Source organism: Pandoraea terrigena (assembly GCF_902459705.1).
Lineage (GTDB): Bacteria > Pseudomonadota > Gammaproteobacteria > Burkholderiales > Burkholderiaceae > Pandoraea > Pandoraea terrigena.
Window position 1 is genome coordinate 1 of the sequence record NZ_CABPRU010000003.1, and the last position, 57418, is coordinate 57418.

General features: G+C 61.5%; 55 protein-coding genes and 3 tRNA genes (1 of these 58 cut by a window edge). 36 read left to right on the plus strand and 22 right to left on the minus strand.

The annotated features are described in order from the left end of the window. Positions 1–130 precede the first annotated feature (130 nt). Positions 131–206 (plus strand) — tRNA-Lys (locus PTE31013_RS07600). Between the two features lie 189 nt (positions 207–395). Next, a complete protein-coding gene (locus tag PTE31013_RS07605; protein WP_150612233.1) occupies positions 396–584 on the plus strand; it encodes a glycine zipper 2TM domain-containing protein in 189 nt (62 codons plus the stop codon). Positions 585–611: 27 nt separating this feature from the next. Here the strand turns inward: PTE31013_RS07605 and PTE31013_RS07610 are convergent, their stop codons facing one another. Then, the gene (locus tag PTE31013_RS07610; protein ID WP_150612234.1) at positions 612–974 is read right to left on the minus strand and encodes a hypothetical protein; all 363 of its coding nucleotides are present in this window, start codon (positions 972–974) and stop codon (positions 612–614) included. Positions 975–1345: 371 nt separating this feature from the next. Here PTE31013_RS07610 and PTE31013_RS07615 point away from each other — a divergent pair, with 371 nt between their 5' ends. The 4 genes from PTE31013_RS07615 (at position 1346) to fusA (ending at position 5398) form a co-directional block, all read left to right on the plus strand. Further along, positions 1346–1615 (plus strand): MoaD/ThiS family protein, encoded by a 270-nt coding sequence (locus PTE31013_RS07615; protein ID WP_150612660.1) that lies wholly within the window; start codon positions 1346–1348, stop codon positions 1613–1615. Positions 1616–1706: 91 nt separating this feature from the next. After that, on the plus strand, positions 1707–2840 hold the full coding sequence (locus PTE31013_RS07620) for a VPS10 domain-containing protein (RefSeq protein ID WP_425495546.1): 1134 nt from the start codon (positions 1707–1709) through the stop codon (positions 2838–2840). An 87-nt stretch (positions 2841–2927) separates the two neighbouring features. After that, entirely contained in the window at positions 2928–3104 is a 177-nt protein-coding gene (locus PTE31013_RS24745) for a hypothetical protein (RefSeq protein ID WP_174978481.1), read from the plus strand. Between the two features lie 197 nt (positions 3105–3301). Continuing rightward, complete coding sequence (fusA, locus tag PTE31013_RS07625) at positions 3302–5398, plus strand: elongation factor G (RefSeq protein ID WP_150612235.1); 2097 nt, start codon at positions 3302–3304, stop codon at positions 5396–5398. A 150-nt stretch (positions 5399–5548) separates the two neighbouring features. On the opposite strand, the gene fghA is transcribed toward fusA, so the two are convergent. The 5 genes from fghA to PTE31013_RS24750 all read right to left on the minus strand — a co-directional run bounded on the left by fghA (position 5549) and on the right by PTE31013_RS24750 (position 8992). Then, positions 5549–6403, minus strand: a complete 855-nt coding sequence (gene fghA, locus PTE31013_RS07630; protein ID WP_150612236.1) for an S-formylglutathione hydrolase — start codon at positions 6401–6403, stop codon at positions 5549–5551. Positions 6404–6751: 348 nt separating this feature from the next. Beyond that, positions 6752–7120, minus strand: coding sequence for a SpoIIAA family protein (locus tag PTE31013_RS07635; protein WP_150612237.1), 369 nt, complete (start codon positions 7118–7120; stop codon positions 6752–6754). 137 nt (positions 7121–7257) lie between these two features. After that, entirely contained in the window at positions 7258–8376 is a 1119-nt protein-coding gene (locus PTE31013_RS07640; RefSeq protein ID WP_150612238.1) for an alpha/beta fold hydrolase, read from the minus strand. A 114-nt stretch (positions 8377–8490) separates the two neighbouring features. Then, positions 8491–8772: a hypothetical protein gene (locus tag PTE31013_RS07645; protein ID WP_174978482.1), complete on the minus strand. Its 282-nt coding sequence runs from the start codon at positions 8770–8772 to the stop codon at positions 8491–8493. Between the two features lie 52 nt (positions 8773–8824). Next, positions 8825–8992 (minus strand): hypothetical protein, encoded by a 168-nt coding sequence (locus tag PTE31013_RS24750; protein WP_174978483.1) that lies wholly within the window; start codon positions 8990–8992, stop codon positions 8825–8827. Positions 8993–9615: 623 nt separating this feature from the next. Between PTE31013_RS24750 and PTE31013_RS07650 the strand changes: the two genes are divergently transcribed. The 5 genes from PTE31013_RS07650 (at position 9616) to PTE31013_RS07670 (ending at position 12714) form a co-directional block, all read left to right on the plus strand. Beyond that, positions 9616–9822, plus strand: coding sequence for a hypothetical protein (locus tag PTE31013_RS07650; protein WP_150612240.1), 207 nt, complete (start codon positions 9616–9618; stop codon positions 9820–9822). Between the two features lie 112 nt (positions 9823–9934). Continuing rightward, positions 9935–10123 carry a hypothetical protein gene (locus tag PTE31013_RS07655; protein ID WP_150612241.1) on the plus strand — a complete coding sequence of 63 codons (189 nt, stop codon included), beginning with the start codon at positions 9935–9937 and terminating at the stop codon, positions 10121–10123. Positions 10124–10499: 376 nt separating this feature from the next. Then, positions 10500–10793 carry a hypothetical protein gene (locus PTE31013_RS07660; protein WP_150612242.1) on the plus strand — a complete coding sequence of 98 codons (294 nt, stop codon included), beginning with the start codon at positions 10500–10502 and terminating at the stop codon, positions 10791–10793. Positions 10794–11002: 209 nt separating this feature from the next. Further along, positions 11003–11764 carry a GntR family transcriptional regulator gene (locus PTE31013_RS07665; protein ID WP_150612243.1) on the plus strand — a complete coding sequence of 254 codons (762 nt, stop codon included), beginning with the start codon at positions 11003–11005 and terminating at the stop codon, positions 11762–11764. 2 nt (positions 11765–11766) lie between these two features. Next, positions 11767–12714 carry an AEC family transporter gene (locus PTE31013_RS07670; RefSeq protein ID WP_150612244.1) on the plus strand — a complete coding sequence of 316 codons (948 nt, stop codon included), beginning with the start codon at positions 11767–11769 and terminating at the stop codon, positions 12712–12714. Between the two features lie 48 nt (positions 12715–12762). On the opposite strand, the gene PTE31013_RS07675 is transcribed toward PTE31013_RS07670, so the two are convergent. Then, positions 12763–13845, minus strand: coding sequence for a DUF484 family protein (locus tag PTE31013_RS07675; RefSeq protein ID WP_246174035.1), 1083 nt, complete (start codon positions 13843–13845; stop codon positions 12763–12765). Positions 13846–14898: 1053 nt separating this feature from the next. Between PTE31013_RS07675 and PTE31013_RS07680 the strand changes: the two genes are divergently transcribed. Further along, positions 14899–15102 carry a cold-shock protein gene (locus PTE31013_RS07680; RefSeq protein ID WP_010807210.1) on the plus strand — a complete coding sequence of 68 codons (204 nt, stop codon included), beginning with the start codon at positions 14899–14901 and terminating at the stop codon, positions 15100–15102. 148 nt (positions 15103–15250) lie between these two features. Here the strand turns inward: PTE31013_RS07680 and purT are convergent, their stop codons facing one another. Next, entirely contained in the window at positions 15251–16453 is a 1203-nt protein-coding gene (gene purT / locus PTE31013_RS07685; protein ID WP_150612246.1) for a formate-dependent phosphoribosylglycinamide formyltransferase, read from the minus strand. 97 nt (positions 16454–16550) lie between these two features. Next, on the minus strand, positions 16551–17255 hold the full coding sequence (locus tag PTE31013_RS07690) for a TetR/AcrR family transcriptional regulator (RefSeq protein WP_150612247.1): 705 nt from the start codon (positions 17253–17255) through the stop codon (positions 16551–16553). A gap of 106 nt (positions 17256–17361) precedes the next feature. On the opposite strand from PTE31013_RS07690, the gene PTE31013_RS07695 reads away from it, so the two are divergent. The 4 genes from PTE31013_RS07695 to PTE31013_RS07710 all read left to right on the plus strand — a co-directional run bounded on the left by PTE31013_RS07695 (position 17362) and on the right by PTE31013_RS07710 (position 22868). Beyond that, positions 17362–18285: an SDR family NAD(P)-dependent oxidoreductase gene (locus PTE31013_RS07695; RefSeq protein WP_150612248.1), complete on the plus strand. Its 924-nt coding sequence runs from the start codon at positions 17362–17364 to the stop codon at positions 18283–18285. Next, a complete protein-coding gene (locus PTE31013_RS07700) occupies positions 18282–19856 on the plus strand; it encodes a flavin-containing monooxygenase (RefSeq protein WP_246174044.1) in 1575 nt (524 codons plus the stop codon). Before PTE31013_RS07695 ends, PTE31013_RS07700 begins: the two co-directional genes overlap by 4 nt. Positions 19857–19971: 115 nt before the next feature. Then, complete coding sequence (locus PTE31013_RS07705; RefSeq protein WP_150612249.1) at positions 19972–20997, plus strand: alpha/beta fold hydrolase; 1026 nt, start codon at positions 19972–19974, stop codon at positions 20995–20997. Between the two features lie 167 nt (positions 20998–21164). Beyond that, positions 21165–22868: an MBL fold metallo-hydrolase gene (locus PTE31013_RS07710; protein WP_150612250.1), complete on the plus strand. Its 1704-nt coding sequence runs from the start codon at positions 21165–21167 to the stop codon at positions 22866–22868. 22 nt (positions 22869–22890) lie between these two features. Here the strand turns inward: PTE31013_RS07710 and PTE31013_RS07715 are convergent, their stop codons facing one another. Further along, positions 22891–23139 (minus strand): hypothetical protein, encoded by a 249-nt coding sequence (locus PTE31013_RS07715; protein WP_150612251.1) that lies wholly within the window; start codon positions 23137–23139, stop codon positions 22891–22893. A 646-nt stretch (positions 23140–23785) separates the two neighbouring features. Between PTE31013_RS07715 and PTE31013_RS07720 the strand changes: the two genes are divergently transcribed. Then, complete coding sequence (locus tag PTE31013_RS07720; protein WP_246174046.1) at positions 23786–24952, plus strand: GGDEF domain-containing protein; 1167 nt, start codon at positions 23786–23788, stop codon at positions 24950–24952. A 434-nt stretch (positions 24953–25386) separates the two neighbouring features. Here PTE31013_RS07720 and PTE31013_RS07725 read toward each other — a convergent pair whose 3' ends face one another. Together PTE31013_RS07725 and PTE31013_RS07730 are read right to left on the minus strand one after the other, a co-directional pair. Further along, positions 25387–25686: a type II toxin-antitoxin system RelE/ParE family toxin gene (locus tag PTE31013_RS07725; RefSeq protein WP_150612253.1), complete on the minus strand. Its 300-nt coding sequence runs from the start codon at positions 25684–25686 to the stop codon at positions 25387–25389. Further along, positions 25683–25940 carry a type II toxin-antitoxin system ParD family antitoxin gene (locus tag PTE31013_RS07730; RefSeq protein WP_150612254.1) on the minus strand — a complete coding sequence of 86 codons (258 nt, stop codon included), beginning with the start codon at positions 25938–25940 and terminating at the stop codon, positions 25683–25685. Before PTE31013_RS07730 ends, PTE31013_RS07725 begins: the two co-directional genes overlap by 4 nt. 229 nt (positions 25941–26169) lie before the next feature. On the opposite strand from PTE31013_RS07730, the gene PTE31013_RS07735 reads away from it, so the two are divergent. After that, positions 26170–26478: a hypothetical protein gene (locus tag PTE31013_RS07735; RefSeq protein WP_150612255.1), complete on the plus strand. Its 309-nt coding sequence runs from the start codon at positions 26170–26172 to the stop codon at positions 26476–26478. Positions 26479–26590: 112 nt separating this feature from the next. Next, a complete protein-coding gene (locus PTE31013_RS07740) occupies positions 26591–27388 on the plus strand; it encodes a site-specific integrase (protein ID WP_150612256.1) in 798 nt (265 codons plus the stop codon). 67 nt (positions 27389–27455) lie between these two features. Here the strand turns inward: PTE31013_RS07740 and PTE31013_RS07745 are convergent. Together PTE31013_RS07745 and dusA are read right to left on the minus strand one after the other, a co-directional pair. Further along, positions 27456–27531: transfer RNA gene (locus PTE31013_RS07745), tRNA-His, on the minus strand. Positions 27532–27719: 188 nt separating this feature from the next. Continuing rightward, positions 27720–28733 (minus strand): tRNA dihydrouridine(20/20a) synthase DusA, encoded by a 1014-nt coding sequence (dusA, locus tag PTE31013_RS07750; protein ID WP_150612257.1) that lies wholly within the window; start codon positions 28731–28733, stop codon positions 27720–27722. Between the two features lie 142 nt (positions 28734–28875). Here dusA and PTE31013_RS07755 point away from each other — a divergent pair, with 142 nt between their 5' ends. The 10 genes from PTE31013_RS07755 (at position 28876) to PTE31013_RS07800 (ending at position 42868) form a co-directional block, all read left to right on the plus strand. Then, positions 28876–29961 (plus strand): site-specific integrase, encoded by a 1086-nt coding sequence (locus PTE31013_RS07755; protein ID WP_150612258.1) that lies wholly within the window; start codon positions 28876–28878, stop codon positions 29959–29961. A gap of 749 nt (positions 29962–30710) precedes the next feature. Further along, the gene (locus PTE31013_RS07760; protein ID WP_150612259.1) at positions 30711–31259 is read left to right on the plus strand and encodes a hypothetical protein; all 549 of its coding nucleotides are present in this window, start codon (positions 30711–30713) and stop codon (positions 31257–31259) included. Positions 31260–31289: 30 nt separating this feature from the next. Then, positions 31290–33683, plus strand: coding sequence for a DUF4238 domain-containing protein (locus PTE31013_RS07765; RefSeq protein ID WP_150612260.1), 2394 nt, complete (start codon positions 31290–31292; stop codon positions 33681–33683). A 199-nt stretch (positions 33684–33882) separates the two neighbouring features. Then, positions 33883–34755 carry a DUF2971 domain-containing protein gene (locus PTE31013_RS07770; protein ID WP_150612261.1) on the plus strand — a complete coding sequence of 291 codons (873 nt, stop codon included), beginning with the start codon at positions 33883–33885 and terminating at the stop codon, positions 34753–34755. Positions 34756–35475: 720 nt separating this feature from the next. After that, positions 35476–36156 (plus strand): S1 family peptidase, encoded by a 681-nt coding sequence (locus PTE31013_RS07775; protein ID WP_150612262.1) that lies wholly within the window; start codon positions 35476–35478, stop codon positions 36154–36156. After that, positions 36149–36607 carry a hypothetical protein gene (locus PTE31013_RS07780; protein WP_150612263.1) on the plus strand — a complete coding sequence of 153 codons (459 nt, stop codon included), beginning with the start codon at positions 36149–36151 and terminating at the stop codon, positions 36605–36607. Before PTE31013_RS07775 ends, PTE31013_RS07780 begins: the two co-directional genes overlap by 8 nt. Positions 36608–37414: 807 nt before the next feature. Further along, positions 37415–38617 (plus strand): Fic family protein, encoded by a 1203-nt coding sequence (locus PTE31013_RS07785; protein ID WP_150612264.1) that lies wholly within the window; start codon positions 37415–37417, stop codon positions 38615–38617. Positions 38618–40335: 1718 nt separating this feature from the next. After that, positions 40336–41136 carry a rolling circle replication-associated protein gene (locus PTE31013_RS07790; RefSeq protein ID WP_150612265.1) on the plus strand — a complete coding sequence of 267 codons (801 nt, stop codon included), beginning with the start codon at positions 40336–40338 and terminating at the stop codon, positions 41134–41136. Positions 41137–41282: 146 nt separating this feature from the next. Continuing rightward, entirely contained in the window at positions 41283–41543 is a 261-nt protein-coding gene (locus tag PTE31013_RS07795) for a pyocin activator PrtN family protein (RefSeq protein ID WP_150612266.1), read from the plus strand. A gap of 440 nt (positions 41544–41983) precedes the next feature. Continuing rightward, on the plus strand, positions 41984–42868 hold the full coding sequence (locus tag PTE31013_RS07800) for an EamA family transporter (RefSeq protein WP_150612267.1): 885 nt from the start codon (positions 41984–41986) through the stop codon (positions 42866–42868). Positions 42869–42986: 118 nt separating this feature from the next. On the opposite strand, the gene PTE31013_RS07805 is transcribed toward PTE31013_RS07800, so the two are convergent. Next, positions 42987–43063: transfer RNA gene (locus tag PTE31013_RS07805), tRNA-Met, on the minus strand. Positions 43064–43263: 200 nt separating this feature from the next. On the opposite strand from PTE31013_RS07805, the gene PTE31013_RS07810 reads away from it, so the two are divergent. From PTE31013_RS07810 to PTE31013_RS07835, 6 genes are all read left to right on the plus strand, one after another. Next, positions 43264–43881, plus strand: a complete 618-nt coding sequence (locus PTE31013_RS07810; RefSeq protein ID WP_246174246.1) for an NUDIX hydrolase — start codon at positions 43264–43266, stop codon at positions 43879–43881. A gap of 59 nt (positions 43882–43940) precedes the next feature. Then, positions 43941–44705 (plus strand): leucyl/phenylalanyl-tRNA--protein transferase, encoded by a 765-nt coding sequence (gene aat, locus PTE31013_RS07815; RefSeq protein WP_150612269.1) that lies wholly within the window; start codon positions 43941–43943, stop codon positions 44703–44705. After that, positions 44702–45478, plus strand: a complete 777-nt coding sequence (locus tag PTE31013_RS07820) for an arginyltransferase (RefSeq protein WP_150612270.1) — start codon at positions 44702–44704, stop codon at positions 45476–45478. Before aat ends, PTE31013_RS07820 begins: the two co-directional genes overlap by 4 nt. A 185-nt stretch (positions 45479–45663) precedes the next feature. Continuing rightward, positions 45664–46692, plus strand: coding sequence for a quinone-dependent dihydroorotate dehydrogenase (locus PTE31013_RS07825; RefSeq protein ID WP_150612271.1), 1029 nt, complete (start codon positions 45664–45666; stop codon positions 46690–46692). 50 nt (positions 46693–46742) lie between these two features. After that, positions 46743–47540, plus strand: a complete 798-nt coding sequence (locus PTE31013_RS07830; protein WP_150612272.1) for a transporter substrate-binding domain-containing protein — start codon at positions 46743–46745, stop codon at positions 47538–47540. Between the two features lie 113 nt (positions 47541–47653). After that, the gene (locus tag PTE31013_RS07835; RefSeq protein WP_150612273.1) at positions 47654–48313 is read left to right on the plus strand and encodes an amino acid ABC transporter permease; all 660 of its coding nucleotides are present in this window, start codon (positions 47654–47656) and stop codon (positions 48311–48313) included. Positions 48314–48438: 125 nt separating this feature from the next. Here the strand turns inward: PTE31013_RS07835 and PTE31013_RS07840 are convergent, their stop codons facing one another. From PTE31013_RS07840 to PTE31013_RS07850, 3 genes are all read right to left on the minus strand, one after another. Then, on the minus strand, positions 48439–49848 hold the full coding sequence (locus PTE31013_RS07840) for a lactate utilization protein B (RefSeq protein ID WP_150612274.1): 1410 nt from the start codon (positions 49846–49848) through the stop codon (positions 48439–48441). A 79-nt stretch (positions 49849–49927) separates the two neighbouring features. Next, entirely contained in the window at positions 49928–50653 is a 726-nt protein-coding gene (locus tag PTE31013_RS07845) for a (Fe-S)-binding protein (protein WP_150612275.1), read from the minus strand. 90 nt (positions 50654–50743) lie between these two features. Next, positions 50744–52417 (minus strand): hypothetical protein, encoded by a 1674-nt coding sequence (locus PTE31013_RS07850; protein WP_150612276.1) that lies wholly within the window; start codon positions 52415–52417, stop codon positions 50744–50746. A gap of 167 nt (positions 52418–52584) precedes the next feature. On the opposite strand from PTE31013_RS07850, the gene PTE31013_RS07855 reads away from it, so the two are divergent. Next, positions 52585–53412 (plus strand): IclR family transcriptional regulator, encoded by an 828-nt coding sequence (locus PTE31013_RS07855; protein ID WP_150612277.1) that lies wholly within the window; start codon positions 52585–52587, stop codon positions 53410–53412. A 218-nt stretch (positions 53413–53630) separates the two neighbouring features. Here PTE31013_RS07855 and pbpG read toward each other — a convergent pair whose 3' ends face one another. The 4 genes from pbpG to PTE31013_RS07875 all read right to left on the minus strand — a co-directional run. Further along, positions 53631–54884 (minus strand): D-alanyl-D-alanine endopeptidase, encoded by a 1254-nt coding sequence (gene pbpG, locus PTE31013_RS07860; RefSeq protein ID WP_150612278.1) that lies wholly within the window; start codon positions 54882–54884, stop codon positions 53631–53633. A 188-nt stretch (positions 54885–55072) separates the two neighbouring features. Next, positions 55073–55777 (minus strand): nitroreductase, encoded by a 705-nt coding sequence (locus PTE31013_RS07865; protein ID WP_150612662.1) that lies wholly within the window; start codon positions 55775–55777, stop codon positions 55073–55075. Between the two features lie 161 nt (positions 55778–55938). Further along, positions 55939–56958 carry a DMT family transporter gene (locus PTE31013_RS07870; RefSeq protein WP_425495547.1) on the minus strand — a complete coding sequence of 340 codons (1020 nt, stop codon included), beginning with the start codon at positions 56956–56958 and terminating at the stop codon, positions 55939–55941. Next, positions 56955–57418 carry the end of a histone deacetylase family protein gene (locus PTE31013_RS07875; protein WP_150612279.1) on the minus strand. 478 nt of this gene lie beyond the right edge of the window, so 464 of the gene's 942 nt are visible here — the last part of the coding sequence; its start codon lies beyond the right edge, outside the window — the gene reads right to left on this strand; its stop codon occupies positions 56955–56957. The genes PTE31013_RS07870 and PTE31013_RS07875 overlap by 4 nt, the downstream gene beginning before the upstream one ends.

A 57418-nucleotide genomic window follows, 5' to 3' on the forward strand; every position in this document is an offset into this window, starting at 1 on the left:
GGGCGTTAGCTCAGTTGGTAGAGCAGCGGACTCTTAATCCGTAGGTCGAGTGTTCGAGTCACTCACGCCCCACCAAAGTACGACAGCGAAGGCTGCGCCGCAGGCAGCCTTTTTTGTTCTCGGTTGCACCGGGGCGTTAGCTCAGTTGGTAGAGCAGCGGACTCTTAATCCGTAGGTCGAGTGTTCGAGTCACTCACGCCCCACCAGATGCATGACGAAGGCCGCACGCTGTGCGGCCTTCGTCGTTTCTACCGCCCCATCCGCCAGCGCCGGCCTGTCATCCGATTCCTACAATCAATTCAGCCGCGACCGATGGTGCGCGAAACGCGCACCCGCTAAGCTGAATTCATGTCGTTGCGCAACGCACGGCCAGCCCTTGCTACAGGAGACGCATCATGAATACAGCGAAGTCGATTCTCGTTGTCATTACGGCACTCGCGATGGGCGCGTCCCTCACCGGTTGCACGCTTGGCGGTGCCGCCGCAGGGGGCGTCATCGGTCACGAAGCCACCGGCGGCAGCACCGCCGGTACCATCGGCGGGGCCGTCGTCGGCGGGGTCATCGGGCATGAGTTGGGTAAGTAACGCCAGTGACCGGCGCGGCGCACGCCGTCATCGCCCCACGACGTAGAGCGGGGTATTGGCGGCGTAGCCGTACATGATCAACACGCCGCCGACCACCGCATCTCCCGCCGCCCTGGCCTGCGCCACGTTCGCATAGCGCTTGGCTTGCGCCGTGCACGTCGCGTAATGACGCCCGCCATGCTTCAACGCGCCGTCGTGCCGACCGATAAACGCCGCCTGTCGCCCGCTCCATACGAAGTAACCTTCGCGCCTCGCCATCTCCGGCGGACGCCTGAGCGTCGCGTCCTCCTTCTGCGACGCCTCGCCCGCCTTGTGCAAGCGCCACTGACGCTTGATCGCCGCCTCCGACCAGCGTCCCATGCCAATGTCTTTTCCTCGGTTCTTTGCCATTGCTCCCTCCTGGAATTTGCCTGCGGCACTGCGCTCGCGGGCACTCCAATAATGGTGAACAATAACGCGGTGAAGTGGGATGGGGAGTGTCCGATATGCGATGCCACACCCTACGACGACGCTCGACAGGCATCGACACTCGCTGCTCGTCATGCAAAGACAACCAAATCGCGCCCTGCGGCGTTGGAAGCCGCCGCGAGGTAAGCGGCATGCGACCCCGGCGCGCTATCTTCCGGCAAACATAGCGCGGTGAATGCGCAACAGTGCTGCACTGCACACCGTGCGAGCGACCCGCATTGTCTACACTGAAAGTCTCGTTCTCATCGCAGGGCGGATTCGTCGGCCGCGACGGCATCCGCACAACCCAGGACATGGCGACCGTCACCTTCGCACCCGCAATTCAGCGCCACGTCAGCGTGGACGAACAACGCGTCGATGGACCGACGGTCCAGGACGTGCTCGCGCAATGCGTGGCGCGCGCGCCCCGGTTGCGCGGCTATCTGTTCAACGATCAGGGACGTTTGCGTGCGCACGTCGCGGTCTTTGTCGATGGCCGGTTGATCCACGACCGGCACACGCTCGGCGATGCGCTGAACAACGCCAGCCGCGTGTATGTTGCGCAGGCACTCTCGGGCGGATGAGCGGGATGAGGCCGAAGCAGTAAAAGCAGCGAAAGCAGCAGATGAATCCGCGGGCATCGAACAAGACTCGCGCGAGCCAAGGAGGCAGATCGTGGAACACGTCATCGGAGCAACGTTGCTGGTTGCCACCCGCAAGGGATTGTTCACGTGGCAGCGTGAGAACGCCGCCTGGCGGTTGATGTCGAGTGCGCCCGATTTTCCCGGCGAGCCGGTGAGCATGGTGTTGCGCGACCCGCGCGACGGCACCGATTACGCCGCGCTCAATCTCGGGCATTTCGGCGTGAAGCTCTGGTGCCGTGCCCGCGACGCGAGCGAGTGGACCGAACTCTCACCGCCCGCCTTCGCGCAGGAAACCCGGCAGTCGGAAGGACTGTCGGACGATGCTCAGGCGTCATCGTCGGCGTCGACACCCTCGGTCTCCCTGCTGTGGTCGCTCGAAGCGGCTGGCCCCGATGCCCCCGGCGTGCTCTGGGCAGGCACGATCCCGGGTGGCCTCTTCCGCTCCCACGACCGAGGCCGCACCTGGGCACTGGTGCACAGCCTGTGGGATCGCCCCGAGCGCGCCGAGTGGATGGGCGGCGGCTACGATCACCCGGGCATTCATTCGATTTGCATCGATCCGCACGATAGCCGGCAGGTGATGGTTGCCGTTTCGACCGGCGGCGTCTGGCGCACGCGCGACGATGGACACACCTGGACATTGGCGGCCAGCGGCATGGAAGCCGACTACATGCCGCCTGAGCGACGCCTCGATCCGAACGCACAGGACGTCCACCGCCTCGTGCAATGCCACGACGCCCCCAACGCCTTGTGGGCACAGCATCACAACGGCATCTTCCGCAGCCTCGATTACGGTGCGTCGTGGCGGCGGATTCACGCTTCACCGTCGAGTTTCGGCTTTGCCGTCGCCGTCGATCCGCACGACCCCGACGTCGCGTGGTTCGTGCCCGCCCAGCGCGACGCGTGCCGCATACCGGTCGACGCCCGTCTCGTCGTCATTCGCACGCGTGACGGCGGCGAGTCGTTCACCTCGCTCTCGCACGGACTGCCGGAGATGCCGTCCTACGACCTGATCTATCGCCACGGGCTGGCTATCGACGCCACCGGTCGCTCACTTGCCATGGGCTCGACGACCGGTGCGCTGTGGGTCAGCGACAACGCAGGCGAGCAATGGCAGTGCCTGTCCACGCACTTGCCGCCTGTCTATGCCGTGCGCTTCGTCTAGCGGTTAGCGCATCGTTCGGTATGCAGAGCATCTCGTCGCTGGCGCTCGTGTAGCCCCGGCCTCCCCTCCCTACATGCAGTTGCCCCCATGCGCATCGCCAAGCTGACGATCCGATCCCGACTGATCATCGGCTTCGGTATGTCGCCAGCCCTGTTGTTGACCATGCGGATCGACGGCGACGCCGTCGCGTCCGTCCACAACGACGCCGCCAACGCGCCGCGCGACGCCTTGCTGGCGTTCGCCCGGGAGCGTCACACGGCGTAGTCCGACCCTCGCCGGCCCGGCCGCACCGCCGGGGCGGTACGTCGAGGCGACGCGCCTGGCAGGGGGTACCGCGGCCCGGCGCAAACCCTCATGCCTGCTGGGCTTCAGGGTGATGTCGCGGTCAGCGCGGCATGGCGACATTGGAGTATGATGGTCGCTGCTGTGCTATTTCCCACCGTCCGGAAAAGAGGTGTACCGTGGCCCGAAAGACCCCCATCGAGCGCTACCGAAACATCGGCATCAGTGCTCACATCGACGCTGGCAAGACGACGACGACCGAGCGCATCCTGTTCTACACGGGCGTCAACCACAAGCTGGGCGAAGTCCACGAAGGCGCAGCCACGATGGACTGGATGGAGCAGGAACAGGAGCGCGGCATCACGATCACGTCCGCCGCGACGACCTGCTTCTGGCGCGGCATGGCCGGCAACTATCCTGAACACCGCATCAACATCATCGACACGCCGGGACACGTCGACTTCACGATTGAAGTCGAGCGCTCGATGCGCGTGCTCGATGGCGCCTGCATGGTCTACGATTCGGTCGGCGGCGTGCAGCCGCAATCCGAGACCGTCTGGCGGCAAGCCAACAAGTACAAGGTGCCGCGCATCGCGTTCGTCAACAAGATGGACCGCGTGGGCGCCGACTTCTTCCGCGTCCACAAGCAGATCCACGAACGTCTGCGCGGCAATGCGGTGCCGATCCAGATCCCGATCGGTGCCGAGGACAACTTCCAGGGCGTGGTCGATCTCGTGAAGATGAAAGGCATCATCTGGGACGAGGAATCGAAGGGTGTGAAGTTCGAATACGTCGACATTCCGGCCAATCTCAAGGATACGGCGCAGGAATGGCATGACAAGATGATCGAAGCCGCCGCCGAGGCCGATGAGGTACTGCTCGAGAAGTATCTTGGCGGCGATACGCTGACCGAGGCCGAGATCCGCGAGGGGCTGCGCAAGCGCACCGTCGCGGGCGAGATCGTGCCGATGTTGTGCGGCACCGCCTTCAAGAACAAGGGCGTGCAGGCCATGCTCGACGCCGTGATCGATTACCTGCCGTCGCCCGTCGACGTGCCGGCGATTGCCGGTCACGACGAGGACGACAAGGAGATCGAGCGCCACCCGTCGGACGACGAGCCGTTCTCCGCCCTCGCCTTCAAGATCATGACGGATCCGTTCGTCGGTCAACTGATCTTCTTCCGTGTGTATTCGGGCGTGATCGACTCGGGCGCCACCGTCTTCAATCCGACCAAAGACAAGAAGGAACGCTTGGGGCGCATCTTGCAGATGCACGCCAACCAGCGCATCGAGATCAAGGAAGTGCGGGCCGGCGATATCGCCGCCGCGGTCGGTCTGAAGGAAGCGACAACCGGCGACACGCTGTGCGACCCGAACGCCGTGATCATCCTCGAGAAGATGGAATTCCCCGAGCCGGTGATTTCGCAGGCGGTCGAGCCCAAGACCAAGGCGGACCAGGAAAAGATGGGCCTCGCCCTCAATCGACTGGCGCAGGAAGACCCGTCGTTCCGGGTGAAGACCGACGAAGAATCTGGCCAGACGATCATCTCGGGCATGGGCGAGCTACACCTCGAAATCCTGGTCGATCGCATGCGCCGGGAGTTCGGCGTGGAGGCCACCGTCGGCAAGCCGCAGGTTGCCTATCGTGAAACAGTGCGCCGGAAAATCGAAGACGTGCAGGGAAAGTTCGTCAAGCAGTCGGGCGGGCGCGGCCAGTATGGCGACGTGGTCATCACGCTGGAGCCGGACAAGGACAAGCCGTACGAATTCGTCGACGCGATCAAAGGCGGTGTGGTGCCGCGCGAATTCATTCCGGCCGTGGACAAGGGTATTCGCGAAACGCTCAACAACGGCGTGGTGGCCGGTTATCCGGTCGTCAATGTGAAGGTGACGCTCACGTTCGGGTCGTACCACGACGTGGACTCGAACGAAAATGCGTTCCGCATGGCGGGCTCGATGGCGTTCAAGGAGGCGATGCGCCGTGCCGACCCGGTGCTGCTCGAGCCGATGATGGCGGTCGAAGTCGAGACGCCCGAAGACTTCATGGGCAACGTGATGGGTGACCTGTCCGGGCGTCGCGGCATGTTGCAGGGCATGGACGACATCGTGGGAGGCGGCAAGATCGTGCGCGCCGAAGTGCCACTGTCGGAAATGTTCGGCTACTCGACCTCGTTGCGCTCGCTCACACAAGGGCGCGCCACTTACACGATGGAGTTCAAGCACTACGCCGAAGCGCCGAAGAACGTGGCCGACGCGATCATTTCGTCCAAGAAGTAATACGTCGTCGGAGGTCGAGCGCGGCGGGCTGGATGGGTCGCCGCGCTCGACTTCACTGTCTGGCTGTCTCGCTCGCTCACGCTCTGACCGCCTCGCCGTCATGCGGTGCGAGCGGTCTGACGGACACGGGCGTCTCGCGCCCGGGTGCGGTCAGTAAGCGCGCAGATGCTCGGCGTGATGCGACAGGTGATCCGCCATGAAGGTCTGGATGAAGTAGTAGCCGTGGTCGTAGCCTTGGTGGCGTCGCAGGTTCAGCGGCTGGCCGGCCTCCTGGCAGGCACGCTCGAAGCGGTGCGGATGCAGTTGCGATTCGAGGAATTGATCGTTCAAGCCCTGATCGATCAGGATGCCGCCGGGAAACACCACCTGACCGGCCTTCGCCATCAGTTCGCTAGCGTCATACTGGCGCCACGTCTCGCGATCCGCGCCCAGATATCCCGCGAAAGCCTTTTCGCCCCAGGGGCAATGCATTGGCGCCGCGATCGGCGCGAATGCCGACACCGAGCGGAATTTGTCAGGATTGCGCAACGCAAGCGTCAGGGCGCCATGCCCGCCCATGGAGTGGCCGAAGATACCGATGCGTCCCGCATCGATCGGCAACGATTGCGTCACCACCCCGTAGAGTTCGTCGACGATGTAGCTGTACATACGATAGTGCGCCGACCACGGCGCCTGTGTCGCATCGAGATAGAAGCCGGCGCCGACGCCGAAATCCCAGGCATCGGACTCGCCCGGCAGCCCCGCACCCCGAGGGCTGGTGTCGGGCGCGATCAGCGCCACGCCGTGTTCCGCGGCGAGCCACTGCGCGCCGCCCTTGATCATGAACGTCTCTTCCGTGCAGGTCAGCCCCGCGAGATAGAACAACGCCGGCACCGCACGCCCGTCGCGCGCCTGCGGCGGCAGGAACGCCGAGAAACGCATCTGCAGGCCGATGGTCGCCGACGTATGGCGATAGAAGCGTTGCGAGCCACCGAAACAACGGTGTTCGGAAATGAGTTCAAGCATGGGGGAGTCCGGGAGGGTTCGAGAAGTGGGCAATGGCCGATATCTTACCTCGCGAGGCGACACGTGGCATCGCCAAGGCAAGTGAAGCGAGGAACGTTCACCCGGATGTGCTGAACAACGGCGGCGTTATCCCGCGGGTCACCGTGCGACGGGCGAACGCGCATCGCTTGGGTTGACGCCCCCTGACTCGTGACGAGGCGCGCAATAACGGAAGCTCCTGCACGGCGAGTGAGTCCGTGCGGACCCGATCAAAGGGATGTCACCCGTTTGCTGCTGAAAATCCATCGTCCGCAGGGACGCGCCGTACCGACGATCGAATACCTTCAATCTTTGGTCCGTACGCAATGCTTACGTGCCAAGGTCGGTGACCCAGCGTTTCGCCGCGGGGAGTTCGGCGACGGGGAACACACGGACGTCGCCGTGAAAAAAGGGCCTGAGCATCCCCACCGTAGCCTGTAACCATGCATGATCCGTAACAACCGCGATGTGACTGAAATCGTGCCAGTGCTTCAGTCCGAACATGCTGTCGTCCCACAACGCGCCAACCTCGAAACCAGTGAACTCTTTCCCGACGACATACAACATCTTGATCGGTCCGTTGCTCATCATCGCTTCTGCCTTGGGGATGAGGGTACTTTTGTAGTCCTCGTGCGTGACCTTCCCCGTGGCTTCGACCGCGAGCACGTCTTGCGGCAATCCATCGATGAATTTGAACATTGCCTTCCTCCTTCATTGATACAGCGAGCAATCGCTGAGACCAGCCCCTGAACTGGAACAATAAACCCAAGTTGCCTTGCCGGTACGCAGGGTCCTTCTCGCAGGCGCCGTATGAACAGGCAGCCGTAATGCCTCCGCTATTGACTTGCGATCCAGCGAGCGATTTCCGGCCAGTGTTCCTTCAACGTTCGCCCCCCCATAAACAGGCCTATATGCCCCCCAGGGACTGTCTTCGAGACAACATGTTCCGGCGACGTGCCGACGTAATTCTTTGCCTCGAGAACCTGCTCTGGCGCCGTAATATCGTCGTCAGCACCTGCGAGCAAATACAGCGGACACGTCACGCTGTGCAAGTCGAGCCGCCGGCCAAGCCCGAAGAACTCGCCTCTGGCCAGCCGGTTTTCCTGAAAGAGTTGCTGGATCACCTGCAAATACCACCGCCCGGGCAGATCGATCGGATTCTCATACCAGCTCGCGAAGGCTTCTTCCTTCGCGAGGTAGGCTGGATCGTCAATATGCTCATAAAGGTCGACCTGATCCTGCACGTAATGTTCGACAGGGTGCATACTCTTCCATCCCTGCAACATGAACTTGCCTTGCATCAACCCGCCCCCCAGTGCGACAAGTTCCTCGTAGAACGACATTGGGGATTCATGCGCCATGCGCTTGACAGGGCCATTGCCTGCGTCGGTGTCGATCGGCGAACCTGCAAGAACGAGCGCATTCACTTTTTCGGGAAAGCGCGCGGCGATCATCGCCGAGGACCACCCGCCCTGACATAATCCAACGAGGTTGACACGCCCGCCCAGATCGTCGATCGCCACGACGAGCTCCGCGAGGTAGTTGTCGATTTCCAGGTCTTTCATGTCGACGGTCGCCGACTTCCAGTCGGTCAGCGCCACATGGCCTATGCCATTGCCGAGCAGCGTCTCGACGAGGCTTTGTCCTTCGCGATAGTCCGCAATCGTCGCTGTGTGGCCTGCATATGGGGCATTCACCAATGTTGGCGTGCCGGCACCCGGTGTGCCGTAGTCGCGCAAAACCATCGTACGCAGGTTCAAACGGGCCTGATTCGGTGTCGCGAGCTTGGGCCTCAACGCCTCGTGGATCTTGATCTCCTCGTCCACGAATTTGAAGTTCTTTGCGTAAAGCTCACGCTCCTCGTCAAGCAGGGTTTTCGCCATGATCATTGGCCAGAACGCCGGCACGCTCAATAGCGACAGTTCGGATGATTTGACAGAAGACTTTTTCGGCATCGAGGATTCCTCATTGATCGACGCACCGACGCGTCGACGGCACTAACAACGTATCTGCGCGAACACATTTCATTGGCGAGCCCAGGACAAATGCCGCGGCAGATTCTGTTCAACCTACGCCAAGTGATGGGCTTGCCGCGCAGCACAATGATCGAACGATGGGTACACGGCAAACTTGACCCCACTCGCGACAACGAACGACACCAGCGCGTACGCCGCGAGACCGATCAATAGCCCCCATCCGATTGTCACCAGGATTAGAAAGTTGCCGATGCGCGGCACCGCCCACCGAAAGTGCGGAACTGCCCTGGCCTGTTCGACGAGATGGGCGGTCTTGCCGAAGTGGCTATTCATCCCGGTTGCCGTCGCTACGCCGCTCATCTCACCGTGCTTCACGACCGATCCTGGAAAGCGCTGCCGAGGTTTCGACCATCCACGGAATCGGCCCTCAGAAGCAATGGGCAAGTCGCTCGAGCACGGTGACGCGATGCTCAGCGAGCACACTCTCACCATATTGCGCCAGGCACGTTGCCGCCTCGGCCTCCGTCAGCCCTTGCGCTTCTCCAGTAGCAGTAGCAACTGAGAGTCCCGTCACATTGGGGTGTTCTTCGTGCATTGACGGTTCGCGTTTCATGCCGACCTCTCGTCTACCGGTAGGCGCCATTCGGTCGACAACGGCGCCGCAGCACGGCTTGATTCCACGCCTCGCCGCGAGCGCGTCGGATCGTCGCACGAAGCCCGATCCGAAGTCGGGTCGTCGCCCTGATTTGATGACTATCGACCCTGGATACCGTTATCGTGTTGATCGTCGTCAAGAGATCGAGCTAAATGGCCCCAGGGCCATTCGCGCTGACACGGGCATGGCAGCGACACGGCATGCCTGGCCCGCGTCAAAAAAATTGTCACGATTTCTAAACTTTTGGCCGCGCACGTCGCTATACGATAAAGGACGTACGCTTACATACTGCACCGTGCTCGACGCGATATCCGCGCTGCCAGCGGAGTTGTCACATTCGCCTGCTATGATGCGTCGCGCCATGTGAGACGCGAATAGCGACCCGGCCGCGTCAGGCACACCAAGCCCCGTCCCATCAGGCACTCGCGGAACCGTAGTCCATCAGCAGCACACAAGAAGCATCGCGCCATCACCGCCGGCACGGTCCACGCGTCAAGGACCGGTCGGGGAAAGGACGACGATGCATGACAACGACCAGATCATCAGAGATTTACCGGGGCCCTATGAAGCTGATCCTGCTGGCGCTTGCCGCCTCGCTGTTTACGCTCGTCATGATGGTACAGGCGCGCAGCGATGCCAATGACGTAGATCTCTCCGCCTCCCGCGCGCAACCCGCGGGCGTCGTCGTCAGCGACCGCGTACGCACGCGCAAGGACATGGCGATGTGGAATGCTCGCCGCAAGATGCACGCCGTACGCCAGGAGGATTGACGCGGCAAGGGCATCGTTGCCAGCGCAGCAACATGCTGCGCCGCACCAAACTTGGGCATCCTTCACAACCGTCCTATAGTGGAAGGGAAATTCAGGTGAGGAGACAAGAACGATGCCCATACTTCACTTCAACCTTTACGACCTGACGCTGTTCCTGCCGATGGCCGTGGCCGGCGCATTGCTCGTTGGCGGCATTCCCGTCACCACGCGTGCCACGCGCTACAGTCTGCGCGCTGTCGGTGCCGTGGTCGGCGCCCTCGTCGCGTTGCTGGTCATGGAGGCGTTGCCCGTCCTCGTGTAGCCACCGCGCGCCCCGAGCGAGCAAGTCGCAACCCGGATGCGGATTGCGACTTGCGACGCGATTCCCGTTGGTCCATTGGACCTGCGCGCCTGCCGCACTCCGTCGCGGCGGCAGTCACGCCGCTGTCATCGCGGCCACTTATGCTGGTTTCCGGCAACTTCGGTTGCGCTGTCACCCTCTCTGTTGCGCCGCCGACCCGCTCGGCGGTTTTTTTATGCCAACGCCCATGCTCGCATCCCGGTGTTTGCACCGGCATCGTTTTGTCCCGACGCGGACTCCGCCATCGCCTACAATCTCCGGAAGTACAATGCTTCGCGCCAAGTCTCCCTCGCTCGCACCCGGGACGCCGCGCTACGCCGACAGAGGAGGTTTCCGCATGTCCGACGCGTTCTCCCGCGCCTTCGCCGTGGTCATCAATCAATATCGCTCGCCGCGTCAGTACACCGTCTCGGTCGAACGCACGAGTGAGATGATCGCCAAGAATATCGGCCTGTTTTCCGACGGTTTCGCCGCGGAACCGCATCTGATCGTCGGTCTCTTCGAACGCGAAGCCGACGCCTGGGCCCTCGCCCGACGTCTGCAACGTACCCGCACAACCATGCAAGCTCTGCTCCAGACGCCCGCGCGTGCCGCCTCTGTCTCGCCGCCCGAACTCGATCCGCGCGACTGAGGTGCCGCCCGTCCCTCGCACCGCCCCGCTTTCCTGCGTCCGCCGCCTACCCGTTCGCCCTTCTCTCGTCCCTCGCCGCCCCCTTCCTCCTCTCTCCCTCTATCCCCGAACGATGACTGTTGATCGAAAAAAACGTCCCCGGGCATTCGTCCATCCGCGTAGAATTCGGAATTCCAGATATCAGCATCGCCGGCGAACGCCGGAATCCCATGTCGAACCCCGCTGCCAGCACCGACTTTCCTGCGTCCGATCCGCCGCCCGTGCCCCACGCGTCGCTTGCGCCGCTTGGGCCGCTGACCAGCACACCGGTGCTGATCGACCTGGTGTATTCGCGTCTGCGCGACGCTATCGCCGACCTCACGCTGTCGCCGGGCGAGCGTATCCGGCAGGCCGAGTTGGCCGATTCGCTCGGGGTGTCGCGCCAACCCGTCAGTCATGCATTGCAGTTGCTCAAGCGCGACGGCTTGGTCTGCGATAGCGGGCGCCAAGGGCTGGCGGTAGCCCCCATCGACGCCAACCATCTGCGTGAGCTCTACCAGGTGCGCACAGCGCTGGACGGCCTGGCTGCCCGGTTGGCGGCCACGCGCATGGCGCAAGGCACGTTGACCGACGCGGAATTGCGCCGCCTGCAAGACGGCGTCGCCGCCGGGATGGCGATGACGCGAGGCACGCCGGTCGCGCGTCAGGTTCGCGTGGAGGTCGCGTTCCACTCGGCCCTGCACGACGCGTCGGGCAACCCGCTGATCGCGCAAACGGTAGCGCCGCAATGGCCGCACATCATGCGGGCGATGGCAGCAACGCTTGGCGCGATGCCGATGCAGGAAGTCGTCTGGCATGAGCACGGGGAAATCGTCGCCCGTATCGCAGCAGGGGACGCCACCGGCGCCGAAGCCGCCGCCCGTGAACATACCGAAGCCGACGGCGGCAACGCGCGCCGCGAGTGGCTCGCCAGACTGGCGGAGTCGCACTGACGATGCAAGCCGTCATCTCTGCTGCCCTGCCCGTCTTCGGGCTGATCTTCGTGGGCTATCTCTGTGCACGTCGGGCGTGGCTCGGCCACGCCGCCCTCGACGCGCTCAATCGCTTCGTCGTCTATCTCGCCCTGCCCGCCGTGCTGTTCCAGTCAATGGCCCAGATTACTTGGACGGAGCTGGTCAATCCGGGGTTCCTGGGGGCGTTCGGCGGCGGCATGGCGGCGACCTTCGCGCTGTCGTTCCTGCTCGATCGCACGGTGCGCGGACGACTGACCGACGCGAGCATCGAAGGCATGGGCGCCGCCTATCCAAATGCCGGGTTCATGGGGTTGCCACTGTGCCTCGTGGCGTTCGGTCCCGCCAGCGTTCCGGCGGTCGTCGTGGCGATGCTGCTCACCGCCACCGTCCTCTTCGCCGTGTCCATCGCGATCATCGAAACGGATCTGCAAGCCACGCCGAACTGGCGCGGCACGGCGCGCTTCGTTGCCCGGGCGCTCGTGCGCAATCCGCTCGTCGTCTCGCCGTTCATCGGCATGGCGTTCGCGGCCGCCGGTATCGCGCTACCCACGCCCGTGTTGCACTTCACGACACTGCTCGGTGGCGCCGCGAGTCCATGCGCCCTGGTGGCAATCGGTATGTTTCTCGCGCAGCGCACGAGCACGGCGCGGGAACCCCACATGGCGCGGGCGGTGGGGCGTCTTGTCGGACTCAAGCTGGTGTTTCAACCGGCGATCACGGCATTCCTGGCGTTCCGCGTCTTCGATCTTCCCGCGATCTGGGCACACAGCGCCCTGCTGCTCTCCGCCTTGCCCATCGGCACGGGTCCGTTCATGCTCGCGCAATTGTATGGACGCGAGGCCACCGTCGCATCGCGGGCAATTCTGATTTCGACGGTGCTGTCGGTGGTGACGGTGTCGCTGCTGATCGGCTGGTTCAGCGTGCGTTAGGGTTAGGGGACGCCTGAGTCGCTCGCCGGCGCCGGGGTGCCCTCAGTGTCAGCACAGGCTCGCCGCCGGCGCCACGACCACGCGATCGCGTCCGCCGCGCTTCGCGGCATAAAGTGCCGCATCGGCGGCGCCGAGCAGACGCATCGGCAGAGTGTCCCGGTCGTCGATATCGCGCGGATCCACACTCGCCAGCCCGATGGAGATCGTGAGCGGCACGTGTGCGCCTTCGTCATCCGGCACTTCCAGCCGCGCCACGGCGCGACGCACGCGTTCCGCAACCGTGCCAGCCCAGTTCTGCTCCGTCTGCACGAGCAGCGCGGCAAACTCTTCCCCGCCATAACGGGCGAGGGTGTCCGTTACCCGCAGTTGCGCGCGCATGCACGCGCTGGCCGCCCGCAAAGCCCGGTCGCCCGTGGCATGGCCATGACTATCGTTGACACGCTTGAAATGATCGATGTCGATGAGCAGGCACGCGAGCGGCGCCCCGTAACGCGCGCCCCGACTCACTTCCTCACGCAGACGCTGGTCGAAATAGCGGCGGTTCGACAAGCCCGTGAGCGGATCGGTCAGGCCAATGCGTTTCAGACGCTCGCGGTTCCACATGTTCTCCAGACACACCGCGATGACCGCGCCGAAACGTTCGATGAAATCGGTGGCCATCTCTGGAGCAAAGCGGCGCGCGTCGTGACTGCCCAGCGCGATCACGCCAAGATATCGACCATTGCGCGCGAGCGGCATCACGACGGCGCTGGCCGGCGGGCGCACCCCGAACAGCGGCACGTGACGCTCACGCGGCGCGCCAATCCAAAGCTGGCCGTCGCCGCAGACGGCCGTGAACGTACCGGCATCCTGCGCAATGCACAGACCGGCGTCGAGCGCGCGGATGCCTTCGGCCGTGTCGATGAGATCGCGAAGGGTATCGTCGACCTCAGCGAGCATCAGGCGCACACCCGACAGGTCGAAATCGTGACGCAGGCGGTTGAACACCACTTCCAGGAACTGGCCGAAGTCCGGTGCGCCCATCAGCGCCAACTCGATGTCCTGAAAACGTTTAAGCGAGCGCTCATTGCGCTGGACCGTCGCCAGCAGCGATTGCAGGGAGTCGAGCGTCGGTGCCTGGTTGGTTGCCACGTAAAGTCTCGAAAGACGCGCGGCGCTTCGCGGCCGCCTAGCGTGATTGCCCTGCCTCATGCCGAGGCCCCCAGCGTTGCGCCCGAGCGGCGCACCGAGGGATAAGTCCCAGGTCGGATCGCCCGCGTCGAACGCGCTCGCCGAACCCCGTGCTGTGAGGGCATGATGACGCCTGCTACAAGTCCGTCATGAGCCTTTAACGGCACGCCTGCACTGAATTTAAGGGTACCAGAGCCGAATTTTGCCAGCCGTGGCTTCGCGCGGCGACACGATATCCAACACCCTAGGGAAAATACCGAGTTCGCATCAAGTCCGTGCGGCAGCGCACCAAAACGCTCGCCGCGGTGCAGGACGTCTTCCGGGCGTTCGGCCGGCCGCCTCGACAAGTCACCATTGCGCGCCGGCTGCGATGCGGCGTCATCGCGATGCAACAGCCCCAAAAATCGTCAGCCACGGCCGTGAAGGCGTCCTCGCGCGCGAACGTCCACGCGGACAAAAACGCATCGTGCCGCCGCGAAAGTCGCGAGCGTTCATCGCGCCCACCACCGCTTGCCACGCACGACAACGGCAGCCCATACCGGCAAACGCATCAGGGCAGGAAGACCGTGCCGACACACTCAATGACACGTCAATGACACGCGAACACGTCGGCGCCCGCGTTGCGCCCACGCCACATGACAGTCGCTCGCTCGCCGCGCGCGCCGCTGTTTTTTTGACGTCGATTGGCGAGGGCCGAGGGGCTTGATTCGGCCCACACACTTTCCGGATATGCCATTGCGATATCGCGAGACCGGTCGTCCGGTATTGACGCATAAATGCCGCAACGCAGCGAACGATCATCGAAAACTGGCGTAGATCAACAATCCTAAAGTTTCCCCGCTTGACACCTTCCCACCTTTCCCGTAAAAAAACGGGTGCATGAACGTTGTATGGCGAGTCTTGTGTTCATCTAATGTCGCCCTAGCGTCACCTCGGTTGTACCTGATCAGCTTTAATGTCATGCGCTCGCTGAGCTTCTGGCTCGCTCATTTGAAAACTTTAAGGATTTAAGAAATGGCAACTGGTACCGTCAAGTGGTTCAACGACGCCAAGGGTTTTGGTTTTATTACGCCGGACGAAGGTGGTGAAGATCTCTTCGCTCACTTCTCGGAAATCCAGTCGAAGGGCTTCAAGTCGTTGCAAGAAAACCAGAAGGTCAGCTTCGAAGTGAAGATGGGACCGAAGGGCCGTCAAGCCAGCAACATCCAGCCGCTGTAAGCGACGGATGATTCGCTGCTGATCGCTCACGCGATCGACGCGCCTCGGGCCGGGCTGCCAAGCCCGCCCGAACTGAAAACCCCGCTCTCGCGGGGTTTTTTCGTTTGGGTCGCCGGCTTGGCTCGCCTTGCGCGTCAGCGGCGCGCGATCATACCGCGCGCGGCTTCACGCGGCTCGCCGCTTCGCGTGCGTGGCGACGGGCAACCTCCAGATCGTCGTCGTACGCGAGTGCCACGCCCATACGGCGCTTCTCGAAGCTCTCCGGCTTGCCGAACAAGCGAATATCCGTTTGCGGCACCTGCAGCGCCTGGTCGACGTCATCGAACACAATGCCCTTCGCATCCACGCCGCCATAGATGACCGCGCTCGCGCCCGGCGTCTTCAACGCGGTGTTGACCGGCAGGCCGAGAATCGCCCGTGCATGCAGCTCGAACTCGTTCTGCCATTGGGTAATCATCGTGACCATGCCCGTATCGTGCGGACGCGGACTGACTTCGCTGAACCACACGTCGTCGCCCTTCACGAACAGTTCGACACCGAAGATGCCCTGCCCGCCGAGGTTGTTTGTCACCTCGCGCGCCACCCGACGCGCACGTTCGAGCGCCACCGGCGACATCGGATGCGGCTGCCAGCTCTCGACATAATCGCCGCTCACCTGCTTGTGGCCGATCGGTGCGCAGAAGTGCGTTTCCACCTGAGCGTCGGCGCCACGCGCCCGCACGGTCAACAGCGTGATCTCGTAATCGAAATCGATGAAGCCTTCGACGATGATGCGACCGTGACTCACGCGGCCACCGGCCATGGCGTAGTCCCACGCGGCCTTCACATCATCGGGACCGTCGATCTTGCTCTGCCCCTTGCCTGAACTGCTCATCACCGGCTTGACGATGCATGGGTACCCAATCCCGTCATCGATAGCCGCTTGTAGCTGCTCAAGCGAATCGCAGAATTGGTAAGGACTCGTAGGCAAACCCAGCGTCTCGGCAGCCAGACGGCGAATACCTTCGCGGTCCATCGTCAGACGCGCGGCACGCGCCGTGGGGATGACGCGAACCACGCCATCGGCTTCCAGCGCTTCAAGCATCGGCGTGGCGATGGCCTCGATTTCCGGCACGACGAGATCCGGCTTCTCGGCTTCGATCAACGCCTTGAGCTGTTCCGGATCGGTCATCGCAATGGTGCGCGCGTGATGCGCGACCTGCTGGCCGGGCGCGTTCTCATAGCGATCGACGGCAATCGTCTCAACGCCAAGACGCTGCAATGCGATCAGCACTTCACGGCCCAGTTCGCCGGCGCCCAACAACATGACCTTCGTCGCGCTCGGCGACAGCGGTGTTCCGATAGTGGTCATTTGCGACCTTTCGAGAGTGAGGAATTTCGGGGCGCCGACGCGCCTTGGCGTCATACGCGAAAGCCGTATTGTAGCGAGCATGATAGACAACGCGACATCAAACCAGCGCGCCGTGCAGCACACGACGGCAGCTTGCGACCATGCATGCCTCGCTGTCCTGGTAGCCCGTGAGTACCCAGGCCGTGCCGGCATTGGTCATCGCGCCCACGAGCGCCAGGCCGACAATCCTCGTCTGGGCCTGCGCATCCTCACTGAGCGGAAGCGGTGCATCGGCCATGCCCAGGATCAGCTTCGAGAACTCGAAGATATAGCGCTGATAAGCCAGGTCCGTCTCCGGGCTCACGCCCATCACTTCGAGCAGCAGGACACGCGCCGCAGCCGGATGGCGCAAGAACGCAAAGAACGCATGCAGTCCGGCGTCGAGTCGGGCGTCGAGGGTCGGCGCGCTCTCGGCAATGGCCGTGTGCAACTGGTCGAGCAGCGCCTGCGCATGATGCGCATACGTGGCGCGTAACAGATGCTCCAGGTTCTCGAACGCCGCATAGAAGTATCGGTCGTTGAGCTTGGCCAGACGACAGACCGAGCGCACCGTGGCACGGCGAAAACCCACCGTACCGAAGACTTCCGTGGCCGCGTCGATGAGCGCAGCGCGGCGTGCCTGTTCTCGCTGGGCCTGCCCCACGCCGCCATAGCGCCGCCCGGGCGCGGCGCTGGGCGGAGCCGCGTCCGCGCCGGCCGATGCCGATGCCAGCGATGCGGCGTCCCTCGATTCGAGTCCTTGTTCCATTTCGCTATTTGACATCACCCAGACGGAAAACTAAAGTGGTGACACAAATCACCAAATTATAGGCAACGCGATTCCCGTAGCCAACCGGCCTATCGACGTGACGCCAATGGGAGACAGCACGATGAAGACGTTCACGGACAAGGTGGCGGCCATCACTGGCGCGGGTTCCGGCATGGGACGTTCACTGGCGCTCGAGCTCGCGCGTCGAGGGGCGCATCTCGCGTTGTCCGATATCGACGAGACCCGCGTGACGCATACGGCCATCGCCTGCCGCGCGCTTGGCGTGCGCGTCACATCGAAACGGCTCGACGTGGCCGAGCGCGACGCCGTCTTCGACTGGGCGCGCGAGACGGCCGCCGCGCACGGCAAGGTCAATCTCGTCTTCAACAATGCCGGGGTCTCATTGTCGGTGCCGGTCGCGACCGCACGCCAAGAAGACTTCACGTGGCTGATGGATATCAACTTCTGGGGTGTCGTGCACGGCACGCAGGCCTTCCTGCCCTACCTCACCGCGTCCGGCGACGGTCACATCGTCAATACGTCGAGCCTGTTCGGCCTCATCGCGATGCCAACGCAATCCGCCTACAACGCCAGCAAGTTTGCCGTGCGTGGCTTCACCGAGGCGTTGCGCATGGAACTCGATCTGGCGCGCTCGCCGGTGTCGTGCACGTGCGTGCATCCGGGCGGCGTGGCAACCCAGATCGTGCAGGCCTCGCGCATCGACGACAGCATTGCCGCGCTCACCGGCGTGGACGCGCAGACGCACCGGCAGCGCGCCAACAAGCTCATCGACGTGACGAGTGCGGATGCCGCCGCGCGGCAGATCCTCGCGGGCGTCGAGCACAACGCGCGCCGCGTGCTCGTGGGCCCCGACGCGCGCCGCGTCGACAGGCTGGCCCGCCTGCTCGGCGCACGCTATCAGGGGCTGGTCGTCTGGTTCTACCGGCGCACGGCCATGTCGCGCAGTGCGTCGTCGAACAAACATCATGCGGCGGCACACGCCCCCGACGCCCCAATGACCGACGGCCGGAGACCCTTGCCATGAAGGCCAACACGACAGCCACCGATCTCGCCAGCGCCGTCACCGATCTCGACGTCATCGTCGTCGGCGCGGGGATCTCCGGCATTGCCGCCGCACATTACCTGCGCGAGCGCTGCCCGGGCACACGCTTTGCGATGCTCGAGGCGCGTGAGTCGCTGGGCGGCACATGGGATCTCTTCCGCTACCCCGGCGTGCGCTCCGACTCGGACATGTTTACGCTCGGCTTCAGCTTTCGCCCTTGGGCTAGCGACCAGGCCATCGCCGAGGGCGGCAAGATCCTCGACTACCTCAAGGACACCGCCCACGCGGAGGGTCTGGACACGGTGATCCGCTACGGCCACAAGGTGCGCGAAGCCCGCTGGGAGTCGAGCATTGCCCGCTGGACGCTGGATATCGAACGCACGCACGCCGACGGCCATCGCGATACGCAATCGCTCACTTGTCGCTTCCTCTTCATGTGCAGCGGGTACTACGCCTATGACGCCGGACACGCGCCGACCTGGCCGGGCATGCACGCCTTCACCGGCACGGTCGTCCACCCGCAGCATTGGCCGGCCGGCCTCGACTATCGCGACAAGCGCGTCGTCGTCATCGGCAGTGGCGCTACGGCGGTGACACTGCTGCCGAGCCTGGCCGCGAGTGCGGCGCACGTCACGATGCTGCAGCGCTCGCCGAGTTATATCCTCTCGATGCCACAACGCGACGGCGTTGCCGAACGGCTGCGCGCATGCCTGCCAGCCGGCGCTGCGCACCGCGTCATCCGCATGAAGAACGTGCTGATTGCGCTCGGCTTCTACCAGGCGGCACGGCGCTGGCCGCAGGCCATTCGGCGCGTACTGATTCGACGCGCGGCCCGGCAGGCCCAAGGCAACGCCGATGTCGCACGCGATCTCACGCCACGCTATTCCCCCTGGGATCAACGGCTTTGTCTCGCACCGAACGGCGATATCTTCAAGGCGCTGCGTGGCGGACGCGCGGCTATCGTGACCGACGAGATCACGTCGTTCACGCCGGGTGGCCTCACGCTCAAGAGCGGCAAGACGCTCGACGCCGATATCGTCGTGACCGCCACCGGCCTGCGCGTGCAGTTGATGGGCGGCGCGCGTCTGCGGGTCGACGGCAAACCGGTGGACCTCGGCGACACGGTCGCCTACAAGGGCATGATGTACAGCGACGTGCCCAATCTCGCGTCGATCTTCGGTTACACCAACGCGTCGTGGACGCTCAAGGCCGAGTTGATTGCACAATACGTCTGCCGCCTCATCAACCATATGAACGCACACGATGTCGACACCTGCGTGCCGCGCCTGCGCGAGGGCGAGCTGGGTGAGTTGCCGGCCATCGGCCTGACGTCGGGCTACCTGCAACGCGCCGCCGGCGTGTTGCCGAAGCAAGGGCGGCGCAAGCCGTGGGTGTTCTATCAGAGTTACCTGCGGGATCTGCGCCTGATGCGCTGGGGCAGCGTCGACGACGGCGCCATGCGTTTCGAGCGTCGCGCCACGCGATCGGACACGCCGGGCGCCGCGACGCACGAGGCTGACGCGGCGAGTGCCGTGGTCGCCGCGGCGCCGTAGACCGTGTCATTCGACGACGTCGCAAGCCAAGCAGCGCGTCGCCCCATCGCCACACAGTACCGTACGTTGCTACGATGCGGTCTCACTGAACTTGCCCGCGGATCGACTCGACACCATGCTCATCGCCTACTTGCTGGCTTGCCTCGTCATCGCGATTGCCGCCGTGGTGTTCGTGCTGAGGCGCTTCACACGCCGCATCACACGCCGCGCCGAGGCGGCCGTGCCCCCGGACGGCCAATGTCTCGACATCGATGGCGAGCGTCTGCATTACGTCGATTTCGGGCGAGGCCCGGCCATCGTGTTCGTCCATGGCCTTTGCGGCCAGTTGCGCAACTTCGCCTATCTGCCGCTGGCGACGTTGGCCCAAACGCACCGCATCGTGCTGATCGACCGCCCGGGGTCCGGCTATTCGACGCGCGACGCGCAGCGCGACGGCGGACTTACGTCGCAGGCCAACGCAATCGCCCGCCTGATCGACGCGCTCGCGCTCGACCGTCCGCTGGTCGTCGGGCATTCGCTGGGCGGTGCAATATCGCTCGCGCTGGCGCTCGACCATCCGCAGCGCGTAGGCGCGCTCGCGTTGATCGCCCCGCTGACGCAGCCGGTGTCCGACTTGCCGGCCCCCTTTCGGTCGCTTGCGATTCGCAACGCCGCGTGGCGTCGCTGGATCGCGCGTACGCTCGCCGTGCCCATCGGCATGATGACGGGCCGCACGACGCTCGCCCATGTCTTCGGCCCGGAAGACGCCCCGAAGGACTTCCTCATCCGCGGCGGCGGCGTGCTGGGTTATCGCCCCGGCAACTTCGAAGCGGGCTGCGCCGACGTGCTCGCCGCCGAGCGCGACATGCCGGGCCTCGCCGCACGTTATGCCGCGTTGACCGTGTCCGTCGACATGCTCTACGGACGCAACGACCGCATCCTCGATTGCCGGGTGCATGGCGAGACAATGCCGGCGCTCAGCGAGCGCGTGCGCCTGACGCTCGTCGACGGCGGGCACATGCTGCCCGTCACGCAACCGGACGCGACCCTGCAATGGCTGCGAGACGTCATCGCACGCATGCCTACGCCGCAAGCTCGGCAATGCGGCGCCGCCCAGCCCCACATGACCGTGTCCACCGACTCAGCGAACGACGCTGGCTGAACAACGCGGCCTGGGCGCTCCCGCCTGAGCGCCCCCCAAAGCACGCACCGCCATCGCCCCGCCCCATCGTGGCCGCAGCACATCGGGGGCAGCCTGGGTGCGGCGGCGTCCGTCCAATGGCAAACTAGGGACTTTCCGATTTCGCGCAGCCGGTACGCGCACGTCACATGTCCGATCGTCCTGAAGTGCCCCGCGCGCCGTCCAGCTTGCGCATGGCCGCCAGTCTCGTCACGCTGCGCGTACGGGCAAGCGTCATGGAAGTCTTGCTCCTGCGACGCGCCGTGCGGGCCAACGACGCTAGCTCGGGCGCTTACGTCTTCCCCGGCGGTGTCGTCGATGCGGCCGACGCGGCCGACGCATTGGGCCACGCCGCCTGTCACGAACTCGACGACGCGGCCGCCAGCCAGCGCCTGTCCCTCCCGCAGCGCGGCCTCGACTACTACGTGGCCGCGATACGCGAGTGCTTCGAGGAAACGGGTGTGTTGTTTGCCGACGATGTCTCGGGCATGCCGATCGACGCGCATCGCCTCGTCGCCATGCGCGCGCAACGCGATGCGCTGCATGAGGGACGCATCGATCTCGCGTCATTGTGCCGATCGTTCGACGTCAGGCTCACACCGCAACGTCTGCACTATCTAAGCCACTGGGTCACGCCCCTTGGGCTGCCGAAGCGCTTTGATACGCGGTTCTTCCTGGCGATGTTGCCCGCGGGCCAGCAGGTGGAAGTCGATCAGGTCGAGACGGCGGCACACCGCTGGATGCGCCCTGAATACGCGCTCAAGCATGCGGATCAACTTCGGCTGTTGCCCCCCACGCGCAAGCTGTTGCAATGGCTGGACGAACTCGGGACGGCCGATGCCGCCTTCGCGGCGGCCCGGGCGCTGGCGGCGGTACCGCGTATTCAGCCGCGGCTGGCCAATGGCAAACGCGGCCGCTGGCCCGTCACGCCGGACGAGCCGGCATGGGCGGAACTGACGCTGACCGATCCCCATGAACACGGCACCGGCAGCTACGACATCGTGCCTGGCCGTAGCGTGACACTGATGCCCGGCGTGTTGCGTCTCACCGCCCCGAATCCCGGCATGATGACCGGCCCCGGCACGAACACCTATCTCGTCGGTGGCGGCCCCGACAATGCGTGGGCCGTCATCGATCCTGGCCCGGACGATCCAGCACACGTCGATGCGATTCTGCGCGCCGCCCCCGGCGCCATCCGGCAGATCTTCGTCACGCACACGCACCGCGATCATTCGCCGGCGGCGCGACGACTGAAGGCGACGACGGGCGCAACGACATACGGCATGCGCGCGCGTCACGACGAGGGGCAGGACGCAACGTTCGTCCCCGACGTGACGCTTAAGGATGGCGAGGCGGTGACGTTACCGGACGGCCGGCTGTTGCGGGCCGTTCATACGCCGGGGCATGCGGCCAATCATCTGTGCTACGGACTCGACGACGCGAGGCTGGTCTTCACCGGCGACCACGTCATGCAAGGCTCGACCGTCGTCATCAGCCCGCCTGATGGGCATATGGCGACCTATCTGGCATCGCTGGAGAAGCTCGCGGCGCTCGCGCCCGAGTGGCTCGCCCCGGGGCACGGCTTCGTGATGGATCGGCCAGCGCAGCGAATTGCACGGGTCATTGCGCATCGGCTGGCGCGCGAATCGCGCACGCTCGAGGCGCTTGCGCAGTTCGGGCCGGCAACCCTCGAGACGCTCATCCCGGTGGTCTACGCCGACGTGCCCATGGCACGCCACGCCGTGGCGCGACGCTCCCTGCAGGCGCATCTGGAAAAACTGGCGGAGGATGGCCTCGCCGCAGTGTCGGCAGACGCCCGGTGGCGGCGTGCCGGCACGGATGCGGCGTCGTGACACGTGGCGACGGCGGTGGACGTCAGTCGTAGGCGTCGCCAAGCAACTCGTCGACGATGCGCTCGCCGGCCTTGAGGCCGGCCATCTCGGCGTCAAGGCGATTGTCGCGATGCCCGTCGGGAGACCGCACCTCCGGCCCCTCCGGCTTGCCGTGCCGGATGACCTGGACCAGGTAGTCCCACGGTCCTGCATACTCGTTCTGGAAGGCGCGCACGCGAATCTGATAGCCCGCGCGATATTCGTACACCTGCTCGTGCGATACATAGTTCATGACGGACTCCGGTTGTCTTGAAAACGCCCTGCCCTGCTAAAAAGCGTAGCACCTTCGCGTTCGATCGGCGACATGGAAACGTCACCCCAAACGAGAGACGGATGCGGTGAACCGACAAAAAAAAACCCACCTGAGCGAGGTGGGTTTCAAAACCGGGACGCATGGGGCACCATGACACGCCCGGGAAGACAGGGTCATGCGAACATGACCGACTCATTATGGACGGACGAGTTTGCGCCGGTCGTATGCGCCGTGCACTGGATTAGACATAGATCAAACTTTCCGTTGGTGCGGCGCCGTATCGCGAACGCCGGCGGGTTTCATAGGCAAAATGCACGCGCTGCACACGTCAGGCATTGTCAATTGCCCGATATCCAATAGCCATGTCTTCGGCCAAGGTGACCCGCGTCAACCTCGTCAGGCGTCGCTCATGGTTCAATGAGATCGTGGTTCTTTCATCGAATTCGGCTATGCTGACGGCAAAACAAGCCGAGACGCTGGCAAAACGACACGACATGGGGATGTCGACCGAGGAAACGGGGTCGTATTGTCAGAGAGCTGCGGCAGTAGGCGAAACATCACACTAAGTCACGCAGCCATGCCCATCTCGGCAGTCTTTATCAGCATTGCGATCCTGTCTTGCGTCATGAGCGTAGCCGTTCTGGGCTCGCTATTCGGGACAGGCGTCCCGGGGGTGCGCCTGTGGTGCGTGGCGAGTGCGCTGCTGGCCGTCGTGGCTGCACTGCTCCTGACCGGAACATCGGATGTCGCCGTCGCGGTGTCGAGCAGCATGCTGGTCATCGCCTCGCTCATCGGCTTGCACGGCTTCCGGCAATTCCTCAACACCCGATCGTCGTATGCCTGGGAGTATGTCGCTCTCGGCGCGATCCTGGTCATGTTGATTTACTGGACATTCCTGTCGCCTCGCGTCGACGCGCGCAGCACCATGATCTCGGGCTGCATTGCGTACGTCCGCTTCAGTATCGGCGCGGCGGTGCTGAAATACCGACCACGGGCCCGCCCCAAATACGCGTATTACTTTGTGGCGATCGCGGCAATGCTCGGTGCCTTTGTGCACGCCATTCGTTCCGTTGCGTATGGAGTGGGCCTGGCGCATGAGGCAACCTTTCTGCAACCGACGCCGTTGAACGTCGTGTTCCTCGGCATGGCGACACTGACGTTGCCGTGTCTGTCGGTCGGTATGGTGCTGCTGGCGCACGACCGGCTGGCCGACCGCATGGAGCGCCTGGCAACGTTTGACGACCTGACGGGCCTGCTCGCCCGGCGGGCGTTCATCGCGCGCGCAGAGGCTCTCGTCAGGGAATGTGTCGACAGGAAGTCAACGTTTTCGATCGCGATTCTGGACATCGACAACTTCAAGAGCATCAATGACCGCTATGGGCACGCGGCGGGAGATCTTGCGCTTGCTCATGTGGCGTCGCTGATCGCTCAGGCGGTGCGTGCCACCGACATCGTCGGGCGGATTGGCGGCGAAGAGTTTGCGTTGTTGCTGCCGGCTGAAACCAAGGAGAATGCGGGACGCCTCATCAACCGGTTGCGTGACATCGTTGCCACCTCGGGCTCGTGCGTCCCGGGCAGGGATGTGGTGTCGACCCTGAGCGCGGGCGTGGATGCGTTTCGCGATGGGGACACCTTGGCCTCCGTGATGGCGAGAGCCGACGCTGCGCTCTATGCCGCAAAGGCCAAGGGCAGGAACTGTGTCGTGGTCGCGCCCGCGATCGAGCCGCTGCCTCTGGAGCCGTTGGCGCAAGCGAATGGCGTGCGCTTCGGCGGCAAGACCGCGAATGGCTGATACTGCGCTACGACTTGTGGAGATGTCCCGAATCGGGAAAGAAATGACGCGCGAAACGCTTTGAACTACACGGGAATTTGGGGTGACCGATGGGACTCGACCCCACGACGACTGGAATCACAATCCGGTTATCAAATAGCAATTTCCCTTTGTTTTTCAAGCTGTTGGGGTGTCCAGATTGTCAATTCCCATAGATGGACAGGCAACGGTGCGACAAGGCTTTCCGGCCGTCTGTTGACAAAAAATCGACAGGGGGGGGCAATGCTTGAAGCCGTATTTGCCAGTGCGTACCAAAGATACCCCCAAATAGTCTGCGCAAAAATTCAGCACGATAATTTGGGGCTCTCCGAGGAGTTTACGAGCCGGTATTAGGGGCGGTTGGGTGGGTGATTAGCAGCGCGATCCTCCCCCCTCCGTGCCCCACCGGCATCGGCTCACGGGAACAGAATTGCGGCGTAGTTGCGAGCACTGTGGAGGATATGGACGACGTCAATTCGGTCGTCCGACTCGACCACACGATAGAAGATTTGATAGTTGCCATAGACGCGATGGCGGATACCGTAACGCTCATAACGCGGTACCACGGGGAACGCTAGCGGCATCTCAGCAAGACTCAAGCACTTGTCTCTCAGTTCCTGAATGAACGTCACGGCACGGCGCGGATTGTCCCGCGCGATGTAGTCACCAATGGCTTCGAGGTCGACGATGGCTTCGGGCAGTAAGTGAACGATCATGCCTTGTCGTTCACCATTGCCTGATACTTCTTTTCGAGACGGTCGAACACGTCGGCGGCAGATTGGCCCCGACCTGCTTCCGCGTCGGCAATGCCCTTCTCAACGACGGCATCGAGCGCAGCAAGCTGGGTCTCACGATCCTGAATAAGTCGCACGCCTTCGCGCAAAACCTCACTCTTCGAGCCGTAACGGCCCGTCGCCACAAGCTCGGCAATGTAGCTCTCAAGCTGTCGCCCGAGTTCAGCGCTAATCATGGTTTCCTCCGTTAGGGGGCTTGGCTGGAATGTGTGTGATCTTATCATTCTTGATAATAGTTATCAAATTGCATGCCCGACCCGGTGTCGGGAACGGGAATTGTTTGTCGAGTCCCGATCGAGTACTCATGAGATTCGGAAGTTACTGAAACTCGGGGCACAGCACTCCTGCGATGATGAATTCAGCCACTAACACGGCTAAATTCACCTACTTCTAAGGAGGCGTCGGATGAGTGATTCAAACGACAGCAACGGAAAAGACGCAGGAGGCGACGGCCAAGGCAATAGCGGGCTCAACCTCCCCAAGTCGTTGACGCGTGAAGGGCATGTTGTCTGGTTCCATGAATACAAGAAGTACCTTGGTTACGCGTGGGACGAGTCAGCAGGAGAAATCAGGCGAGCGCATGTGTCCGACCCTGAGCACGCGATTTACTTTGAGACGTTCGCAGAAGCGATGGTGGCGACCGATAGGTTGATGGGGCCTCATGTCATTCTTCACGCGGCGAAGCGGGGCGAGAAACCACGATTGGTGCGGTAACTGATGTTGCGGCCCGTCCGATGTGGTGGGCCGTTATCCGCTATCTCTAGATTCACCCTCGCATTTTGCTACGCGGCCACGGTACTCCAACCTCACGAAGTTCTTCGGACGCATGTCGCCGAAGGCTCTCAAGATGGTGCACGGATATCAGTACTTGGACGCGCGTGCCGCCGCTGGTGCGCCTGCGAGTGCCAACAAGGACATAGCCGCGATGCAGACGATCTGCAATTACGCAGTTCGTTGGGGTTTGATCGACGTGAATCCGTTCGTTGGACTTATGCTGAATGAAACTGACGTCGTGAGGCGCGACGTCACAGGAAGTCAAGTCACACGGTTTTACCTGTGGGCGGTCAGGCAGGACCTTCCCTTCAAGACGATGGGATGTGCGGCCATGTTCGCGTACCTAACTGGATTTCGCGCCGCCGAGGTCCGGCCGTTCCATCGCTCAGGCATACGAGACGACGGCGTGATGGTCGAGAGCGCTAAGCGCAAACGAGGGGATGAACGGGTAATGAAGCTGCGAGCCTGGTCGCGGCGTTTGAAGGTGGTGGTTAAACGCGCACAGCAAGGACGTCGCGTTCCGGGCATGGCTCTCTTCGGCAATCGCAAGGGACAGGTGTACACACGCAGCGGATGGGGAAGCGTATGGCAGGATGCGCAGTTCGCGTGGATAGCGTCGTTCGACAACGTGACGCGCGCGGTATGGAATGACCTTGAGAAGCGAGCCGCGTATCTGATAACCGGTCACCCAGCATATTTCACGCTTAACGACGGCCGACCAGTCGCGATCACGGAAAAGCTCGAGCGCCGAGAGGCAGACGTGTTCGACTTTGCGGCACACGCAGACCCGGGCACGACGATGCGGCACTATGATCGCAGACGCGTGAGAAAAGCGTCACCGACGAAGTGAGCAAATTGACAAATCGGGGATTTCGTTGACAAACGAAGTGGTTACTACCGGGAAAAACAAGGGATTTTGGGGTGACCGATGGGACTCGAACCCACGACGACTGGAATCACAATCCAGGACTCTACCAACTGAGCTACGGCCACCGCCGTGATCAGCAACATGACTTGCTTGCTGAACAGAAGAAAGATTATAGCGACGTTTTTATCGCGCTGCCAAGCACTTTTTTCACTCGATCGAAATACTTCTTCGCTGGCATGCACGATCGATGCGCGAGATCGTCATCTCACGCGGCGAGCGCTCGCAACGCGTCATCGCATTTCGATGCCGGACGTCACGCGATCGCGAGCGATTCCACGTCGTCGCTGGCCGAGATCGCTCCGGCACGCAATTGCTCGCGCGCCGCTTCGAACGCGCCGATCCCCGCCTTGAGACGTTTCGGATCCGACAGCACCCGACGCCATCCTCGCGCCCCCGGCACACCGCGATACAGACCCAGCGCATGACGCGTGATCGCGCCAAGATATTGCCCCCTCTCCACCTGCGCCGCGGCGTATTCGATCAGTGCATCTTCTACTGCCTCGCGTGACTTCACTGCGGCAGTGTCGCCATAGAACCGCGCATCGACCTCCGCCAGCACATAGGGATTGTGATACGCCTCGCGGCCCAGCATCACGCCATCGACGTGCTGCAAATGCAGTTCGACCTCATCGAGCGTCTTCACGCCGCCGTTGATCAGGATCTCGAGCTGCGGGAAGCTTTGCTTCAGGCGATACGCATAGTCGTACTTGAGCGGCGGAATCTCGCGATTCTCTTTCGGGCTCAGCCCCTTGAGAATGGCATTGCGCGCATGAACGATAAATGTCGTGCACCCCGCTTGCGAAATGCTGCCGACAAAGTCCTCGACGAACGAGAACGATTCGACGTCGTCGATCCCGATGCGATGCTTGACCGTTACCGGCACCTGCACCACATCGCGCATCGCCTTGACGCAATCGGCAACGAGTGACGGCTCCGCCATCAGACACGCACCGAACGCCCCACGCTGCACGCGCTCCGACGGACATCCACAGTTCAGGTTTATCTCGTCATACCCCCACTGCTCGCCGAGCTTCGCGGCTCGTGCGAGATCCTGCGGCTCGCTGCCGCCCAATTGCAGCGCGACGGGATGCTCGAGCGCATCGAAATCGAGATGGCGCGCAACGTCGCCATGCAACAGCGCACCCGTCGTGACCATCTCGGTATAGAGCCACGTGTGACGCGACAACTGACGATGAAAGACCCGGCAATGCGAATCCGTCCAATCCATCATCGGCGCGACGCTGACGCGGCGGGGGGGTAAATTCATTGAAAATCTCTTACAAAACAGTCGATTACAGCAAAAAGCGTAGTGCCCGTTTTCCCAATTTTAGACGCCATTTAGGCTCGTTTTAGCACCCAAGTGCTACGGTGTAGCACCGAAAAAAGCCGTGTAGCACCGACGAAAACCTATGGGAACAATCTCAGTACGGGAACGAAAGGACAAAAGTATAGGGTATACGGCACAGATCCGCCTGAAGCGCGGCGGACGGGCGGCCTACACCGAGGCGAAGACGTTTGACCGCAGGCAGGCTGCAGCGGCGTGGATCGTCAAGAGGGAGAAGGAACTGGCGCGTCCGGGGGCAATGGAAGCCGCCGCTCAAGCCGACCCGCTTTTCAGCGAAGTGATTGAAAAGTATGTTCGCGAATCGATTAGGGAAATCGGGCGGACGAAGGCTCAAGTCTTGAATGCCGTCGCACGAGCGCCCATCGGCGAAAAGCGTTGCAGCGAGCTGGGAAGCACCGACTACGTTGAGTTTGCCAAAAGCCTCGGCGTCCTCCCACAAACCGCGAGCAACTATATGTCCCACATGGGGGCAGTCGTGAACGTCGCGCGCCCAGCGTGGGGTTATCCATTGTCTGAGCAAGCTTTGAAGGATGCGCGACGAGTCCTATCCCATCTCGGTCATACGGCCAAGTCGGCCAAGAGAGAAAGACGCGCAAGCTTTGCTGAGCTGGATCTGCTACTTGAGCATTTCGTTGGTATCCGCAAACGGCATCCGAATAGCGCACCGATGCAGTACATAGTCCCGTTCGCGATCTTCTCGACTCGGCGCCAAGAGGAGATCATTACGATCAAGTGGTCGAACTTGGACAAGGAGGGATCGCGGATATTGGTTCGGGACATGAAACACCCGGGCCAGAAAAGCGGCAATGACGTTTGGTGCGACCTACCCCCAGAAGCCATGCGCATTCTGTCGGCGATACCACGGCGCGAAGGGGAAGACCGAATTTTCCCCCAGACCACCGATGCCGTCGGCGCTGCGTTCACGCGCGCATGCCGGTTTCTCCGAATTGAGGACTTCCGATTTCACGACCTGCGCCATGAAGGCACTAGTTGGCTGTTCGAGCAAGGTCTGTCGATACCTCGCGTGGCAGCCGTAACCGGCCACCGGAGCTGGACAAGCCTAAAGAGGTACACGCATATCCGGCAGACGGGCAATCGATTCGCCGACTGGCCATGGCTTGCGAGACTAGCCCCGGCGGCGGGCACTTGAATCGGTAGGCACCGGAGCATGACTACGCACAGCGCCGACATCTGACTCGATAGGCTATTAACCTTGGCTAGCCGTGGCTGGGAGGCTTATCTGGCAAGGGATTGCGGGTGGGGCGTTTACTATTTTGGGGCATTACGCGAAGAGGGTAAGTCGTTGATTTTTATAGTGGGGGATTTGGCGGGATAGTAGGAGTGGCGGCGGGGACTAGGGTCGAGAAAACGGCTCTGGAACGGCAGTTTCCACCCCTGGACAGTCGCTCACCTAAGCTTTGACTCTGTCCGTAACTACTGCGGAAACAGTCGTAGATTGGTAGAGCGATAAACGCCTTCTGCCGATTAGCTATACAGCCTAGTAGAGCTGATCCCCGCTACTCTCGAATAGAAACCGCTTAATGCCTCGACTGTCGTATTGAGGAATGCAGGGTCAACCGGGTGTTCCATAGTGTCAATTACGCGCGGGACGTAGTGGATGAAGGCTCGACAATTCGCCCTTAATTTGAGCCGCGCCAGCGCACGAATTTATGCTATAAAATTCACTCGAAGTGCCGCGGACAATAGCTACATTTCATCCGGGAAGCTGAAAAATTGGACAGCGAACAGACGGACTATAGGCCCGGCAACGATTGCACGGCAATTCGAAAGCGTGATCGAGCGAAAGCGAATCGTAGGCTCACCAACAAACGCAATGTCTCGTCGGAAGCGGGTGAAAGGGGATGCTAGACTTCGGCAGCAGATCAGAACGAGGAATTCATGCCTCAATGTCCACCACAACCAAGTGATATTCCTGCGTGGGTGCAAGCTGTTGGCTCCATTCTCGCGATCCTCATTTCGGTTGGCATTGCCACATGGCAAGCCCGTAAAGCGCAATCGCAAACCCTGTTTGGCATCGAACAGCAACGTCGCGCAGATCATCTGCGAAGCGCAACGACACTCATAGAAATCGCAAAGGCCGCGTCAAACGTGCAGAGGCACGTAGGGAGCAAGTTCTTGTCTCGGGCGGCCATATCTAAGGCGGCATTAGATCGACTTCCCTTCGACATGCCCGAGGTTCTGGCGCTTGAACGGGCACTCAACAAGATCGAGATTCACCTGCTTCCTGCCGAGCTGGTCACGCTCGCGCTAATCGTTGCTGCGACCTTCCGCCAGTTCCGCATCAAAGTCGAGATGGCACTCGATACCCATAGTCAAATGGATGCGGCAGCGTTCGACGACTTCTTCAATGTGATCATGCAGATACAAGAGTCGATGCGGATAACTGTTACCGATCTCGAAAACCAATTAGCAACATTGCGTCAATAAGGTGAGTCGCCCTCGGCTTCAGGCGTAGACATGAACGAACAAATATCGCGCAAGAATCACTACGTCCCGCAATGGTATCAACGAGGATTTCTCAAAGCGCCGCAGTCACGGCTGCACGTCCTCGATCTCGCGCCACAGGACACGATTTTACCGAGCGGGAAGATCATACCCAGCTCACCGCTCAGCGAGTGCTCACCGAAATACGCGTTCGTAGAACTTGATCTCTACACGACCCGCTTCGGAGACGTTCTTAACGACGAGGTTGAGCGGCTTCTCTTCGGGCCGGTCGACAAAAGCGGGGCAGAGGCCGTTCGTGCGCTGATCGAAAACAAGTCAAAACGGATACATGATTATTTTACGGCTCTGTTCGATTTTCTCGACACACAGAAGCTGAGAACCCCAAAGGGGCTTGATTTCCTTCTCGGCCGCTACGGTCAGATCGGGCAAACTGCGTTGATGGTCGAGATGCAACGCGTGCGCGCCATGCATTGCACAATCTGGACCGAAGGCGTTCGCGAAATTGTCTCTGCAAAGAACTCACATGTGAAATTCATCGTCTCGGACCATCCGGTCACGATTTATCACCGCGAGTTCTCACCTAATCACAGCACTTGTAACTATCCCAATGACCCCGGTATCGAGTTGGTCGGCTCGCAGACTATCTACCCGCTCGATGGCGAACACTGCTTGATCCTTACCCACACCGAGTACGCGAAGTCTCCATCATCCGTAGATGTTCTCGCGAAGCGCACGCATGCTCGCTACCGAGGTCACAGTTATGTCCGGACGGACGCCTTCATCCGTACCCGCGATATGTCGTCCGCCGAGGTTATCGCGATCAACCACATCCTTAAGTCGCGCGCCAGAAAATACGTTGCTGCGGCGCAGGTTGATTGGCTATATCCCGAGCAATCCAACTCGCTAAGCTGGCGCGAAATAGAGCAGATCCTGTTGCCTCGGGACGACCTTTGGAGGTTTGGTGGCGAGATGGTCATGAAATTCAGCGACGGGACCTACCACTTTCAAGACGCTTTTGGTCGAACGTCGAAGGCTCACGAATATCTTGCGAAGACACAGCCGGAAAGCGAACCGACCGCAGACGATCGCTGCCCTTGCGGGAGCGCACAGCGATACGCGGACTGCTGCCAACCGTTACCCGCGCAAGAGCGGCCGACCTGGACAAGCTGCGGGATACGTGAGCGTAACATCGCTCTATGCAATGCGGTTTCGGACATTCTGGGTCTCAACAAGGGAAATGACTGGAACGACGTCCGTCGCGAACTCAACGACGAGCACGTGGCTCGTATTCACGAGTTTTATGAGTTCTTGTGGCCGACGGACACGTTGTTGTGCGAGTTGCTTCCGCGCCCGAAGGCGAATGTCTCTCGGGCAGTTCTTCTGGGACCTATAGATGTCCGCTCGCTTCCGTTGCTGATCACGCCTTTGCTCGAATATTTTGATGAGCTAGTCGTGCCACATCCATTCCCCAATGCGGCTGGGCTACGACCAGAAAGCAGTCCGACAAAGTCCCCGACGCTTTATAGAGATCAGACACTAAGGAATGTGCTGATGCTCCTTGAGCTAGAGGGCTTTATACGGTCCGGAAGACTCCACCTCATCCCGGACCCGATGGACGTCGACGAGTTCTACCGCGCTGAGATTCTTGAGTTGGAAAAGGACCAGATGCGAGGCGTGGCACTGAGTGATCGCGACAAACGCTATACAGAAGCATTGGCTAAAGACGATCATAAGCGATGGGTGCTCCGCGCTCACGCGGACGACCTCCTTGCGTTCGTGAAAAGTAACACACCTAATCTTGCTCACGAGGTCGCCGAAAAGGTTGCCGCCCATCTGAAACAGGAAATCGAAGAAGATCCATTGATTCTCCTTCAACCAATGCCGAAGGGATCGGATAATGGCCAACTGATGCTGCTCAAGAATTTTGGCATCGATTCTGGACTGTTCATCGCATCGATGACAGGCTCTGTCCCCTACTGTCATCTCGACGCGATCTGGGAAAAACTACATGCGGCAAACGACAAGCAGCCACAGAGTGCGGACGCCCTCGCAGAACGCCTCCCGGCGGACGCGCGATCGATAGAGATCGCTGTTCGATTGCCCGGTTCGTACAAACAAGGAGAGACTATTCCGAACGCAGATAGCGTGAAAGAAGTCATCCGAATATTCATAAAAGCAGCTTCCAGGAACGATCCCGAAGAAATTGCGCATCTAGAAGCCGCTCTGAAGGCTGTCCGTGCCCAACCGCAGATCGATATTCCATCTAGCATTTTGGCACATCTCGAAGCTTCGGCTCCGGCCGGTGGCTTCATGACTACGAACGCGACCCGTCTGGTTCACACTTACGGGCTAACAACGCGTATCAATCCGGTACCTTTAGCGTTTCGCTTCGGCTGGACAGATTAAGGATCGGCGATCCGGTATGTTGCACAGGCGAGAGGGCTGCCAAGAGATCGCGCTCAGCTAGCTGCCTGCCCGAAAAGGAATGCAACCGTCATCGAGCAGTGCGATCTGCTCCGCCCAGGCCTTCGCGAGATCATGAACGACAGCAACCCACGATGAGAACCTTAGTGTTCTCCCTGCGATTTAGAACAAGAGTGGAACTATGGCAAAAGTTGTTGTTGGAAAGAGCCTGAAGGATACCGACGTGTTGTGGCGATATATGTCGCTCGACAAATTCATAGATCTCGTGGAGTCGCACGCTCTTTACTTCGCACCGTTGTCTACGTATGGCGAAACTGATCCTTTCGAAGGGTACATGCCCAAAGCGGCAACTCAGGCGTTGGCGGATATTTCTAGGAAGTATCGAGACCAACACCTTGAGGCAATCGAAAAACTTGAGCGCGAACTCTCCGGCAAAGTGCCTCAAGAGATCAGACATCGACTCAAAGCGGACCTCCAGAAGCTTCGAGTTCAGGCAGAATCGCACGTTCCGACGATGGGCGCCCTCGCGAAGAATATCTCTGCCTGCACAATGGTCAACTGCTGGTTTAAAGGCGAGCACGAGTCCGAAGGGATGTGGAATCTCTATGCGAGAAACGGCGTAGCCGTCAAAACCAGCGTTAGATCGATGCGACACGCATTGAGCAATGACGATGATCAACCCGTTGTCCACGTTGGCTCCGTCAAGTATGTCGATTTCTCCAATCCAGACCTGAAGCCCGGCGACTGCGTTACCGAAGATGGCCATTTGATGGGCATGATCAAACGCGTCGCATACGAGCACGAGAAAGAAGTTCGAATGTATGTCGCCCGAATGCGACCTTCAAACTGTCTGGACTTGCTGCAACCGGAGCCAATGCGCGTGTCTGCGGACGTCCAAGCCATGATTGAGGCGGTCGTCGTATCACCCTTCGCGGGGATAACAATTGAGCGGAGTGTCCGCGCTGTTTGCCGTTGGAGCGGTATTAACGAAGGCATAGTCTCACGCTCGAATTTGCTCGACAACTGCGAGTATCTATTGGACGCGTACAAGTGAACGCATAACAAACAGTCTTCGTCAACTCCTGAGTGACGGACGCCGCACCGAAGCTTAGTGCAGTGAGCGGTAATGACGACGAGTATCGAAAACAAAAGCTCCGGATCGGGGGAGCGATTCGTGGCGCTTTGCTGGCGATCAAGTCGCTTCGGCAACACGCGCCACACTGTAAACGGGCATCAAGGTGCGCCGTGCTGCTCGCTCTCACGTTTAGTGAAGTGCTGAGCGCCCTGCCCGAAGCCGCCGCGATACAAGCCATAAGGGAACTCAGGCACGAGGCGAACGCATTCACTGTCTCGTAGGTTGACCGCGTGCGTGGCGGCGCGTTACACAGTCATCGATGCACCGCTTCGACGAACCGTTCCACCTTTTTGATGCTCAGCTCCGACCTCCAATGAAACGAATGACCGGAACGCGTCGAGCTTCAGCCATACGCTATTTTCGGACGAGCGTCGCCTCTTGGCCGGTTTCCGACGGGCGCGACGGACGGTTTGCGACCCGTTGCCGTCCTTACAGAGCCGCCATCGAATGACCTCTCCGCAATGCGGACTAAACCGGTCGATGCGGGGGGAGGCAAACAGCGGCGACAATCAAGAAACCCAGACGCACGCTTGTTTAATTCGCTAATTTTGAGGACGCCATGCTGCAACAAATGCCCTAAAATGGGCCCTTCATATCGATACCCACGCGCTACTCGAACAAGGCGAGAAAGAGAAAAATATGTTCAGGATGATCGCAAAAAATCACGGTGGCGGCTGCGCGATGCTAGCCCGTCAAATCGACGACAAGACGATTGAACTGCTCGGCACTGCGTTTATTTGTCACGATAAGGGATATTTACTCACCGCCGCTCACACATTTTCATTGAAGGACAAGTTAGGCTTCGTTCCGCCCGCACCGGTCGATCAGTTCAATTCAAGCCAGTTGAATAACTTCTCGTTTTTACCGGTCAGCGTTGCTCAGTTTGACGCTGCGAACGATGTCGCTTTGCTCAAGATTGCCACCGCGGTAGCAGTGGCCGTGCCGCCCAACATTTTCGGCTCCGATGACCTAGCGCCCGTGGGGGCTAGCGTTTGCTACCTCGGGTTCCCTCACGCCCACAACGGTCAGCATGCGTTAAAGGTGTCAGGTACGATTCTGGGTTCGAAAGTGCTCGCCCCTAATGGCACTAAACAGCTCGTTCTTGATTCAATGGCAGAGGCGGGCAACAGCGGCGGCCCGCTGCTTGATCTCGCCAGTAACCGAATCATTGGCGTCATCAGTCGGCGCTTTAGTCCGGCGGGCAACGGCGCATCAATACGTATTGGCAATCACGCTTTGGGAACAGAAAGTATGATTTCGTACGCTACCGCCATCAGCCATGCGCTGGCGTTGCTCACTGCCGAGGGCCTCCATGTTTGACCTTCAGTACGACGCCAATGCGTTCCGGAAGACCATTGATGAATTAGTACCTAGGTATCAACAATCTGCCGTGCTCTCTCTGCTTGAGACTGCCGAAGCTGGCGATAAAGACTTTGACGCGATTGGTCTTGGCCTCACTGGCGAGAAAACTGACGCCGGTTTCGTTTTCCTTACAGGAACGAGGGCTCAGGAAAATGGCCAAACTATCTGGGGTGCAATCAAGGCAGAGTTATATGACTTCCTCTGCACAAAATCCAAGAAGTACGCCAACGAGCGAAAGGATGGAGCCACAACAATTAAGCATGCTGTGATAATCATCGCTACAGCAGTGTCAGCGCAATTTCACGTCACGGTCGGTGTAATCGCAGGCGCTGTAACGGTCGCACTGATGAGTGCATTGAAAATCACCAGAAATGCGTGGTGCGAGATCAATCAGCCGATCAAACAGTGAGTTCATAGTCTCGACATATCCGATTCTCATTTTCCGCCAGTGGAAAGCCAATCGAGACTCGAACCCGCACTAGCTTCGCTACTCGACAGCAATAGTCATCGGACAGCATGGCCAAATCCTCTCACGCCACCACTTCGTAGTGATTTTGACGCAGGCGGGATGCCGATGGTCCGGCTGAAGCAGTCGTTCGGATGGGCTGCGTGACCGTCCGCTCATGGCTGTGGATTCAACCGGTCGCTATTGGGAGGAGCGACGCCCTCTCAGGCCAAGTGATCACTGTAGTGGCAATAGCTGCCCTCGGCATACCACGCGCTCCGAGAGCAACGCCAAAGTGCCGAGATCTTATTTCGAGCTTTACGGACGGGCGGGCGCTTAGGTATCTGCGCCAAGCTATCTCCATCGGCTCCTCGCCACTCGGATGTCCCTCCCTTTCAATCAATGCTCTGAGGGCCTCATTGATCAATGCCGTCGTGCATTGAGGCACCTGCGAGCGCCTTAGCCTTCGCGAGTAGTTCGTCGTCAAGGGTGAGAGATGTGAGCATTCGACACCTCCAAGAACGTGGCACGAGTGACCGTTCGGGGGCTAGCACGGCCTCGTGGACTCGGGGGAGCAGCAGAACCGCTCAAAGAACCCTACGAACAACTCTACATTCATCCACACACGAAAATAAAAAAAGCTATAATCCACAAATAGTTACAATATTTTTAACCCTCCAAAGAACCCTACATTTATCCCTCCAGAAAACTGTACAAACCTGGGCGGATAGGTAAGCTCTTGCGGGGAAAACCAACGCAAAGAAAGGTCCCATGGTTACTGTCGTCTCGATCCAGCCCCTCTTCCCGGAAGACCGAGTGCTTGACGGTTCGCTCGAACTGGCGGCCTCTCTGTCCGAGAGAGCCCGCGAGTTACAGGCCGATGGGAAAGGCCCGGTCGCTGACGCCCTTGTTCCGCTCCTTCGGAACATGAACTCCTACTACACGAACAAGATCGAGGGACAACACACCACTCCGGCAAAGATTCAGCAGGCTCTTGAGCAGCACTACTCGTTGGACACAGAGGAGCACAAGAAGCAGTTGATGGCCACGGCGCACATTCACGCCGAGGAGCAGTTGGAAAAGCAATGGAAAGATGTATGCGCCAGCGAAATGTTCAACGCGGAGCGCGTGCGCACCATCCACCGGCTGTTCTTCGAAGCGCTGCCCGAAAATTTCCGACTTACGAACGAAGGCGACCTTATCCGACCTGGCGAATTCAGAGAGAAGGATGTCACCGTTGGCAAGCACATGGCGCCCCCCGTAGATCTCATACCCCAGCTAATGGAGGAATGGGAGAAGCGCTACTCCCGCATTAAGGCCTCTGAGTACCAACTGATAGCGACAGCTTGCTCACATCATCGCCTCGCGTGGATCCACCCGTTCATCGACGGCAATGGTCGCGTCTGCCGCTTGCATTCTCATTTGACGCTACACGCATCTGGATTGACCGACGGCCTTTGGTCTCCATTACGCGGATTCGCTCGTACCCACGACGAGTACTACGCTCGCCTCGCCGCAGCGGACATGTCTCGACGCAACGACCTGGACGGAAGAGGCAACCTGTCGCAAGAAGAGCTAGTCAAGTTCATCAATTACTTCCTCAACTGCTGTCTGGATCAGGTCAACTTCATGTTGAAAATGATGGAGTTCGGCGGATTCACGGCGCGGCTACGCGACCTGCTCTACTACCTCGACGCAAACCCTTGGCAGATAGGTTCCGACAAATCGGTTATCAGACCTGAGAAGTCGGCCCTAGCCCTCGAATTCATCGCTCGTACCCGACCGCTTTCGCGGGCGGAATTCGCACAGATTCTCGGAGAGAGCGATGCAACTGCGAGGCGCATTACCCGGAGCCTCTTGGATTTTGGGATTCTGCGTTCTGACTCACATCGGGATGATCTTGCCTTCGCTTTGCCGCTAAAGAGCTTGAGATTCTTGTTCCCGAAGCTTTGGCCCGAAGTGGATTCCGAGTAAACACCGCCGTCATTCGATAGATTCCGTTCCCGTGCGGGAACGAAATACCGAAATTGCACCGCTTTAACGGCTTTCGTTCCCGAGCGGATACGAAACAGTGCCTTTAGATGCGGTTGAAGCAATCGCCGCGTACACATGAGTGGAGGCTCCGTTTCGTGCAACACATTGTTCAGACCTCCCCCGTCAACCGAGAAGAGTCCCGATTAGGACATTGGAATGTTCCGAATCGAAAAGAGTCACCTAGAATGGGACTCGGAACGCGTGGTGCCGATGTTGTCGTGCCGCTAATCTTGTCCCCGTCGCGCCCCAAACGCGACCGGGTTTTGCGACCCGAATGATGATCTCTCGGGCACACAGCCGCGACGCTTGCGGCTTTTGTGTGCGAGTACCATTGCGTTTCCTGCCTCAATGGGCGGGCCTGGATTGGGACACCTTCGGGTGTGCCGCCAATCCGAGTCATCAGCGGTTCGCAAACCTAGTCCAGTGCCCGCCCACCCCTGCGCAATGCAGCGGGTGGCGGGGCCCGCAAGTTGACTAGAACGAGGCACTCGCATGACTTCCTATTTCCCCGCAGGTCCCTTAGTCCACGCTTCCGTGGATAGACTCAACACCCTCTCAGAACGCATCCTCGCCCTCGCGATGTGCTCGACCACAGACGCGGGCAAAGAAATCCCTCACAGATTTCTACTCGCGATCTTCGAAGAACTCGGCGAAATGGCCGGGGAACTTGTCAGCGAATGCCATAGGCTGAAAACCAGCCTTCCGGCGGCATAGCCTCAACCTCAGCGTCTAACTCTGCCTCCGGCATGGCCCCCCGCATGTTTCGGCTGTTCTCATAGCATCGCGCTGCGCACTACGCGGCTCGCTGCTTCAATCTCAAGCCACGCCATTCGCCATGCAAGCCACCATCTTCCCCATTGCCGCGCCAATCGGAATTCCCCCATATACGCTGATTTCGCGCGCTGCTTTAATACCCAGACATTCCCGCCGCGTATACATGCGCGGCCTACGTTTGTACTGTTGTATTCAGTGCATGGAAACACGGGCTCGCACTGGCCCATATTATTTCCGGCGGCAAATGCCGGATTTACATCGGCGCTCAGATGCGTACGCTGGGGCAGTTTTACGAGAGCTCGGCCAATCCCTAATGCGGGCAGTAACCTTCGTCGTGCTGCGGCCATCATCCAAAAAATTTCCTATCTCACCCGGCAGGTAACACAGTCGTAACCCAACCTCACCGTTGGTTCGTGCATTGACGTTTTTACTTCCGCTAACAGGTCGTCTTTCAGGACGTCTAGCGTCGGGAGTGTCAGCGCCGTACCCGGAGAGAGGGTTGCGTGTGCGTGCCTGCGGAGTCCGGGCGGTTATCGCGCTGCTCAGCGCGGCTCGCGTGACCGAGCAGCGGGTCTCACCTCGTGCGCTCGCCACAACCTCATACCTATGCATTCCGGCTTTCATGCCGAACCTTTCTGCGTTCGATGCAGCGATATCGCTTGTCTTGAACGTGAAGGGTTACGGAAAAAAGTTGGGAAGCGCTGCGAGCGCCCGCCGCCCGCAGGGGCGAGGACGGCGGGCGCGCGAAGCGCGCCCTTAGACTTGTATCAATAACACTTAACGTACAAGTCATCGGAATCGCCGGCCAGATCAGGCACGACAAGAACACTTACCCCCGAGCACTCGATGCAAGGGCACCCTGATCAGAGAGATAGAGGTTTGCGATGAATGACACCAACGTATTGGACTACTCCCCCTTCCGCCGTGAATGGATCGTCCGCCGACGCGTATTTGAGGACGGTCAAGTGGAAGCCTCTGCGATCCGTTTTGACCGGTACATGAAGGCTCAGGATCTTCATCTCATGCCCAGGGCAAAGCGTGGCGAGTCGAAGGACGAGGAGAAGAGCATGCTGAGTGCCGCGAAGCGCGCAAGGCAACAAGTTCGACTGCGCTGCAAAGCGATTGGCGCTGACCGCATGATCACGCTTACGTACCGGGAAAACGTGCTCGACAAAGAGAAAATCAAGCGCGATTTCGACTCGCTGCGACGCCTCTTAGGTCGAGTCCAGAACTTTCAATACGTCGCTGTCCCTGAGCGGCAGAAGCGAGGCGCGTGGCATCTGCACATCGCTGTGAAAGGGCGGCAGAACTATCGCGTCCTGCGGGCGCTGTGGCTCCGCGTTGTCGGCGAGGGCAACGGCAACATCGACGTACGCAACCCAAATCGCGAGGTTGGCCTTCGTCACAAGATCGCGTCCTACATCGGGAAATACATCGTCAAGAATTTCGATGAGCACAAGCGCAATGAAAAGCGGTACTGGGCAAGTCGGGGGATCAAGGTTCCGGAAGCGGAGACCGTTGTTCATTTTCTCCACGACGAGGCTGGCGATGCCATCGTGGCCGCGTACAACTCCGCCACCGACACCGGTGTATCGCTCGAAGGCCACCAGTATTACTGGAATGAGGACGCGGGATATTTCTGGCTGGCGACGCGAGAGCGACGCGACACCGACGGCAAAGCGTAAGGAGGTGCATCGATGAGAAATCTGACCTCGATGTTTCTTGAACCAGATGAACTAGTGACGCTGACCGGACGCACCCAGAACCGCGCTCAGACGCGTGCGTTGCGCATGCGACAAGTACTGCCAGTGAATCAGACGGTGACCGCCCCATGAACACAACATTTCTGCTTTTGGCTCAGTATGGTGCGACGGCTGTAGTTCCTATTGATGCAGTTTGCCGCGACTATTTCACCCACCTTACCCCCGAGAAGCTGCTCAGGAAAATTGGTTCCGGCGATGTTGCCCTTCCGCTGGTTCGAATGGAGGGATCACAGAAAACCGCCAAGGGAGTTCACGTTGAGGACCTCGCCGCTTACATTGATCGTCGGCGGTCTGCGGCGGTGAAAGAATGCGCACAACTGTGTGGCTGAGCTGAACGCGATGCCCCTTTCGTCCGGGGGGCATCGTTGCAAAGATATTGCGTCTAGGGATCCAATGCAGCTAGTGTCGCGCCCGAATTGCGCAAGCAAAGTGCTACATCCATGCTACACCGAACACCGCCCTGCCCCAAAACGCCCAAACGACGGGCGTTCTACGCCTTTAAGCCGTCCAATCCATCATCGGCGCGACGCTGACGCGGCGGGCAGGCAGGTTCATGCAAATTCCTCAGATACGGCAAACGACGCCCCGCCCCGGCAAGACGACGTCTCTTGAAACGCAAAACACGAAGTATACGTCATGCCCCCGTCAGACGCCGGGGCGAGCGCCCCACGGCGCTCCCTCGGGGGCCTCCCCCCCACACGTCGACGCCCCAGGAGTACACTTTCGCCTTCCCATAGCTCACACCAACGCCGCACAAGGAGACGCCAGCATGGCACCGAAGGACCTGTTACGGGCACTGATCGTCGTACTCGCCTGGGGCGTGAACTTCGTCGTCATCAAGGTCGGACTGCACGGCGTGCCACCCATGCTGCTGGGCGCACTCCGGTTTCTGCTCGCCGCTTTCCCAGCGATCTTTTTTGTCAAACGCCCGCAAGTGCCGTGGCGCTGGCTGATCGCTTACGGCGCGACGATCTCGTTCGGGCAATTCGCGCTCTTGTTTACCGCGATGTACGTCGGCATGCCCGCCGGCCTCGCGTCGCTCGTGCTTCAGGCCCAGGCGTTCTTCACACTGGGACTCGCGGTGCTGTGCCTGGGCGAACGCTTCCGTGCACAGAACGTCGCCGGCCTGCTGATCGCGGCGGCGGGTCTCGCTGTCATCGGCATGCAAGGCGACGGCGCCATGACGCTGCTCGGCTTCGCACTCACCCTCTGCGCCTCGCTTGCCTGGGCGACGGGAAACATCGTCACCAAGAAGATCGGCAACGTCGATCTCGTTGGCCTCGTCGTCTGGGCAAGCCTGATTCCGCCGATTCCGTTCGCGCTGCTGTCGTATTGGTTTGAGGGCCCGCGGCAAATCGCGAATTCGCTTACGCATCTCTCAGCGGCGTCGATCTTCGCCGTCGCATATTTGTCATTCGTCGCGACGCTTGTCGGCTATTCCCTGTGGGGCCGCCTCATGACGCGCTATCCGGCCAGTCAGGTCGCCCCTTTCTCGCTGCTCGTGCCGATCATCGGGCTTGCGTCGGCGGCACTGCTACTCGACGAGCAACTCGCCGCGCCACAGATCGCGGGCGCGGTACTCGTCATGTCGGGCCTTGTGGTGAACGTGTTCGGCGCGAAGCTCAAGCAGCGCCTGTTGCCGACTTCGCAATGACCCTTCTCCAGTGTTGCGCTGGCTCGACATGACGCGCGCACATCGCAGATGATGTGCAAGCAAACCCCGGCCAAAACGCAAAAAGCCTGATTTCGTGAAGAAATCAGGCTTTCGAATTTGGTTGCGGGGACAGGATTTGAACCTGTGACCTTCGGGTTATGAGCCCGACGAGCTGCCAGACTGCTCCACCCCGCGTCTGAAGAATTGAATTATATGACAACTGCCACCGCAGTGCAACATAACCCGTCGATTATTTTTTTACGCGATGCGCAACGGCCAACGCCAATCCACCTCGTCGGGCACCAACCGGGGATATCCCGGCCCACCGAGCGCGTCGCAGCACAGCGTGCGTTGCCGATGATACACTCGCAGCAACCATGAACCGACGTCCTCCCATCCAATTCTGTTCCGCCTGCGGCAACTCGGTCGAGTTGCGCGTTCCGCCCGGTGATAACCGCGAGCGGCACGTGTGCACGCATTGCGGCACCATTCACTACGAGAACCCGCGCAACGTGCTCGGCACGGTGCCCGTCTGGGGCGACCAGGTGCTGCTTTGCAAGCGTGCGATCGAACCGCGCCTCGGCTACTGGACACTGCCCGCCGGTTTCATGGAAATCGGCGAGACGACGGCGCAGGCCGCCGCACGCGAGACGCTGGAAGAAGCCGGCGCGAACGTCGATGTCGGCGCCCTGTTCTCGCTGCTCAACGTGCCGCATGTGAATCAAGTCCACATCTTCTATCTGGCGCAGATGCGCGAGCCGCAGTTTGCCGCCGGCGAAGAGAGCCTGGAAGTCGCCCTGTTCTCGGAACATGAGATTCCCTGGGATGACATCGCCTTCCCGACGGTGGCCAAGACGCTGCGCTTCTTTTTCGAAGACCGTCGCGCAGGCATCTTCGGCGTGCACCTCGAGGCCTCGCAAAACGGGGCGGTCGTCTCCGGCGTGCCGGTGCCGTCGCTGCCGGTCTATACGGCGCACACCGAGGACATCCTCACGCCGATGCTGCGTGTCTGAGCGCGACGCCATGGCGCATCGCACGACGTCGCCCGACGCGCCGGACCGCTAGCGTCGTCATGGTCGTCTGGCTCGAAGCAAACGATCCCTTTCCCCCGATCGACGAAGCGCTCGGCGCTTCGAGCGAGGCACCGGGCTTGTTGGCGGCCGGACTCGACCTCTCCGCGCACCGTCTGCTTGCCGCCTACCGGCAAGGCATTTTTCCGTGGTACTCGCAGGGCCAGCCCGTCCTCTGGTGGAGCCCGGACCCGCGCATGGTGCTGCGCCCGGAGAATTTCATCGTCAGCCACAACTTCCGCAAGTTGCTTCGCCGCGTGCTGCGCGACGACGCATGGGAGATCCGCCTCGACGCCGACTTCGGTGCCGTCATGCAAGCCTGCGCGCAAGCGCCGCGACGCGGCCAGGACGGCACCTGGATTACACCTGCGATCATCGCCGCCTACCGCGCGCTGCACGACGCCGGGCTGGCGCATAGCGTGGAAGCCTTCTATCAAGGCGAGCGCGTCGGCGGCCTTTACGGCGTGGCGCTCGGACGCATGTTCTTCGGCGAATCGATGTTCGCCCGCCGCACCGACGCGTCGAAAATCGCCCTTGCCGCACTCGTCGCGTTTGCACGCGCGCACGCAATAGAGGTGATAGACTGCCAGCAAAGCACCGCCCATCTGGCGTCGCTCGGCGGCGGCGAAATTCCCCGCCAGGCATTTCTGGCGCATGTGCAGAAGGCGGTCATCGCGCCCGCACCGGTCTGGCGCCTGGACAAGCAGATGCTGGGCGCACTGGCCTACGGTAACGCAGCAGACAAGGCTCACGAGGTTTCCCGGTGACCCATCCGAATGAACTGCCGCTCTCCCCGCTGTCCGCCCTTCAGTTCTACGCAACGGCGCCCTACCCCTGCAGCTACCTCGACAATCACACGGCACGCTCGCAGGTCGCCACGCCCAGCCACCTGATCAACTCGGACGTCTACAGCGAACTCGTACGCACCGGGTTTCGCCGTAGCGGCGTGTTCACGTACCGCCCATACTGCGACGGCTGCCGGGCCTGCGTGCCCGTGCGCGTGCCGATCGCGCGCTTCACCGCGAGCCGCACGCAACGACGCATCTGGCGACGTCACGCCGGCCTCGCCGTCAATGTCTCCGGATTGCATTACACGGAAGAACATTACCAGCTCTACATGCGCTATCAGTCGCAGCGCCACGCGGGCGGCGGCATGGATCACGACAGCCGCGAGCAGTACGAGCAATTCCTGCTGCAAAGCCGCGTGAACTCGCGCCTGGTGGAATTTCGCGAGCCGCCCGGCCACCAGGGCGCAGGCACGCTGCGCATGATCAGCATGGTCGACATCCTCAGCGACGGCCTGTCGTCGGTCTACACGTTCTTCGAGCCCGATGTCGAAGGCGCGTCGTACGGCACGTACAACATCCTTTGGCAGATCGAGCAGGCGCGGGCGCTCGGACTGCCACACGTCTATCTCGGTTACTGGATCCAAGCGAGCCGCAAGATGGTCTACAAGGCGAACTTCCGGCCGTTGCAGGGCTTGCTCGAGGGCCAGTGGCAAGACATGCCGGAAGCCATGCTCGACGCCGCAGGCGCGTAACCCCGGCACGGTCGTCGAGCGTGCCGTCGGCCGTGCAATGCGCCGCGCGGCCACACGTGCGCATCGCGCTCATTCCTGCGCCGGCACACAGCCAATCAGGAGTACGCAGAGCGTAGAAAAAGGCGCGCTCGACGACCGGGATACCGGTAAAATGGCGACTTCCCGATTCTGCCGAACCCGACATCGTGCTTGCGCCCCTCTATCCCCTGGCCCGTCGCGCCCTGTTCTGTCTTGATGCCGAACAAGCCCACCACTTGACGCTGGCCACGCTGCGCAGTGCTGCCTCGCTCGGCCTGGCCGGTCTCATCGGTCAGACGCTGCCGGAAGATCCGCGCACGGTCATGGGCATCCGCTTCCCGAATCCCGTAGGCCTCGCCGCCGGACTCGACAAGGACGGTAGCTGCATCGACGGCCTCGCCGCGCTCGGCTTCGGCTTCGTGGAAGTCGGCACGGTCACGCCACGCCCGCAGCCGGGCAATCCCAAGCCACGCATCTTCCGCCTGCCGCAGGCCGAAGCGATCATCAACCGCATGGGCTTCAACAACGGTGGGGTCGAGCAATTCCTTCAGAACGTGCAGTCGGCGCGCTACAAGGGACCGCTCGGCCTGAACATCGGCAAGAATGCCGACACGCCGATCGAGCGCGCGGTCGACGACTATCTCATCTGCCTCGAGAAGGTGTATCCGTACGCTACCTACGTGACGGTCAACATCTCGTCGCCCAACACGAAGAACCTGCGCCAGTTGCAAGGTGGCGATGAACTGGACGCCCTGCTCGGCAAGCTCAAGGACAAGCAACGCGCGCTGTCCGATCGCCACGGCAAATACGTGCCCATCGCGCTCAAGATTGCCCCGGATCTCGACGACGAACAGATCAAGGTCATCGCCGGCACGCTCACGCGTCACGGCTTCGACGGCGTGATCGCCACCAACACGACGCTCTCGCGCGAAGCGGTGGCGGGCCTGCCGTTCGCCAACGAAACGGGGGGGTTGTCGGGACGACCCGTGTTCGAAGCCTCGAATCGCGTGATTCGCGCACTGGCCGCCGAGCTGGGTGGTGCACTGCCGATCATCGGTGTGGGCGGCATCCTGTCGGGCGCCGACGCGCAGGCCAAGCTCGATGCCGGTGCCAGCCTGGTACAAATCTACAGCGGGCTGATTTACCGCGGACCCGAGCTGGTGCGAGAATGCGTGCAAGCGCTGCGTATGGCCTGACCGGCCGCCCGCCGCGACCTTTTCATTTGTCACAGGGAGACCTCATCATCATGAAAACCTGGCTCAAGTCGCTGTGCCTCGTACCGCTGGCTGCAGTCGCGCTGCTGGGCACCTCGCCCGCCCGCGCCGCCGATCTGCTCGACACCGTCAAGTCCGCAGGCGTGCTGAAGATCGGGATCGAAGGGACCTACCCGCCGTTCAACTATCGCGCGGCCGACGGCCAGCTCGAAGGCTTCGATGTCGATGTCGCCAAGGCCGTTGCTGAACGTCTCGGCGTGAAGCCAGTGTTCGTGACGACGGAATGGAGCGGTATCATCGGCGGTCTCGTGGCCGGTAAATTCGATGTCATCGTCAATCAGGTTGCCATCACCGACGAGCGCAAGCGCTCGCTCGACTTCAGCCAGCCGTACACCTTCTCCGCCGCGCAACTGATTCAGCGCAAGGATGACAAACGCGAATTCAATTCGCTCGAAGCCCTCAAGGGCCACAAGCTCGGCGTCAGTCTCGGCAGCAACTACGACAAGCTTGCGAAGGCCGTGCCGGGCATCGACGTGCGCACGTATCCGGGCGCGCCGGAGTATCTGCGCGATCTCGCCGCCGGTCGCATCGACGCGGCCCTCAACGATCGCCTGATGCTCGCGTATCTGATCAAGACGTCGAACCTGCCGCTGCGTACGGGCGCCGTGCTGCACGGCGCCAGCGAGTCAGTGGGCATCCCGTTCCGCAAGGGCAACCCCAAGTTCGCGAAGGCCATCGACGACGCCCTCACGGGCATGAAGCAGGACGGCTCGCTCGGTAAGCTCGCGATGAAGTGGTTCGGTGAGGACACGTCCAAGCCGGCGAAGTAACCGGCAAGCCGAGCGGCGACACACTTCGGTCGCATCACGGCCGGCACCACGCAAACCACGCGGGTGCCGGCCGTCGTCATTCCGGCCCACGATACACCACCCCCAATCCCCTCATGAATCCATTCGAACTCGCCGCCCAATCCATGCCTGTGCTGTTGCAGGGCACCGTGCTTACGATCAAGTTCGCCTTGATGTCGATGGTGTTCGGCCTGGCAATCGGTGTCGTCGTGGCGATCATGGGTATCGGCAAGGTCCGCGTGCTGCGCGGCATCGCCCGCACCTACGTCAGCATCATGCGCGGCACCCCGCTGCTGGTGCAGATCTTCGTGGTCTACTACGGTCTGCCGAGCGTCGGCATCGCGCTCGATCCGACACCTGCCGGCGTGCTCACGCTCAGCCTGAACGTCGGCGCCTATCTGTCGGAGAGCATGCGCGGCGCGCTCGAGGGCATGCCACGCGGGCAATGGCTCGCGGCGTACAGCCTCGGCCTGTCCTATTGGCAGACGCTGCGCTACGTCATCGCCCCACAAGCCCTGCGAATCGCCGTACCGAGTCTGGGCAACAGCCTCATCAGCCTGATCAAGGACACGTCACTGGTTTCGGTCATTACCGTGACCGAGTTGCTGCGTTCCGCCCAGGAAGTCATTGCGTCGACCTATCAGCCACTACCGCTCTATCTCGCCTGTGCCGCTATCTACTGGGTACTGTCGACCGGGTTGTCGGCGGTGCAGCGACGCATCGAAAAGCGTCTGGCATTGCCCGCCAGAACCTGACGCGCACGCAGACAAGACAGCCGGCGCCCCGGATGCCATTCCCTGACATTCGGGGCGCGGCCAACGGCGTGAACGCCGGCACGTCGACGCCACCGGCCGTTCCACGTCCCTGAACGCTTATCCGCTTATCGCGGCGCGCGACGCTCGCGATACATTGTGCGGAACGTCTTGCCGCTCGGCGCCGGCATCTCCCGCGTGTCGCTCCACCCTGCGGCGAACGGCAGTTTCGAGAGACTGCCACGCTCACGTCCCATCCAACGGAGTACGCGCGCGCCAATGCCGGCCAGCGTGGCGTAAAGCCGCGGACGACGCGCCGCAAACGCCCATGCGGCGAGTGCCGTGCGCTCTTGCCACGGCCGTAAACCGCGATCCACCTGGCGCTCGCGCAACTTGCGAAGCAAATCGGAAATCGGAATGCCCACCGGGCAGACGCGATTGCACTCCCCACACAATGTGGCTGCCTGGGGCAGATCGAGCGTCTTCTCGAGGCCGACATAGCTCGGCGTGAGCACCGAGCCCATCGGTCCCGGATACACCCAGCCGTAGGCGTGGCCGCCGATCTTCTGATACACCGGGCAATGATTCATGCACGCGCCGCAACGGATGCAACGCAGCATGTCCTGGAATGCACCGCCGATCAGTCCCGAGCGGCCGCCGTCGACGAGCACGAAGTACATATGGTCGGGGCCATCGAGCTCGCCCTCGGCACGCGTGCCGGTCAGCAGCGAGAAGTAGTTCGACGTTCCCTGCCCGGTCGCCGAGCGCGGCAACAGGCGCATGGCCGTCGCCAGATCCTCGAGCGTGGGCAGCACCTTCTCGATACCGGTCACCGCCACATGCACGCGCGGCATGATCGTGCACATGCCCTCGTTGCCCTCGTTAGTCACCACGGCCACGGAACCGGTTTCGGCCACCAGGAAATTCCCGCCAGTCACGCCCATGTCCGCCGACAGGAACTGCGGCCGCAGCATCTCGCGCGCCTCGCGCGTCATCGCCGGAATCTCGGTCAGACGCGGCTTGTGGTGAACGCGCGCGAACAGGTCGGCAATCTCGTCCTTGTCCTTGTGCACAACCGGCGCAATGATGTGCGACGGCGGTTCGTTGTCGTTGATCTGCAGGATATACTCGCCCAGGTCGGTCTCGACCGACTGCACGCCCATATCGGCGAGCACCTTGTTGAGCTGCAGCTCCTCGGTGACCATCGATTTCGACTTGATCACCTTCTTGACGTCATGCTTGCGGGCGATCTCCGCAATCAGGCGCGCGGCGTCCTGCGTCGATTCCGCGAACAGCACCGTGGCGCCACGGCGCGTGGCCTCGCGCTCGAAAATCTCCAGCCAGACATCGAGCGTCTCCAGCCCGCGGTTACGACGCGCCTTGAGGGCCTCGCGCGTGGCCTCGAAGTCGATCTCCTCGATCGCGGCGGCACGCGCCGTCACGAACTTGGTCGAGAGCTTCCTGAGGTTGGCTTGCAGACGCTGGTCCGCGAGCTTTTGCCCGGCACGCGCCTTGAACTGCATCGATTGAACTTGCATCGCGACTCACTGGAGGTGATGGCGGCCGGCACGCGTCATCGCGCACACGAGCGTAAGGGTCGGGCGGGCGCTGACGAGCTCATACATCGCCGGCGAGCACCTGGGCAATGTGCAGCACGCGCGTCTTCGTGTCGCCGGTGCGGCGCAGACGCCCCTCGATATTGAGCATGCATCCGAGGTCGCCCAGCACGACCGCCGGCGCACCGCTCGCGGCGATATTGGCGCACTTCTCGTCAACGATGGCCGTCGAGATGTTGCCGTACTTGAGCGCAAAGGTGCCCCCGAAGCCGCAACAAGCCTGACAGTCCTTCATTTCGGTCATCTTGACGCCCGGCATTTTCGCGAGCAACGCACGCGGCTGCGTCTTGACGCCCAGCTCACGCAGGCCCGAGCACGCATCGTGATAGGTCACTTCGCCGTTGTAATCGCCGGGGACGGTATCGACGTGCAGCACATTGACCAGGAAATCGGTCAACTCGAATACGCGCGGACGCAGACGCTCGTAGCGGCCCATGAGTTCGGGGTCGTCGGCGAAGAGGTCGCCGTAGTGCGCCTTGACCATCCCACCGCACGATCCGGACGGCACGACGACATAGTCGAACGATTCGAACTCCTCGAGGAATTTCTGGGCGAGATCACGGGCGATGGCCCGTTCGCCGGAGTTGTAGCCGGGTTGACCACAGCAGGTCTGGGCATCGGGAATCACGACCTCGCAGCCCGCCGTCTCCAGCAGCTTGAGCGTCGAGAAGCCGATCTCCGGACGCATCAGGTCGATCAGGCACGTGACAAAGAGTCCGACGCGCATTGGGGGAATCCTCTTTCCGGGAATAATGCGCCATTATAAGTCGCTGGGCCGGTCCGGCCCAGCGTGGATTCCCGCATATCGCGCAGACGCTTACGCCATCCGGGGCATGGCGTGGCCCAGCGCGCTCAACGAGTTCGTGCGCACCAACTCCCGACGCTCGGCGGCTGGCGCTGCCACCAAAGGATACGGGGCCATGGCCAGGCGCGCCGCCATCGACTCCTGCGCTCGCGACAACCGCTGCAAATCGCTTCTGAAACCGTCAAGTCTGGCGTCGACACTGTTGAATCTGGTATCGACGCTGTCGAATCTGGTATCGACGCTGTCGAATCTGGCGTCGACGCTGTCGAATCTGGCGTCGACGCTGTCAAATCTGGCGCCTACGCTGTCGAATCTGGCGCCTACGCTGTCGAATCTGGTGTCGACGCTGTCGAATCCGGTATCGACATTTTTGAATCTATCGTCGACGCTCGCGAACCCAGCATTGACTTCCGTCGTCAGGGTATCGAATCGATTGGCGAGGGTGTCAACCCGACCGGTGAGCGTGTCGACCCGATCGATGAGGCTACCGAATTGATCGGTGAAGCCGTCGAACCGATCGGCGAGGTTGTCCACTTGACCAGTGAGCGTATTCACTTGATCGGTGAGCGTATCCGCTCGGTCATCCAGTCGATTCGCCACCGTTTCCATTTGATTCGAAAGGGAGCCTACCCGACTATCGAGCGAGTCCACCCGCCCCCCCACCTGGCCGAGGTCACTTTTGATGCCCTTCAGCAGATTCCACACCATATCTTCTCGTTCGAGCGCGGCACGCCGATCCGCCACGTCCAAATACGTTCTCATCATAGTCCCCTCCGTTTCAATGAATTGCTTGGTACTTGCCAACAGACTTTCAACAGACTTCCATCCTCGCTCACGATCGAACCCACGAATACTTCCGAGGCTGACCGCGCGAATCACTAGCGTCATCACCGTCGCCACGATACCGAGAATGCCCCCCGACACAAACAGTCCCGCCACCGCCACGGCCGCCGCCACGGAGTAAAGGGAAGTCGTAATGACAAGGCGCTTGCCGAAGTGCTTCTGTTCCGGCCAGACCTCCTTGGACGCCAGTGCGATCGACTCGCGCACACCTGCCAGGCATCGCTCGATCTCGGCGACGCCATCGGCACGCTCGACCGACAGGCGCTGGCTCGCCGTCCTTTGGGCATCGGGGTCGTCAAAGGTCGCCTCGCCGAGCGCCACTGAGCACTGCGCCATAGCCAGACATTTCGCCAGGATTTCCTGCTCCTTGCGCAGCGCTTGCGTCAGATGTCCCAGAATCGCCGAAAAGCGTCTGGCGGACGGGGTGAGGCTGCCGACATCGTGATCGTTCAACTGCTCGCCAACCCGCCAGTACGGCCCCGGTCGACTCGTGTTGCCGGCATATCGATAGACCCCGTCCCAGAGGCCTCCTCCCCAGTACCCTGACGTCGCCTTCCTGTAGGTCGAAAAGAACGCGTTCTCCAAGCGGTGAAGCGCATCGCAGTCCAATCCCAATTGCCCCTTCGCGTTGGCGATCTGCTGAAACTGACTGACGATTTCCGCATGTTTGTCGGCAATCGATTTTCCGTGAGTGACTGCCTCCCGGCTACGTGCACACCTCGGCGGCGGCCAACTCGCTGCCACCGGCGAAAACCCATACCTGTACATTCCCCGCGCCTCCTTGAGCGTGTGCCGGTCTCGTCTTCCGATCCAGCCGAACACCGAAATGAATGACAAGGCCATGGTAGTCGTCCGGGCGAGCGACCACTTTCGGTTTCTACCAGCCGTTACTGCGGCAGCGACGCTCTCCCGTGGCACGCCCACCTTTCGCAGAATTCCTCTACGCGAAGGGTGCGAGTTTTTCACAATATGATATAGAATCGACCCTATACGAAACTCGGCCCTCCCCCATGAAAGACGAAGGTAGTCAAAGCACGGAGTCGCGCACGTCCATTCAGGTCATCGAGCGCATGATGCGTCTGCTCGATGCACTTGCCGCTCATGCCGATCCGGTTAGCCTCAAGGAATTGGCGCAGTCCACTGAACTCCATCCGTCCACCGCGCACCGCATCCTGAACGACATGGTGGCCTGCCGCTTTGTCGATCGTTGCGACCCGGGCACGTATCGCCTGGGCATGCGCCTGCTCGAACTTGGCAACCTGGTCAAGGCGCGGCTGTCGGTACGCGATGCGGCCCTCACGCCGATGCGCGGCCTGCACCGCATGACCGGGCAGACGGTCAACCTGTCGGTGCGCCAAGGCGATGAAATCGTCTATATCGAGCGCGCCTACAGCGAACGCTCGGGCATGCAGGTGGTGCGCGCCATCGGCGGTCACGCCCCCTTGCATCTGACGTCGGTCGGCAAGCTCTTCCTCGCGGCGGACGAAGCCTCGCGCGTGCGCGCCTACGCCACGCGAACGGGCCTGTCGGGGCACACACGCAACAGCATCACCGATCTGCAAAAACTCGAGCGCGAACTGGGCCATGTGCGCAAGTCCGGCTACGCACGCGACAACGAGGAACTCGAGCTTGGCGTTCGCTGCATTGCGGCGGGGATCTACGACGACAGCGGCAAGCTTGTCGCCGGGCTCTCGCTGTCCGCGCCGGCCGACCGTCTGCAGGACGCGTGGCTCGCGAATCTGAACGAGACGGCGCTACAGATTTCCGCTTCGCTGGGCTTTCACGCGCCGAATCCCCAAGTAGGCGGCAACGTGTCGCAAGTGGCGACGGCCGAATAAACCCGAATCCGCGCCGCGCGTCGGCCACACGGATGTCATGCCGGTGGTGGGCATGCCGTGCGTGAGACGCACTGGCGGCGCGTTGGCGTGAAATGCCGACGCGCTCCAGACGTCAGGCCGGGCAAATCCGGTGGCAGAATGCAAAAGGCACTCCCGAGGGAGCGCCTTTTGTTTGGCAGCTTGCGCGATCCGCGCCGCGCCACTCAACGCAACACGGCTTACAGCGCGTGTTCGTTGTTCGTCGCGACTTGCGCCGTCGGCGCCGTGCCTGCCGTGCGTTGCGGCGTCGCGCCGCCCCCTTCGAGCAGCCACTTGCGAACACGCGTGGCGTCGGCGAAGCGGGAGTACCTGCCGGTCGAATCGAGCAGAATCATGATCACCGGACGGCCATCGACGTTCGCTTGCATCACGAGGCACTGCCCCGCTTCATTGATGTAGCCGGTCTTCTGCAAACCGATTTCCCAGCCCGGGTGACCGATCAGGTGATTCGTGCTGACGTAGTGCAGCTCACGACGACCGGTATTGACGTCGTAATTGCTGTCCGTGGAGAAGCGGCGAATCAACGGGTACTGATACGCAGCCTTGACCATCTTCACCAGATCACGAGCGCTCGACACGTTCTGGCTCGAGAGTCCCGTCGGATCGTTGAAGTGCGTGTCGTTCATGCCGAGCTGCTTCGCCTTGCGGTTCATCGCCGCAAGGAATGCCGGACGGCCGCCCGGGAAGTAACGCGAGAGCGCAGCGGCCGCTCGGTTTTCCGACGACATCAGCGCAATGTGCAGCATGTCTTCACGCGACAGGCGCGACCCCACCGACAGACGCGACCCAGTGCCCTTCTCATAGTCGCGATCATCGTCCGTCACTTCCATGACGTCCGTCATCGGAATGCCCGCGTCAAGCGACACCATCGCGGTCATCAGCTTCGAGATCGATGCGATCGGCAGCACGGCTTGCGAGTTCTTGTCGAACAGCGATTCGCCGGTGCGCTCGTCAACGACATAGGCGACTGAGGAACGCAGCGCCAGCGCATCAGGCGATTCGTGCAGACCGAACGCGCGACCGGCGGACAGACGCCCCTGGGCCTGCGGCGTAAAGTTGACAGTGCGATACGACGTCACGACGCGGCGTTTGCCGTGCTTGTAGACGACATGTTTGACGGCGACACGCTTGGTGGCCGACTCGACTTCGACGGCAGCCAGTTTGCGCGCTTTGGCGCCAGCCTTCGCGTGCGATGCCGTCTTGGCAACGGCACGTTTGCCACCGGATGGGGAAGCGGCGACGGATTTCGTCGACTTGGTATTGGCACACGCGCGCTTCTGGGCGGCCGTCTTGGCTGCCTTGGACGAGCAGACGCTCGTCTTGCCGGCAGCCTGGACAACGGCCGGGGCACCGGCGGCGAGCGAGATCGCCACGACGGCAGCACCCCAGAGGCGGGAGCGGCACAGACGCGCAAGGGTGGTGATCGCGTACATAAATTGGGGGTAGCGTAAGGTTGACAGGCAACGAGTTTGGAAGAAGTTTAGTAACTTCCCAAAAAATAAGCAATATGAATGACTTAGCTGAAATACTTAAACTGGCATCTGGTAGTTTTGTGCAGCGCAGCGCACCAAATTACACATTCGCCACAAATCGCCAATAAACGCCAATATCCGCACGCAGTTCAGCTTCGGAAATGCGCCCACTCATCCAGCGGTGCACGTTCCGTGACAAGCTGGTTTTCGATGGCCTTCGGATCCGCATAACCCAATGCCATGCCGCACACCACCATTCGGGTTTCCGGCAACCGCAGTTCTGCCGCAATCACCTGGTGGAACGTGGCGAACGCGGCCTGCGGGCAGGTATCGAGCCCACGTGCGCGCGCTGCGACCATCACGCTCTGCAGGAACATGCCGTAGTCCAGCCAGCTCCCCTGCTCCAGATGCCGATCGATCGTGAAGATCAAGCCGACCGGTGCATCGAAGAAGCAGAAGTTACGCGCGTGCTGCCCCTGCATACGGTCTTTGTCGGCACGCCCGATGCCAAGCAGTCCATACAAATCCCACCCCACCTTGCGACGCCGTGCCTGGTAGGGCTCCGTCCACTCGCGCGGGTAGTACGCGTACTCCTCCTGGTGCATCAAGCGCTGCGCTGGATCGTTGAACGCCTCCAGCAGGCGCGACGTCAACGCGGTCAATGCCTGCCCGGTCAACACATAGGTCTGCCAAGGCTGAATGTTGCTGCCCGACGGCGCACGCGAAGCCACGGTGAGAATGTCCGCCACCATCCGCTGTGGCACCGGTGTAGGCAGGTATGCCCGAATCGATCGTCGGCTGCGAATGGCCTCGTCGACATGGGCCACGCGCTGCTCGGCATCGTCACCGGTCATCGGGCGATGTGTCCCTTCCCCACTCGCGGGCTGCGAGTGCAAGTCGGCGGCCTCGGCGGCATTTTGCGGCAAGGGCTGTGCGGCATCCTTATGCGGGTGTTGGTATAGCGGTTTCATTAGTCTGGCTCACGGCAAACGATGAGAGAAATGCGTCGCCCGGTTCATGGTGCGAGCGCTGCCGGAATGGCCCGCCGCTCGATGACGAGCGCAACGCCCAGCGCCGCCACAACCATACCGGCGGCACTCAGCGGCGAAAGCGTCTCGCCGAACAGCAGCCAGGCCATGACCGCCGTCGTCGGAGGCGTCAGGTACATGAGGCTGGACACCTTGGTCGCAGCCCCCTGCCGGATCAACACGAACAGCAAGGAAATGGCGCCGATCGACAGCGCGAACACCGACCACACGAGCGCGCCGATCATTTGCGCGTTCCAGCGCACCTGCATCGTCTCGAGGAGCCAGGCGGCGGGCAGCGTCACCGCAAAGGCGGCACCGAACTGCACGAGCGTACCGACACGCAAATCGAAATGCGCGCAAAATCGCTTCTGGTAGAGCGTGCCCGCCGTGATCGCAAGCAGGCTCAACACGCACAGGATCACCGGGCCCGCGCCGACGCCGCGAACACCGATCTTGTTGGCCACCACCAGCCCAACGCCCACGAATCCGCAAAGCAGACCCAGCCATTGCCGGCGCGAAACCGGCTCCCCCACCACGCGGGCAAAGAGCGCCGTCAACAAAGGCTGGATGCCAACGACCAGCGCCGCCAGCCCAGCGGGCGCGCCATGCTTGATCGCGGCCCACACGCCGCCGAGATACACCGCCTGGATCAGCGTGCCGGACACGGCAAGATGCGCAATGAGCGTCCAGTCGATGCGCCCGACGGCGCCAGCCGGTCCCGCTTGCCCAGCCAGCCCAACCCCTGCGCGCTGCCGCGGCCAGGGCGTGCGCGTCAGCCAGGCGATGGGCAACATGACCAGGAGCGTGCCGCCGAAGCGCAGTGCGAGAAAGGTCAGCGGCTCGGCATTCGGCATGCCGTATTTGGCGACGATAAAGCCGGTGCTCCAGATCAGCACGAACCACCACGGCATGGCAGCACGCCAGATCGCCGCGCGTCCGGCACCGGCCGTCGCGCGGCCATGGGCCGCATTCGCCGGACGATGTGACACAGTGCGGTGCTCGCTCATACGAGGACACCGTCCGCCGGCGCGCGGTACCCACGGCGAACCGCCCGCTGGAACTGACTGGCGAGACGGATCGTCGCAAAATGCGCGGCGACGGTCTGCCCGATGTCGCGACCATAGCCGCCCGCCATCGCGATGGCCACCGGCAGTCCGCGCTCGGCGCAAGCCGTCAGCACACGGCGGTCGCGGGCGAGCAAACCGTCATGTGTCAATGCCAGCCGACCAAGCCGGTCGTTCGCCAGCGGATCGGCGCCAGCGAGATAGATGACGAGCGTGGGCGCGAATTGCGCGAAGAGATCGGTCAGCGCGTGACCGAGCGCGACCAGGTAGTCGTCGTCGCCGCAGCCATCGGGCAATGCCACGTCGAGATCGCCGCGCACCTTGTGAAACGGGTAATTGTGCTCACCATGCAGCGACAGCGTGAAGACGCTCGGGTCGTGCTCGAAAATGGCCGCCGTGCCGT

Coding starts and splice junctions, on each gene's coding strand:
- PTE31013_RS07835 (WP_150612273.1), top strand. CDS start 47,654: ATGAATCCATTCGAACTCGCCGCCCAATCCATGCCTGTGCTGTTGCAG.
- PTE31013_RS07845 (WP_150612275.1), bottom strand. CDS start 50,653: ATGCGCGTCGGACTCTTTGTCACGTGCCTGATCGACCTGATGCGTCCG.
- PTE31013_RS24750 (WP_174978483.1), bottom strand. CDS start 8,992: ATGCACGAAGAACACCCCAATGTGACGGGACTCTCAGTTGCTACTGCT.
- PTE31013_RS07735 (WP_150612255.1), top strand. CDS start 26,170: ATGAGTGATTCAAACGACAGCAACGGAAAAGACGCAGGAGGCGACGGC.
- PTE31013_RS07615 (WP_150612660.1), top strand. CDS start 1,346: ATGGCGACCGTCACCTTCGCACCCGCAATTCAGCGCCACGTCAGCGTG.
- PTE31013_RS07715 (WP_150612251.1), bottom strand. CDS start 23,139: ATGAACTATGTATCGCACGAGCAGGTGTACGAATATCGCGCGGGCTAT.
- PTE31013_RS07765 (WP_150612260.1), top strand. CDS start 31,290: ATGAACGAACAAATATCGCGCAAGAATCACTACGTCCCGCAATGGTAT.
- dusA (WP_150612257.1), bottom strand. CDS start 28,733: ATGAATTTACCCCCCCGCCGCGTCAGCGTCGCGCCGATGATGGATTGG.
- PTE31013_RS07690 (WP_150612247.1), bottom strand. CDS start 17,255: ATGTCAAATAGCGAAATGGAACAAGGACTCGAATCGAGGGACGCCGCA.
- purT (WP_150612246.1), bottom strand. CDS start 16,453: ATGACCACTATCGGAACACCGCTGTCGCCGAGCGCGACGAAGGTCATG.
- fghA (WP_150612236.1), bottom strand. CDS start 6,403: ATGCTTGAACTCATTTCCGAACACCGTTGTTTCGGTGGCTCGCAACGC.
- PTE31013_RS07635 (WP_150612237.1), bottom strand. CDS start 7,120: ATGTTCAAATTCATCGATGGATTGCCGCAAGACGTGCTCGCGGTCGAA.
- PTE31013_RS07855 (WP_150612277.1), top strand. CDS start 52,585: ATGAAAGACGAAGGTAGTCAAAGCACGGAGTCGCGCACGTCCATTCAG.
- PTE31013_RS07655 (WP_150612241.1), top strand. CDS start 9,935: ATGCCCATACTTCACTTCAACCTTTACGACCTGACGCTGTTCCTGCCG.
- PTE31013_RS07850 (WP_150612276.1), bottom strand. CDS start 52,417: ATGGCCTTGTCATTCATTTCGGTGTTCGGCTGGATCGGAAGACGAGAC.
- PTE31013_RS07680 (WP_010807210.1), top strand. CDS start 14,899: ATGGCAACTGGTACCGTCAAGTGGTTCAACGACGCCAAGGGTTTTGGT.
- PTE31013_RS07740 (WP_150612256.1), top strand. CDS start 26,591: ATGTCGCCGAAGGCTCTCAAGATGGTGCACGGATATCAGTACTTGGAC.
- PTE31013_RS07785 (WP_150612264.1), top strand. CDS start 37,415: ATGGTTACTGTCGTCTCGATCCAGCCCCTCTTCCCGGAAGACCGAGTG.
- PTE31013_RS07865 (WP_150612662.1), bottom strand. CDS start 55,777: ATGACCGGTGACGATGCCGAGCAGCGCGTGGCCCATGTCGACGAGGCC.
- PTE31013_RS07780 (WP_150612263.1), top strand. CDS start 36,149: ATGTTTGACCTTCAGTACGACGCCAATGCGTTCCGGAAGACCATTGAT.
- PTE31013_RS07670 (WP_150612244.1), top strand. CDS start 11,767: ATGCAAGCCGTCATCTCTGCTGCCCTGCCCGTCTTCGGGCTGATCTTC.
- PTE31013_RS07700 (WP_246174044.1), top strand. CDS start 18,282: ATGAAGGCCAACACGACAGCCACCGATCTCGCCAGCGCCGTCACCGAT.
- PTE31013_RS07870 (WP_425495547.1), bottom strand. CDS start 56,958: ATGAGCGAGCACCGCACTGTGTCACATCGTCCGGCGAATGCGGCCCAT.
- PTE31013_RS07795 (WP_150612266.1), top strand. CDS start 41,283: ATGAACACAACATTTCTGCTTTTGGCTCAGTATGGTGCGACGGCTGTA.
- PTE31013_RS07605 (WP_150612233.1), top strand. CDS start 396: ATGAATACAGCGAAGTCGATTCTCGTTGTCATTACGGCACTCGCGATG.
- PTE31013_RS07790 (WP_150612265.1), top strand. CDS start 40,336: ATGAATGACACCAACGTATTGGACTACTCCCCCTTCCGCCGTGAATGG.
- aat (WP_150612269.1), top strand. CDS start 43,941: ATGGTCGTCTGGCTCGAAGCAAACGATCCCTTTCCCCCGATCGACGAA.
- PTE31013_RS07665 (WP_150612243.1), top strand. CDS start 11,003: ATGTCGAACCCCGCTGCCAGCACCGACTTTCCTGCGTCCGATCCGCCG.
- PTE31013_RS07725 (WP_150612253.1), bottom strand. CDS start 25,686: ATGATCGTTCACTTACTGCCCGAAGCCATCGTCGACCTCGAAGCCATT.
- PTE31013_RS07755 (WP_150612258.1), top strand. CDS start 28,876: ATGGGAACAATCTCAGTACGGGAACGAAAGGACAAAAGTATAGGGTAT.
- pbpG (WP_150612278.1), bottom strand. CDS start 54,884: ATGTACGCGATCACCACCCTTGCGCGTCTGTGCCGCTCCCGCCTCTGG.
- PTE31013_RS07650 (WP_150612240.1), top strand. CDS start 9,616: ATGAAGCTGATCCTGCTGGCGCTTGCCGCCTCGCTGTTTACGCTCGTC.
- PTE31013_RS07730 (WP_150612254.1), bottom strand. CDS start 25,940: ATGATTAGCGCTGAACTCGGGCGACAGCTTGAGAGCTACATTGCCGAG.
- PTE31013_RS07640 (WP_150612238.1), bottom strand. CDS start 8,376: ATGCCGAAAAAGTCTTCTGTCAAATCATCCGAACTGTCGCTATTGAGC.
- PTE31013_RS24745 (WP_174978481.1), top strand. CDS start 2,928: ATGCGCATCGCCAAGCTGACGATCCGATCCCGACTGATCATCGGCTTC.
- PTE31013_RS07840 (WP_150612274.1), bottom strand. CDS start 49,848: ATGCAAGTTCAATCGATGCAGTTCAAGGCGCGTGCCGGGCAAAAGCTC.
- PTE31013_RS07705 (WP_150612249.1), top strand. CDS start 19,972: ATGCTCATCGCCTACTTGCTGGCTTGCCTCGTCATCGCGATTGCCGCC.
- PTE31013_RS07695 (WP_150612248.1), top strand. CDS start 17,362: ATGAAGACGTTCACGGACAAGGTGGCGGCCATCACTGGCGCGGGTTCC.
- PTE31013_RS07800 (WP_150612267.1), top strand. CDS start 41,984: ATGGCACCGAAGGACCTGTTACGGGCACTGATCGTCGTACTCGCCTGG.
- PTE31013_RS07720 (WP_246174046.1), top strand. CDS start 23,786: ATGAGCGTAGCCGTTCTGGGCTCGCTATTCGGGACAGGCGTCCCGGGG.
- PTE31013_RS07830 (WP_150612272.1), top strand. CDS start 46,743: ATGAAAACCTGGCTCAAGTCGCTGTGCCTCGTACCGCTGGCTGCAGTC.
- PTE31013_RS07710 (WP_150612250.1), top strand. CDS start 21,165: ATGTCCGATCGTCCTGAAGTGCCCCGCGCGCCGTCCAGCTTGCGCATG.
- PTE31013_RS07775 (WP_150612262.1), top strand. CDS start 35,476: ATGTTCAGGATGATCGCAAAAAATCACGGTGGCGGCTGCGCGATGCTA.
- PTE31013_RS07770 (WP_150612261.1), top strand. CDS start 33,883: ATGGCAAAAGTTGTTGTTGGAAAGAGCCTGAAGGATACCGACGTGTTG.
- PTE31013_RS07660 (WP_150612242.1), top strand. CDS start 10,500: ATGTCCGACGCGTTCTCCCGCGCCTTCGCCGTGGTCATCAATCAATAT.
- PTE31013_RS07610 (WP_150612234.1), bottom strand. CDS start 974: ATGGCAAAGAACCGAGGAAAAGACATTGGCATGGGACGCTGGTCGGAG.
- PTE31013_RS07760 (WP_150612259.1), top strand. CDS start 30,711: ATGCCTCAATGTCCACCACAACCAAGTGATATTCCTGCGTGGGTGCAA.